The organism is Pedobacter suwonensis (assembly GCF_044762335.1).
Taxonomy (GTDB): Bacteria; Bacteroidota; Bacteroidia; order Sphingobacteriales; family Sphingobacteriaceae; genus Pedobacter.
Genome location: NZ_JBIWEB010000003.1, coordinates 57,672 through 115,342 on the forward strand (window position 1 = coordinate 57,672; position 57,671 = coordinate 115,342).

40 protein-coding genes and 1 riboswitch (2 of these 41 cut by a window edge) are annotated in these 57,671 nt (G+C 40.8%); of the genes, 9 read left to right on the forward strand and 31 right to left on the reverse strand.

What is annotated here, in order from left to right:
- Together epsC and ACIQXP_RS06150 are read right to left on the reverse strand one after the other, a co-directional pair.
- Positions 1 to 228, reverse strand: partial view of a serine O-acetyltransferase EpsC gene (gene epsC / locus ACIQXP_RS06145; protein WP_387505103.1) — the 5' portion only. Its footprint begins 585 nt before the window's first position; 228 of the gene's 813 nt are visible here — the first part of the coding sequence; the start codon lies at positions 226 to 228; the stop codon falls past the left edge of the window.
- 351 nt (positions 229 to 579) lie between these two features.
- Positions 580 to 3,186 carry a DUF7133 domain-containing protein gene (locus ACIQXP_RS06150; protein WP_387505102.1) on the reverse strand — a complete coding sequence of 869 codons (2,607 nt, stop codon included), beginning with the start codon at positions 3,184 to 3,186 and terminating at the stop codon, positions 580 to 582.
- 355 nt (positions 3,187 to 3,541) lie between these two features.
- On the opposite strand from ACIQXP_RS06150, the gene ACIQXP_RS06155 reads away from it, so the two are divergent.
- From ACIQXP_RS06155 to ACIQXP_RS06170, 4 genes are all read left to right on the forward strand, one after another.
- Entirely contained in the window at positions 3,542 to 3,712 is a 171-nt protein-coding gene (locus ACIQXP_RS06155) for a hypothetical protein (RefSeq protein ID WP_159435178.1), read from the forward strand.
- Positions 3,713 to 3,979: 267 nt separating this feature from the next.
- Positions 3,980 to 5,059 (forward strand): fatty acid desaturase family protein, encoded by a 1,080-nt coding sequence (locus ACIQXP_RS06160; protein WP_387505101.1) that lies wholly within the window; start codon positions 3,980 to 3,982, stop codon positions 5,057 to 5,059.
- Between the two features lie 343 nt (positions 5,060 to 5,402).
- On the forward strand, positions 5,403 to 5,990 hold the full coding sequence (locus tag ACIQXP_RS06165; protein ID WP_387505100.1) for a GDSL-type esterase/lipase family protein: 588 nt from the start codon (positions 5,403 to 5,405) through the stop codon (positions 5,988 to 5,990).
- Positions 5,991 to 6,055: 65 nt separating this feature from the next.
- Positions 6,056 to 6,784 carry an esterase family protein gene (locus ACIQXP_RS06170; RefSeq protein WP_387505099.1) on the forward strand — a complete coding sequence of 243 codons (729 nt, stop codon included), beginning with the start codon at positions 6,056 to 6,058 and terminating at the stop codon, positions 6,782 to 6,784.
- 19 nt (positions 6,785 to 6,803) lie between these two features.
- On the opposite strand, the gene ACIQXP_RS06175 is transcribed toward ACIQXP_RS06170, so the two are convergent.
- A complete protein-coding gene (locus ACIQXP_RS06175; RefSeq protein ID WP_387505098.1) occupies positions 6,804 to 7,331 on the reverse strand; it encodes a hypothetical protein in 528 nt (175 codons plus the stop codon).
- Positions 7,332 to 7,713: 382 nt separating this feature from the next.
- On the opposite strand from ACIQXP_RS06175, the gene ACIQXP_RS06180 reads away from it, so the two are divergent.
- Positions 7,714 to 8,496, forward strand: coding sequence for an HAD-IIA family hydrolase (locus ACIQXP_RS06180; protein WP_387505097.1), 783 nt, complete (start codon positions 7,714 to 7,716; stop codon positions 8,494 to 8,496).
- 63 nt (positions 8,497 to 8,559) lie between these two features.
- On the opposite strand, the gene ACIQXP_RS06185 is transcribed toward ACIQXP_RS06180, so the two are convergent.
- The 10 genes from ACIQXP_RS06185 to ACIQXP_RS06230 all read right to left on the reverse strand — a co-directional run bounded on the left by ACIQXP_RS06185 (position 8,560) and on the right by ACIQXP_RS06230 (position 26,668).
- Positions 8,560 to 8,823, reverse strand: a complete 264-nt coding sequence (locus ACIQXP_RS06185; RefSeq protein WP_387505096.1) for a hypothetical protein — start codon at positions 8,821 to 8,823, stop codon at positions 8,560 to 8,562.
- A 224-nt stretch (positions 8,824 to 9,047) separates the two neighbouring features.
- Entirely contained in the window at positions 9,048 to 11,258 is a 2,211-nt protein-coding gene (locus ACIQXP_RS06190; protein WP_387505095.1) for an alpha-galactosidase, read from the reverse strand.
- Positions 11,259 to 11,309: 51 nt separating this feature from the next.
- On the reverse strand, positions 11,310 to 13,352 hold the full coding sequence (locus tag ACIQXP_RS06195; RefSeq protein ID WP_387505094.1) for an alpha-amylase family protein: 2,043 nt from the start codon (positions 13,350 to 13,352) through the stop codon (positions 11,310 to 11,312).
- Between the two features lie 6 nt (positions 13,353 to 13,358).
- Positions 13,359 to 15,692, reverse strand: a complete 2,334-nt coding sequence (locus ACIQXP_RS06200) for a glycoside hydrolase family 95 protein (RefSeq protein WP_387505093.1) — start codon at positions 15,690 to 15,692, stop codon at positions 13,359 to 13,361.
- Positions 15,693 to 15,938: 246 nt separating this feature from the next.
- Entirely contained in the window at positions 15,939 to 17,159 is a 1,221-nt protein-coding gene (locus ACIQXP_RS06205) for a DUF4998 domain-containing protein (protein ID WP_293741140.1), read from the reverse strand.
- A gap of 33 nt (positions 17,160 to 17,192) precedes the next feature.
- Positions 17,193 to 18,428: a DUF5000 domain-containing lipoprotein gene (locus ACIQXP_RS06210; RefSeq protein WP_293741141.1), complete on the reverse strand. Its 1,236-nt coding sequence runs from the start codon at positions 18,426 to 18,428 to the stop codon at positions 17,193 to 17,195.
- Positions 18,429 to 18,445: 17 nt separating this feature from the next.
- Positions 18,446 to 20,377 (reverse strand): RagB/SusD family nutrient uptake outer membrane protein, encoded by a 1,932-nt coding sequence (locus tag ACIQXP_RS06215; protein ID WP_293741142.1) that lies wholly within the window; start codon positions 20,375 to 20,377, stop codon positions 18,446 to 18,448.
- A complete protein-coding gene (locus tag ACIQXP_RS06220) occupies positions 20,377 to 23,676 on the reverse strand; it encodes a SusC/RagA family TonB-linked outer membrane protein (RefSeq protein ID WP_387505092.1) in 3,300 nt (1,099 codons plus the stop codon). The genes ACIQXP_RS06215 and ACIQXP_RS06220 overlap by 1 nt, the downstream gene beginning before the upstream one ends.
- Before the next feature lie 367 nt (positions 23,677 to 24,043).
- Positions 24,044 to 25,636, reverse strand: a complete 1,593-nt coding sequence (locus ACIQXP_RS06225) for a solute:sodium symporter family transporter (RefSeq protein ID WP_387505091.1) — start codon at positions 25,634 to 25,636, stop codon at positions 24,044 to 24,046.
- A 9-nt stretch (positions 25,637 to 25,645) separates the two neighbouring features.
- Positions 25,646 to 26,668 carry a GntR family transcriptional regulator gene (locus ACIQXP_RS06230; RefSeq protein WP_387505090.1) on the reverse strand — a complete coding sequence of 341 codons (1,023 nt, stop codon included), beginning with the start codon at positions 26,666 to 26,668 and terminating at the stop codon, positions 25,646 to 25,648.
- 261 nt (positions 26,669 to 26,929) lie between these two features.
- Between ACIQXP_RS06230 and ACIQXP_RS06235 the strand changes: the two genes are divergently transcribed.
- Entirely contained in the window at positions 26,930 to 27,130 is a 201-nt protein-coding gene (locus ACIQXP_RS06235; protein ID WP_293741146.1) for a YtxH domain-containing protein, read from the forward strand.
- Positions 27,131 to 27,272: 142 nt separating this feature from the next.
- On the opposite strand, the gene ACIQXP_RS06240 is transcribed toward ACIQXP_RS06235, so the two are convergent.
- Together ACIQXP_RS06240 and ACIQXP_RS06245 are read right to left on the reverse strand one after the other, a co-directional pair.
- Entirely contained in the window at positions 27,273 to 28,706 is a 1,434-nt protein-coding gene (locus tag ACIQXP_RS06240; protein ID WP_387505089.1) for a SusD/RagB family nutrient-binding outer membrane lipoprotein, read from the reverse strand.
- Positions 28,707 to 28,718: 12 nt separating this feature from the next.
- Positions 28,719 to 31,883: a SusC/RagA family TonB-linked outer membrane protein gene (locus ACIQXP_RS06245; protein ID WP_387505088.1), complete on the reverse strand. Its 3,165-nt coding sequence runs from the start codon at positions 31,881 to 31,883 to the stop codon at positions 28,719 to 28,721.
- Between the two features lie 319 nt (positions 31,884 to 32,202).
- Positions 32,203 to 32,309: riboswitch (SAM riboswitch) on the reverse strand.
- 138 nt (positions 32,310 to 32,447) lie between these two features.
- Between ACIQXP_RS06245 and ACIQXP_RS06250 the strand changes: the two genes are divergently transcribed.
- On the forward strand, positions 32,448 to 33,716 hold the full coding sequence (locus ACIQXP_RS06250; RefSeq protein WP_387505087.1) for a peroxiredoxin family protein: 1,269 nt from the start codon (positions 32,448 to 32,450) through the stop codon (positions 33,714 to 33,716).
- Between the two features lie 650 nt (positions 33,717 to 34,366).
- On the opposite strand, the gene ACIQXP_RS06255 is transcribed toward ACIQXP_RS06250, so the two are convergent.
- The 16 genes from ACIQXP_RS06255 to ACIQXP_RS06330 all read right to left on the reverse strand — a co-directional run bounded on the left by ACIQXP_RS06255 (position 34,367) and on the right by ACIQXP_RS06330 (position 55,675).
- Positions 34,367 to 36,043, reverse strand: coding sequence for a trypsin-like peptidase domain-containing protein (locus tag ACIQXP_RS06255; RefSeq protein ID WP_387505086.1), 1,677 nt, complete (start codon positions 36,041 to 36,043; stop codon positions 34,367 to 34,369).
- 26 nt (positions 36,044 to 36,069) lie between these two features.
- Positions 36,070 to 37,203 (reverse strand): redoxin domain-containing protein, encoded by a 1,134-nt coding sequence (locus ACIQXP_RS06260; protein WP_387505085.1) that lies wholly within the window; start codon positions 37,201 to 37,203, stop codon positions 36,070 to 36,072.
- 191 nt (positions 37,204 to 37,394) lie between these two features.
- Positions 37,395 to 38,807, reverse strand: a complete 1,413-nt coding sequence (locus tag ACIQXP_RS06265) for a PKD-like family lipoprotein (protein WP_293741152.1) — start codon at positions 38,805 to 38,807, stop codon at positions 37,395 to 37,397.
- A 16-nt stretch (positions 38,808 to 38,823) separates the two neighbouring features.
- On the reverse strand, positions 38,824 to 39,633 hold the full coding sequence (locus ACIQXP_RS06270) for a DUF4843 domain-containing protein (protein ID WP_387505084.1): 810 nt from the start codon (positions 39,631 to 39,633) through the stop codon (positions 38,824 to 38,826).
- A 30-nt stretch (positions 39,634 to 39,663) separates the two neighbouring features.
- The gene (locus ACIQXP_RS06275; protein ID WP_387505083.1) at positions 39,664 to 41,154 is read right to left on the reverse strand and encodes a RagB/SusD family nutrient uptake outer membrane protein; all 1,491 of its coding nucleotides are present in this window, start codon (positions 41,152 to 41,154) and stop codon (positions 39,664 to 39,666) included.
- Between the two features lie 34 nt (positions 41,155 to 41,188).
- On the reverse strand, positions 41,189 to 44,521 hold the full coding sequence (locus ACIQXP_RS06280; protein ID WP_387505082.1) for a SusC/RagA family TonB-linked outer membrane protein: 3,333 nt from the start codon (positions 44,519 to 44,521) through the stop codon (positions 41,189 to 41,191).
- 275 nt (positions 44,522 to 44,796) lie between these two features.
- A complete protein-coding gene (locus ACIQXP_RS06285) occupies positions 44,797 to 45,915 on the reverse strand; it encodes a FecR family protein (protein WP_387505081.1) in 1,119 nt (372 codons plus the stop codon).
- 146 nt (positions 45,916 to 46,061) lie between these two features.
- Complete coding sequence (locus tag ACIQXP_RS06290) at positions 46,062 to 46,676, reverse strand: RNA polymerase sigma factor (RefSeq protein ID WP_293741157.1); 615 nt, start codon at positions 46,674 to 46,676, stop codon at positions 46,062 to 46,064.
- 392 nt (positions 46,677 to 47,068) lie between these two features.
- Complete coding sequence (locus ACIQXP_RS06295) at positions 47,069 to 47,635, reverse strand: biliverdin-producing heme oxygenase (RefSeq protein WP_387505080.1); 567 nt, start codon at positions 47,633 to 47,635, stop codon at positions 47,069 to 47,071.
- A 27-nt stretch (positions 47,636 to 47,662) separates the two neighbouring features.
- Complete coding sequence (locus ACIQXP_RS06300; protein WP_387505079.1) at positions 47,663 to 50,023, reverse strand: TonB-dependent receptor; 2,361 nt, start codon at positions 50,021 to 50,023, stop codon at positions 47,663 to 47,665.
- 32 nt (positions 50,024 to 50,055) lie between these two features.
- Positions 50,056 to 51,336, reverse strand: coding sequence for a S41 family peptidase (locus tag ACIQXP_RS06305; protein ID WP_387505078.1), 1,281 nt, complete (start codon positions 51,334 to 51,336; stop codon positions 50,056 to 50,058).
- A gap of 6 nt (positions 51,337 to 51,342) precedes the next feature.
- Positions 51,343 to 52,320: a DUF5018 domain-containing protein gene (locus tag ACIQXP_RS06310; RefSeq protein ID WP_387505077.1), complete on the reverse strand. Its 978-nt coding sequence runs from the start codon at positions 52,318 to 52,320 to the stop codon at positions 51,343 to 51,345.
- 191 nt (positions 52,321 to 52,511) lie between these two features.
- On the reverse strand, positions 52,512 to 53,099 hold the full coding sequence (locus tag ACIQXP_RS06315; RefSeq protein ID WP_387505076.1) for a hypothetical protein: 588 nt from the start codon (positions 53,097 to 53,099) through the stop codon (positions 52,512 to 52,514).
- 88 nt (positions 53,100 to 53,187) lie between these two features.
- Entirely contained in the window at positions 53,188 to 54,153 is a 966-nt protein-coding gene (locus ACIQXP_RS06320) for a hypothetical protein (protein WP_387505075.1), read from the reverse strand.
- Positions 54,154 to 54,182: 29 nt separating this feature from the next.
- Positions 54,183 to 54,941, reverse strand: coding sequence for an HmuY family protein (locus ACIQXP_RS06325; RefSeq protein WP_293741164.1), 759 nt, complete (start codon positions 54,939 to 54,941; stop codon positions 54,183 to 54,185).
- A gap of 5 nt (positions 54,942 to 54,946) precedes the next feature.
- The gene (locus ACIQXP_RS06330; protein WP_387505074.1) at positions 54,947 to 55,675 is read right to left on the reverse strand and encodes an HmuY family protein; all 729 of its coding nucleotides are present in this window, start codon (positions 55,673 to 55,675) and stop codon (positions 54,947 to 54,949) included.
- Positions 55,676 to 56,005: 330 nt separating this feature from the next.
- On the opposite strand from ACIQXP_RS06330, the gene ACIQXP_RS06335 reads away from it, so the two are divergent.
- The gene (locus tag ACIQXP_RS06335; protein ID WP_387505073.1) at positions 56,006 to 56,845 is read left to right on the forward strand and encodes a heme/hemin ABC transporter substrate-binding protein; all 840 of its coding nucleotides are present in this window, start codon (positions 56,006 to 56,008) and stop codon (positions 56,843 to 56,845) included.
- On the forward strand, positions 56,842 to 57,671 hold the 5' portion of the coding sequence (locus tag ACIQXP_RS06340) for a FecCD family ABC transporter permease (RefSeq protein ID WP_293741167.1). It continues 214 nt past the right edge of the window; only the first 830 of its 1,044 coding nucleotides appear in the window; it begins with the start codon at positions 56,842 to 56,844; its stop codon lies off the right edge, out of view. Before ACIQXP_RS06335 ends, ACIQXP_RS06340 begins: the two co-directional genes overlap by 4 nt.

Sequence of the window (57,671 nt, forward strand, 5' to 3'; positions counted from 1 at the left end):
TGCGCTATTTTTAAGCTGACAGCTCGCTGATATGATGTCATAAAGCTCAAGCTCCAAAGCAGCCACGTAAACCTTTAGTTCGGCAATGGTTGAAAATATCTCAGCAGAATTTTCCGGAAAAAGTACCTGAATAAGCTTTTCTGCCCAAAGCGATATAACTTCATTGGGTGGAATGTTTTGTTGTTCAAGAGGATTCTTGAAAATTTGTTCAAAAAAATGGTCTTCCATAACTACTGGCCGATCTGCTCATCGACTAAATATATAGATTTAATGGCTAAATGTAAGTTTTGTTTTTTTAAACTGAAACTATAGCCTTGATTTTATGGATAAAAATGTCGGAGAGATAACAAATTAGTGTTGAATCCGAAGTCTCAAGTCTATAGTCTTAATCGGAAGATTGAAGTTTGGCTGATCAGTCTTTTGGCTGGATAGAAAGATATTACCGGAGAAATTTATTAAAAGACCCTGAAACAAGTTCAGGGTGATGCCTCCTTTAAATACCTGTTATTCTAAAGAAAAATAGCGGAGATTTCTATTATTTAGAAAACTCCGCTATGGCTAAATGGTAATTTGAGATATTTATTGCTTCTGTTGAGACAAGAAAGAAACTAAAGAAGCCAGTTCTTCATATGATAGTGAATTAGCCAAACCTTCTGGCATCATTGAAGTTTCCATTTCTTTTCTCGACAGGATATCGCTTGCTTTGATGGTGAAAACTTCGCCTGCGATGTTACGCAGCACCACTTTAGCAGCAGTTTCCTCTGTAACAAAGCCCATATAGGTACGGTCGCCTTTAGCGGTGATCATTACGGAAGCAAATCCCTGTGAGATTGAAGCATTGGGTTTTAATATCGATTCTGCAATTTGCTCACGGTTCATAATGGAACCGATCTGTCCCATGAAAGGACCTTTCATTTTTTCGCTTTTGCTTAAGCTGTGGCAGGCTACACAACCCTGGCTATTGAAAATATTTTTTCCTTTTAGCGGATCGCCCTGTAATTTATTGATGGCCAACAATACATCTTCAATAGATGATTTACCCACCTGACCTTTTTTGTTTTTGATTTTATTCAGATCAATTTTTGGTTCTTCAACTGCGGCTACTTTTTCTTCAATGGTAAATTCAGGGATGTCCATCCTTTGGCGCTCATTTAAATCAACATAAAATTGCTTGCCATTCGCTCCTGCTTTTGCAGCCTCTTCTTTCAAGAATTTCTCGATAACTGGCGAGCCCTCCCATGAAACAGCTTTAAAGTACGGACCGTGTGAATCGGGACGTGTGCCCCACCACCAGGTAGCATCATAAGGGATTTCTTTTTTATACAAACGACCTAAGGTAACCAGAATCTGCTGTTTCAATTTTTCATCTGTTGCTTGTTTGTAATTTTCGATTAACCCTTTGACTGCCTTTTCGGTATGCATATAACGTAAAGCCCAGAGTGCAAGGGTGGCATTGTCGCTTTTAACTGCAGCAAGCAAAGCGTCTACCGCCTGAAGATCAACCAGGGCCCTAACAGCTAAATGAGGCAAAATAATAGCTGAGTTTGGTGTGGCATGGGGCCCTTCAGTACCTTTTGCAGGTGCTGTGAATGAAGCGGGAACTTTGGTTTGCAAAAGTACATTGGCTACTTCAGCTCTGCCCAAACGGTTTAAGCCAATGATAGAAGCCGCCTGAACGCGAAGATCAGCATCTTTTAAGCCCTCTAAAAAAGGTTCAACCGGTACCTTATCTATATAAATTTTACGATCAGCCAGTGCCTTTAAAGCAAACTCTTTCATTGCTTTATCTTTGGTAAATTCAATCAGCTTTGCAATACCATTTTCTCTGGTCAGCTGTGCATAGGTGTACATAGCTGCTATACGTACATCAAGTGCTAAACCCTGATCAGAAGCAACTTTTAAAGCTGATGAAACGGCTTGTTTATTGTTACGCGAAATCAATTCTTGCGAAGCTGCCAATCGGCCTACTGCACTATTCGATTTAAGTAGCTCGGTTAGTTTTTTAACAGAAGCCTTTTTAACATCCGGAAAAGCTTTGTAAGTCCAGTTGTTGGGTACTGCGCGAACAACATAACCTTTATTCGGACTGCCGGAATAACCTGCGCCATCCCAGGCCGAAAGGTAAAGTCTTCCCGAGCCATCTACATCAAGATCTGTAATTTGCGGCAGTTTTATAAATTCTTCATCTTTCTGTGTAAAGGTTGGTCCGTCAGCAGTAACTCTATGAATATAAAGCATACTTCTGCCCCAATCTGCCATCATGGGCACATGGTTATATTGTTCAGGCCAGTTGGGTTCGTCCATAAATAAAGCTCCGGTACCCGATCCTCCACCTAAATCGGCAAGTGCCGGAATAATTTCTTCGGTAAAATTCTGAAATAAAACCGGGTAACCGTATTCGCCAGATTGTATATGGTGTGAGAAACGAACATTCCAGCCTCCGCCATCATTGGTATTTTCCCTGGTAAAAACATTCATATAAGGATCAATAGCCACATCATAAACATTACGTGTACCATGGGTATATACTTCCATTTCGGTTCCATCCGGACGAACGCGCAAAATTCCTCCACCCAGCATGGTTAGTTTTTTACCTGAACGGTCTACCGCATCGTGGAATCCAAAATCTCCTACGGAGATATAAATCCAACCGTCAATCCCCATCCTGATGCCATTGGTGGCATGATCAGTACCACGTTCGCGGATGTATTTGGCGTTACTGATATGCTCGATGAGCGGTTTTTCGGGGCCATCAGCCTTTCCGTCGCCATCTTTATCTTCAAAAACAACCAGATTCATGCCGGTAGCCTGTTTTGTTTCTTTCGAAAAAGTGGTATGCAATACATAAACCTGGCTACCCTGTACAATAATTCCGCGTGGATTATCCACTTCGGCAAAATCCACGTGTTCGTCCATTTTGCCATCATTGTCTTTGTCAATTAATTTAAGGATATGGCCTTTGCCAGGATCTTTACCTAAAGATCCGATCATATCAACACCCACGTATACTTCACCTGTTGGCGCTACCGCTAAACAGGCCGGGCTTGGTGTAACATCTGGTCCTGCGAAATTTGTAATGGTTAATTCAGGGGGTGATACGTGCTGTATCTTTGGTTCGCTGAAGAAGTTTCTTAATCCAAAAAAAACTAGTGTAAAAGAAATTAAGCTTAAAGAAAATTTAATCATTTGTGTGTTATTAATTCTGGTTAGTTTGTGCCAGGTAAACTTACATAAAATATAAATTCCTTATTGCCACATTTTTGTGCTGTTTTGAGATATTTAAATACCTGTTTGGTTAAAATGTAGGTAATTTATACATAGAAATCCCAAAGTGAACTTTTTTAACAGTAAAACCAGCTTAAATGTCCGGAGAAACAAGATAAATCAATAGAAAAACTGCTACGCTAAGTAAGCTACAGACTATTTCGAACAAACTATAAACATTAACATCATGTTCCGGTAAATTATTTCTAAAACAATTCGTTTTTAACAAAAATTTCGTTATATTTACTCAATTCAACATTCATAAAATCAGTACGTTATGAAAAATATCCTTTATTTCTTCCTGACTGCCCTGATCTCCTCCATCGCGTTGCTGACGACAAGGGATTCTTTTGAACCCGAACTGGTGTATAGCACGGTGGTGTTAATATGGATTCTGTACATCTGGTACCATGTTTATGCTGCTGATAAGAGGAATTACAGTGAGTAGTATTCGTTTTGATTGCTTTTAATTTCCAGACGATTGTCGTTTGGCCAGGTTCGCATGTCTGTTATTTTTGGGCTGTGAGACTCGACATGTTTTAATGTGACACTGTTAACGGCCTGCATCAACTATTAATTTATTATCTTCGCCTAAAACTAAAACACAGTAGTTTACGTTTATAAATAGGCTTGGCTACTTAGTCAGGTTACACATAAAGCTTAATGAACTTGGAATTATCGACCTCGTACATGGGGTTGATTAGCACACAAGATCATGAAAGTAAAAGCAAAATTCCCATCTTCAACTGGGAATACATTTTATACGGAAGTTAGACGTAGAGTAAACAACGACTTTAAAAAAAATAATCGAAGCATAAATGCCGATTTTGGAATGTGGATTAAAGCTTGCTTTTTTCTGTTACTATTTTTGGCACTTTATTTAACCATTTTGCTTTTTTCTGTTCATATTGCAGTTCTATTGGTGATAATTGCTATGCTTGGTACGGTTTGTGCCTTTATCGGCTTCAATATCTGTCACGATGCTATTCACGGTTCGTTTTCCAGTTCTAAACGGATCAACACATTTTTTAGCTTTCTTTTTAATATGGTTGGGGCTAATCCATATGTTTGGAATATTACGCATAACGTAGTACATCATACTTATACCAACATTCCAGGTCATGATGAAGATATCGAGGTGGCAACAGGATTAATCAGGATTTGCACGGAAGATGAACTGAAGCCGCATCAACGGTTCCAGCAATGGTATGCCTTTCCTCTATATAGCCTGGCCTCACTTTCCTGGGTGTTTCGTAAAGATTACAAGAAGTTTTTTCAAAAAAGCGTCGGTGCCTGTCAGAACAAACATCCCAACATTGAATACTTCAACCTTTTTTTCTATAAATTTCTTTACTATTTCATTTTTATTGTGCTACCGGTACTGATCATGCCGTTCTCTTGGTGGCAGATTGCAATTGGCTTTGTTGTTCTACACCTGGCCCAAGGCTTAACCATGGGGCTTGTTTTTCAACTGGCCCATGTGGTAGAAGGAACTACTTTTCCAAAAACCAACGCAGATGGCAATATGGAAGAAGCCTGGGCTGAACACCAAATGCGGACTACAGCAAATTTTGCAACCCAATCGCCAATTTCAGCATTTTTTCTTGGCGGTTTAAACAGACAGATCGAGCACCACCTTTTCCCTAAAATATGCCATGTACATTATGGCAGAATATCGGGCATTGTTAAACAAACAGCGCATGAATTTGGGCTGCCCTATCACGAAAATACAACTTGTTTATCCGCACTACGTTCACATTATCGGATATTGAAGAAGATGGGGCGGGTTGCTTAGTTAGTGCACAGTCTTAAGTCTTGAGTCCGAAAGTTGATTAAAGATTATTATTCTACAGACCGGGAATTCAAGCGGAATGTTTTTATTCTTTACACCGATATTCATTAACCGTACCGGTAGTACATCGGATTTTAGTATCATTAAAATAAGCTGTTGCATGTTATTCCGGAGATAACATCCTATGGATTGCTTATATATCTGTTAACGAAATTGAAGTGTATCTGAATTAAGCGTTTAGTGTTTTGCAGTCAATATCCTCATCTTGTTACCCAATTCACGCACTTTACATAAACTTAATATACCGTCCACTCCTATAAAAGACAGATCTTTATATCTTAGTGAAATGTACTGGTACGAAGAAGAAGTTAAACAACTGGAAAGAGCACATCGCTTAGACCGGGAACATCCAGGTGTTATTTTCTATGGCAGCTCATCTATAAGGTTATGGAATAGCCTGGAAGATGATTTCGATTACATGAAAGTAACAAATTTAGGCTTTGGTGGCTCTACCTTAGCTGCATGTGTATGGTTTTTTGAGCGGATTATGGCTGATTATAAGCCAAAAGCATTTGTGGTGTATGCAGGCGATAACGATCTTGGCGATGGCAGAAACCCTGAGGAAATATTTATATTTTTTCAGCAGTTAATGGTTAAGGCGAACCAACGGTTTGGTCTGTTGCCCTGCTATTTTATATCTTTAAAACCAAGTATTACGCGCTGGCAAATGGCCGATCAGTTCAGGTACACCAATAACCTGATTGAAAGCGAAATTATTAAACTCGATGGCCATTGGAAATTTATAGATATTTTTAAGAAAATGCTCGATAAAGATGGACAGCCAAACCCTTTATTCTATGATCATGACGGTCTTCATCTCAGCGAAGCAGGCTATCGATTATGGGCCAATACAGTTAAAGAGAAGTTAGGTTAATTATTATACTTAATTAACATTCCGGTAACATATATGCGCTAATTTTCAATAAAAGAATTAACGCCATGAACAGGGAATATCACAAATGGTTTAGCCAGAATCTTCAGCGAGACATGGAGCTTCTCATTTTCGGCCATGCGGGAAGGGCAGTGATCTTTTTTCCCACTCGTATGGCCAGGTTTTACGATTACGAAAACTGGGGAATTATAGCATCCCTAAAGGCGCAGATTGAACATGGTGAACTTCAGGTTTTCTGTGTGGATAGTATAGATAGAGAGAGTTTTTATAACGCTGATGTATTTCCCTCTATACGGATAGACAGGCATTTACAATATGAAAAATACCTCCTTGAAGAAGTATTGCCACTTATCTATCAAAAAAACAATGGCAATTATGTTGAAACTGCCGGCTGCAGTATGGGTGCCTACCATGCCATAAATCTCGCCATGAAATATCCCTGGTTATTTAAAAAGGCCGTTGGCATTAGTGGAAGGTACGACCTCACCTATAACATCGGCGATTTTAGAGACCTCCTGAACGGATTTCACAGTAATGAAGTTTATTTCAATATGCCTGCGCAATACATCGCAAACTTAAACGATGTCCGGTTGTTATCAGCAGTTAGAGAAATGGAAATTGTTCTTGCTGTAGGAGAAACTGATCCTTTTTTAAGGGAAAATCAGCACCTGAGCAATTTACTATGGGAGAAAAATATCCCCAACCAGTTTCATACCTGGGAAAGCAACGCACACAGGCCCCATTACTGGCGAAAAATGGTACCGATTTACATTTAGCGATTTTCTATGCGCCTAATTATTTTACTGCCAGGCTAAAATACTGTTTAATATGAATCGTATCTACCGGCGTTTTAGATTTTTCAGCTGCTAAAACAAGGTGGGCGTCCAAAAGCCACTTTTCTGCCGAGTTATTGAGATCTGCAATCTTAACACCTTTAACCGTACCTGCGACAGGCACTAAATTGAAATAGTCGCAGGCAGGACATGAAAACAGATATTTCACCTTTCCGCCCTCAATATCAGCATCTGTTAGCAGAAACCTATCATCATCCTGCATTGGCACCTGTATGTAGATGCGCGTTGTACTGAAGCTATTACTCTTCGTAACTGAAAAAATCCGGTATTGTCCGGTCTTAACCGTGCCTCGCTCATCGGGCATTTCCGAATAATTCACATACTCAAACCGACAGTTTCCTTCTGTACAAGGAGTTAAATTTTGCGCATTAATAGAAAATTCCACCGGGTTGTTGGTTTTCTTTTTGCATGCACTCGCAATTGCTAATCCGATCAAAAAGATCGCGGTTAATTTAAAAGCTTTTCTCATTTTCTATTTTTTCTACCAATACGATTAAAATCTGGCATACGCTACAGTTAGAAGATTATTTTTCTAAATAAAATCAGAAACAAATAGTATTTAGACATAATGAACAAGCTCATTGAATTTAGCATTGTTAGTCTTGAAAATTTATGGTACAATTTAATATAATTGAAGGCTTTTTCTCAGAACGTTAAACCATGAGCAACCGTTATTCCCAATGGGATTGGGAATCTTAGTGCAAGCGCTTTAAGTTTCCTGTGTGCACGAGAACGGTCTTCAACTACATCAGGATAAGTTTAGATCAAAACTGGTTGTATAAAACCTGGTCTTAACATTAATTGAACAAGAAAATATTAAGTTTGCAGATAAACGGATTAACTTTTAGCACATGAAACAAGGATTATTAATCGATATGGATGGGGTGATCTATAGTGGTGAGGCACTCATCACCGGAGCGGACAAATTCATTAAAAAACTGATCGACGAAGAGATCCCCTTCGCGTTTATGACAAACAATAGCCAAAGAACCCCTTTGGAAGTGGTACGCAAATTAAAGGGTTTGGGAATAAAGGTTGAAGAAAGTCATGTATACACCAGCGCAATGGCTACAGGAAAATTTCTTTCCGATCAAAATCCGAATGGTACCGCTTATGTATTGGGTGAAGGCGGTTTATTAAGCAGTTTGCACGATCATGGCATTACTTTGGTGAATACCGACCCCGAATTTGTTGTACTGGGAGAAGGCAGAAACTTTACACTCGAAATGGTTCAGCGTGCGGTTGATATGATTTTGGCGGGCGCTAAATTTATCACCACCAACAGAGATCCATCGCCGAAAAAACCAGGATGGAATAACCTTGGGATTGCAGCCACCACCGCTATGATTGAAGAAGCAACTGGGAGAAAAGCCTTTGTTACCGGTAAACCGAGTCCGGTGATGATGCGTTCGGCACGTAAATTCTTAGGCTTGGAAACGAGTGAAACCACTGTTATCGGCGATACCATGGAAACTGATATACAGGGCGGCGTACAGATGGGTTACAAAACCATTCTGGTGCTCTCGGGCATATCAAGCAAGGATACCCTGGGACATTATGCCTTTAAACCCGATATGATTGCAAGTTCAGTTGATGAAATAACATTTCCACTAAACTGGTGGGAGTGTAAATAGTTGGGAGTTTGGAGTTGGGAGTTTGGAGTTGGGAGTCCTTAGTCAAGAGTCTTTAGTCTTAAACTATTTGTTAGTGGTAAAAAAAGGACGGGAATTGGGATGTACAGGCTTAAAGAAACTTAACCGATAGTCTGTTGAAGATACAAAAGGGTCAAACTTAGCAACTGCATCAGCCCGATCAAACCAATGTGATTGGGCTGAATCAATTGCAACCTGCTTATGCACCGGTATGGCCGGCGTTTTTTTATCGTTAAATTTATTTGAATTGATTAACAGCCCGGTTGCTGGTATAACCATCAATAGCGCTACGCAAGAAATCAGTCTCATATCATTTTGCTTAAATCATCTTATTATTTGGTTCGCTCTGTCAAACAAAGATGATATGATGTTGTTAGCTGGATGATTAGCCAGCATTATGAAATTGTTAAAGTTATTATACAGTTTTAATTCATTATTAAGTATTTAAGTTCTATAAGGTGAGATCATAATGGTTTTGTAAAATGGTTCGTGTTGACACGAACCATTGCCATACGAACCAGGCGATTTTTTTATTATTTTACTTCCTCAAACTTCAGTACTACGCTTGTTCTGTTGGCGGTTAAAACCGGATTGAACCCGATATTCATCAAAAAATCTCCTGTATAGATTCTATTAGCATCAATCGGCGATTTGCTGTCTGGAAATAAGTTAATTTCTCTGATCTGATATTTCTTTGCGGCATCTAATCCATTCAATTTAACAGGATATTTACTGCTTTCACCATAACGGTAATTTACCAGATAGTTAAAAATCACACCCTCCGTTTTTTGCTCATTTACATACAACATCGAAGCGACGCTGCCGGTACGCGGATCTGCCAATCGGTATTGTTCGCCATGCCAGATAATATCCTTTACTTCATTATAGTTTTTAATAGCCTCCTGGCAAAATTGAAGTTCTTTCCCGGATAATTTGCTAACCACAATATCAAAGCCCAGTTTACCCATCATGGCTACATCCGTACGGAATTTTATCGGTTGTTTACCCCAATCGGTTACATGATTGGAGGTACTGATTGCCGGATAGAAATAAGAATATTCCCATTGCATAAATATCCTTTCCAGTGGGTCGGTATTATCGCTGGGCCAAAATTCTGTAAAATACTGTAGCGCAGCATAGTCTACCCTACCGCCACCTCCAGAGCATAACATCATAGGTACAGTTGGATATTTTGCACGGATGCGTTGTAACACATTGTACAAACCTTTTACATAATCAATGTAAAAATGCGACTGATTTTTCTGGTGAGCGGAATACGCATTGTAAATTACTGCATTGCAATCCCATTTAATGTAAGCCAGTTTTGGATTTTTGGTAAATAACCCATCAACTACCCCAAATACAAAATCCTGTACCTTTGGGTTCGAAAGATCAAGTTCCAGTTGATTTCTGAAATAATATTCAGAACGGCCTGGCTGCTTCACCACCCAATCCGGATGTTTTTCATATAGTTCACTTTTCGGACTCACCATTTCAGGTTCAATCCAGATCCCAAACCGGGTACCGGCATTATCGGCTTCTTTTACCAATGAGGCAATCCCATTAGGAAGTTTCTTTTTGTTTTCCTGCCAGTCGCCGAGTGCTGCATTGTCGCTGTTACGCGGATATTTATTGCCAAACCAACCATCATCCAGTAAAAAGAAATCGACACCCAGTTTTTTGGTATCTTTAAGCAATTCAGCAAGTTTCTGTTCGTTGAAATCGAAATAAGTAGCTTCCCAATTATTTAAAAGCGTTAGGCGGTTACCTTTGCCATCCAATATTTTATAGTTGCGGGCCCAGTTCTGCAGTTTTCTGCTCGCATCGCCCTTCCCCTGGTCAGAGAAAGTATATAAAAATGCCGGCGTGGTAAAAGTTTCACCTGGCTTTAAGCTGTAAGGAGATGCATAACTATTCATCCCTGCAATAATGCGCAGGTTATCCTGATAATCGAGTTCCAGATCAATCTTAAAATTACCACTCCACTCTAAAGCACCGTATAAAACATTGCCTGCATTCTCTTCGGCAGGTTTACCCATCGAAATCATAAAAACGGAAGGCTGAAAAAGATTGGCCCTTGTACCCAATTTGCTATCCAGGGTTTTAATGCCATGGGTAATTTCACTCTGCTCAGGCTGCATTTCCTTCGCCCAATCGCCATGGTATTGGTTAAGCCAAAAATGTGGTGATTTTAAGTGCAGGTTTGCCGAAGCATATTTATTTAATATCACCATTCCTTTTTCATTATGCTTAATTTCCGTCCACTGCTCTATCACATCCTGCTTATAAAACGATTTGTAAAACAGGGTTACTTCAAAATTGTATACCGGGTCTTTTAACCTGATTTTCAGCAGGCTTACATTATCATCTATTTTAATAACAGTATGATCCACGTACTTCAGATCAAGTGAATTATTTCCATCGGCATGGGTAACGCTAATGGCCGGTTCAACCAGGTTTCTTGAACCTGAAGGTGTATAAGCCGAATTTAACTGTCCGGTATAATCTTCTGTCTGTGTGTACTGGCTACTGATCTGTGAATATTCCTGTTTATCAGCCAGTTTTTTTCCAAAAAATATTGTGTTTACATCTTTTTTAGCATCTGCTTGCAAAACCAGCGCATTATGAGCGGTTTCGATAGGTATTATGGCTTGAGCATTAAGCTTGGTTAGCGTAAAAAGGGAAAGCGAAATCGCCAGCACCCCATGCCTCATATAACCTTGAAATTGATCTGATCTGTTCATTTGTGTTAAATAGTAATTACTGAGTTTTATAGATAGAGGATTGGTTAGTTGTTAGGGTTTGACGGTAATTTTAACGATAAGAGCATCTTTTCCGTCCAGACTGATCGTTTGGTTGTGATGAAGAGACTCCACTTTTCGGGTGATCAGGTTTTCGGCTATATAACTATCGGTTGCCTTCAAACCAATTCCGGTAAAGTCGATATAAAAAGCTTTTGTTGCATCGCTATAATTAAATATGGCGAGGTATTTTATATTGCCAGCCTGTTTTACAAATAATTGCGATGCCGATCTACCCCTGTTGCCTTCTACCGGAACAAATGCCTTTCCATCCTGCAAAACCTTTAATAATTCAGTATTGTTTAATATGCGCTGTGCGGTACCTGACCACTTACCATAAATTGAAAAATCATCGCCGGTAATGCAGGTACCCGTAACAATTGCCGATAAGAACCTGGCAGCATTTTCGCCCTCTGACTGATCAGAAAAAACAACATGATCGGCATCGATATAATCATAGAGGTAAGTTTGCCACCAGCCATTACTTACACTGTTTAAAGTATACTCTGTATCTTTAATGGATTTGAAGGCATCGCAGGCAATTCGCCGAACGTGTATATACCGGCCAGAAGCCAGACTTGGAGAAATTGCTGCATAAACCATCATTTTACCATCAAGCTGTTTTAACAAAAACTCCATTCCGGTTTTATAGGCCTGCATCCCTGTTGTTACTTTTGGGTCGAAAAAATGAGCAGACTCTATTGCCGCATGTCCTAAAAAATCAATCTTGATCATTTCGAAACCACATTCTTTAAATTTCTGAATTACGGATGCAATACGCTGCTGCGTGCCGGGGTGTGTAGGATCTAAAGCCCTGGCACCATCCAGATCATGGTAACCTGCACCAACTTTTGTCCACATCTCGCCAAATGTGTAATCTGTTCCTTCTGCTTTTCGGTTTCCACCACCCGCAAAACCCCAATCAACAAAGGGCGCCCAATAAATGCCAGGTTTTAATCCTTTTGATTTGGCATAATCAGCAAAGGCTTTTAGTTGGGCGTAATCGCCCGTTAAACCACCTTTTAAAAGCTTATCCCAATACGAATCAAGGTCGATATAAGCTATGCCACCACTCCTGAACGACTTCAAACTATCGGCAAAAAAATCGACTACCTGCTTGGCCTTTTCGAGCGTAATTCTCTCCTGCATCACACCCCAGCTATTCCAGCCTACCGGAGTAGCATTATTCCACTTAAAAACGATGGGAGGCTCAGAAATCCTGTTCAGTTTGGCGTAAGTTTCCATACCCAAACGCCAGTCTTCAAAAGCACCAAAAAACACTTTGGCTGAACTCACCGAATTGCCTTTCAGATAACCATGTGTCATTTCATCACGGGTAATACTTTCATCGGTAAAACCACAGATCGTTTGTACGCTGATCTTTTTATCGACATCCATTGCAGTAATGATACCGGTTTTCCAATCACGGTGTTCAATAGAACCGACAACAAAACCTTTGCGCGACTGATTATGGTATAAAGCCGTAACCTCCGCACTTGGATTGTTCACATTTACAGTTAAAGGCACGGTATGATAAGAAATAAAAGTATCGTTATCGAATGGCACGAATAAACTGGTAGGCACATCAGCATATTCCTGATTAATGAGGTTGCCATTTAAAGGAACAATGCGGTTAATGGATAAATCAGTACCAATTAATACCAAATTGATGATGAAATAATTTTTACCATTGTAAGTATAAAACACTTGCTGCATGGCTGGTAAACCAGGCTGCTTCAGCAGAAAAATGTGTTTGAACCCATTGCCAAATCCATCATGGATAACTTTTTTACTATAGGTTATATTTTTATAATCCTTCGAGCTAAATAGCTTTTTCTGGTATTCGGCCTGCGAAAAACCTTTTAACAACAGTTGCTTGGCACTTTCTGATACATTGAAGGTACCAGTTTTAAGATTGTAAACTATTTTACCACTCTTACCATAAGGGATAATAACGGCAGAAGCCTTTGTAATGAAAAGGAACAACACACTGAAAGTGAAGAGAGCCAGATATCTGAATAAAAATCTAAAAATCATGTGTTGCTAAAGTTTAACTGAAGTTATATTGCTCAATTTTCCATTTATTTTAACTTTCACCTTTTGTGGAATTGCTGAAGCTATTTTGTAAGATGTGATTTTTCCATCTTTCCAGTTCATATCAACAGTAAAGTTACCTCTTGCCTTTAAACCTTTAATTTCGCCGAATGCTTTCCATGCATCCGGAATGGCTGGTAGCAATTCAATAAAACCATCATGACTCTGAATCAGCATTTCTGCAATTGCCGCAGTGGCACCAAAGTTACCATCAATCTGGAACGGGGGCCCGGCTGATAACATATTCGGATAAACACCCCCACCGGCTCCATAGTTGATATCGGTACGTAGAGTGGGCTTTAAAATCTCCCTAAACAGTTTAAATGCCCGGTTCCCATCCTGTAACCTTGCCCAAAATAATTGTTTGTAAGCAATCGACCAACTTGGTCCATCGTCTCCCCTAACCTCAAGTGTTTTTTTTGCGGCTTCGGCTAAGGCCGGGGTCGAAGTCGGGCTGATCAAACCTGCCGGATAAACGCCATATAAATGTGAAATGTGGCGGTGCTGGGGGTCAGTTTCTTTATACTCTTCTAGCCATTCCTGTATGCGCCCGTCATTACTGATTATGCCCGCTGGCGGGATCGATTTTAGTTTTTGCTGTAACGAGTCACTAAAGGCAGCATCAAGCTTAAGCAGTTTGGCCGCAGTAATGACATTAGTGAAAAGTTCCCTTACAATCTGGTTATCGATGGTTGGCCCCATTGAAATGCTTGCCGTTTTTCCGTTGGGCAGGTAAAACGTATTTTCTGGCGATACGGAAGGAGAAGTAACCAGCCAGCCTGTTTTTGGATCCCTGATCAAAGCACTCTGATAAAATGCCGCAGATCCTTTTAAAACCGGATAAATACTTTTCAGGTATTTTAAATCGCGGCTATAAGCGAAATGGTCCCAAAGGTTGCTGCACAACCAGCCCGAACCGGCATTTGAGGCACCCCATGAGGCACTTTCTCCTGGTTCGGTGAAACCCCAAACGTTGGTAATCACGTGGGCAATCCAGCCATCGGCATTGTAATAAGCCCTGGCAGTTTTGGCTCCATGCCGGGTCAAATTTCTGACCAGTTCGGCTAAAGGAAGATTCAGTTCGGATAAATTGGCTGGCTCAACGGCCCAATGGTTCATCTGTACATTAACATCAAGGTGGTAATCGCCATTCCATGGCGTATTGATCTGGTTGGCCCATAAACCCTGAAGATTGGGTGGCAAAAGTCCGACTCTGGTACTGCTAATGCTTAAATAACGTCCAAATTGAAAAAACAAAGCGCTCAGCGAAACATCATTTTTGTAATCTTTGTAAAAACGATCCAGCCTTACATCGGTTGGTAAGTTAGCCGCTTCCCCTTCGCCCAGGTTAATTTTTAAACGGTTGAACAGTTTGCCGAAGTTGGCACTATGCCTGGCCAGTTCTTCAGTATAAGCTTTCATTTTTGCCTTCTGCAACTCATTTTTTACCCTTAACTCAAAATCAGCATGTTTGAAGTCGGTTTCGGCAGCAACATAAATGATGATTTCGGTTGCATCTTTTATTTTGAGGAGATTGCCATCACTGGTAACCGTGCCATCTTTCAGTTTGGTGGTTACGCGGCTTATATACCGCATACCCTTTCCATCGGTTCCGTTATCCAGCTGTCCGAACATCAGCAGCTCATTCCCCTGAGTAGCTATGGTTGCTTTTTCAGGTCTGTTGATGGAAATGTTGCAGTTTAACTTTTTAGGCTGATCGGCAGTAATGCGGATAACCGCTACATCATCATCAAAGCTGCAGTAATACGCTCTTTTATATCTCACGCCATTGAGTGTAAATGCTGTTGTGGCTACTGCTTTATTCAACGACAAAGTTCTTTGGTAAGTCTCAGGTTTTACTTCTTTAATGCCCGGATATTCATAATCGAGCTGCAGATTGCCCAATGTTTGATATTTACCCCAGGTTGCCCCCCCGGAGCCCTGCCCCTTGCAAACAAAATCGCGGTTGACAAGTTCTTGTGCCTCATCATTTTTACCCGCTAATATCAACTGCCTGATTTTCGGGAGGCTTTTATAAGCTTCATAATTATTGGCATCCTGTTTCCCTCCGCTCCAAAGCGCAATATGGTTCAGTACAATATTTTCCTTCGTTATGCCACCATCAGGTGTCATGCCTAGTTTACCATTGCCCAAGGGAAGGGTTTCTTCCCAGATTTTAGCAGGTTTATCGTACCAGAGCGACAAAGGTTTTTGCTGGGAAAAAACGTTTTTACTGATGAAAATCAAAAAAAATACAATAACCGTCAGTTGTTTAAAATTCATTTTTCATTTTTTTTTGTTTGTGTGTTGTACTTTATTAATGATCTCCATCGAATAAAGTCCCAAATCTTTGTCCGCTACCATAAACCTACTTCAATAAAAATCCCGTCATTGCGAGGAGGTACGACGAAGCAATCTTTTCTTCTTGCGATTACCGCAAGATAGATTGCTTCGTCGGCTGAAAAAGCCTGCTCGCAATGACGGCCAATGTATTGAAATGCTTCACTCGAGGCAATTTTTTTTTAGAAATTACTGTTTATTCCAGAACCTGATTTCGCTCATATTACTATAATTGCCATCGCCGGTGGTTACATGTTTAATTCTGATGCGGATATAACGAATCGGTTTACCGCCGTTATCCAGATCTGTAGTAAAGGCATTTTTACCATCATCAGTCCTGCTTACATCTTTTAAAAGCGTCCAGCCTTTACTCACGGCTTCAGCAGGCCAGCCGCTGTTGCTTGCTGACAAGGTAGTGGTTGCGTTGGTTAAATCTGCTATTCCCCAAACCTCAAAACGATCAGGATTATTACAGCAATCGCGTCCGGTTTCTTCTATGCGGGATAAATTATTGTAAACCCTGCCCAAATCAAAAGTAATTACATGCGGCATCCCGCTATTGCCAGCACTGTGGAAAATATTTGGATAACCCTGCGGGCCAACGCTTCCGTCCCATAACTTGCTGATACTGGTCCCTGATTCGTAGGTCTGTGCATCTCCCGGTAAACGCACTTCAGCAAAAAGTGAACGGTCGCACAGTACGTAAGTGAAAATCTGAGGAAATATCGAAAAATCTGTTACAGGAAATACGTCTAAAGCACCCTTACCGGGGATATACGATGATTTATACAATATGCTTGTTCCTGCTTTATAATCAGTAAGGGTAATAGCAGTATCCTTCGGCAAAAGGATTTTATCAATGCTGGTACCTGAAGTATTGGTGTATCTGACCACAGTATTGATATTAATGGTATCAGGCGTATTAAAATTTAACTGTACTGATCCGTTACTATTCACCACATAAGGATTTGTCGCATTATATGGTCTGTTTAATAAACCTGATTGGTATAGTGGACCGAAAACCCTCACATTTCTGGCTTCAACTGGAATTGATTTATGTCCCTGCCCATCATAAGAATAAACGGTAAAGGTGTAAGTATATTCCTTTAAATTCGGGATAATTACTTTCATGGTATCAAGCGGATTATGCGTAGTGGCATTAACAACTACCGAATCTGCATTATTATTCCAATACACTACATATTTGGTTACACTCGGATCAGGACTCGTATTCCACCATAGCCCGGTTCTTAAATTGCCAGGTTTAGTTATGATATTGGCTACACGGCCCGGGTAAACAATCTCGCCATCTTTTAAATACTCTTTAAAGGCAATATCATCTTTGGTACAGCTTATGATTACCATTGCTAACAGCAGTAGCAGACCGCTAATTTTATATATACTTTTCATATCTGAAAATTTATCTTCTTAGATTATAATTAACTATCGGGGATCGCCATAAAATGCCATTTCCATCGCATGTGCAAAGGTACCGTTAGACCAGGTTGTACTCACCGAAAGGCGGATATAACGCACTTTTGGGTTGGCTAGCGGGAAGTTGAAGCTTACCCCTGCTTTTACGAAATCGTTATCGGCTGTTGTATGCGCTACAGGGGTTGCGCCTGATGGTGGATTAGGATAGTTATAATTACCCATATTGATCCAGTCGCCAATTACAGTACCTTCTGGTGCCGATAAAGGAAGCTGTGCATCACGCGGAGCAACAGCATCAGAGCCCCATACCGAGAATACTTTCGGATTTCCGTGTCCGTAAGCAAATTTATCACTTCCATCAGGCCTTTCCCATAAAATGAAACGGCTTAATTTCGCACTCACACCCAAACCAAAAGTGGCAATCGCAGGCATTGCTCCGCCTGGAGCGGTATGCCAACCGTTTGAGTTGCCATCAGTTTTCCCATCCCATAAATAAGGAAGATCCCAACCATAAGCAATTACACCATCAGTAGGGAGCCTGTATTGAAAAAACTTATTTCTATCCAACAGGGTTTCGAAGAAAGGAGTTATGGTTTTATAAGTCGTATCGGAAATATTCCCAAAATTATCAGTAACATAGTAACCGATTTTTTTAGGCACAGGAGCAAATCCCCTTACAGAATAAGCAATTACACCAGCTTTATCATAATGCTGATCAATTACATCAGAGGTATTGTTATCACTTAGGCCAAGCAAAATAATCCCCAGATTACTTTTCGCCGGATTTGTACCGCTGATTTTAATGCCGCCAAAATCAGGGTCAGCATTAATAGTGGGTTTTGCCAGCAAATATGGGGGAGTATCAGGATTAACCCTCACAACAACAGGATCCGATTTAACTTCTGCTCTGCTTACGGCATACAATGTAACATCATAGCCTTGTTTTTTAGCAAAGCCATCAACCATAATCGAATCAGAATAATAGCTGGATTTAGTTTCACGGGTGGTTACGCCATTTATTTTATACCTTGCCAGCACATACAAAAGGTTTTTAGAATCTGGCAAAGTATACGTGATATAGGCACCACCGTTAAAATTATCAACTTTAATATTGCTTACTACGCCAGGCTTAGTCATATCTGAAGAAGCAGGATCGTTATAATTTTCCATTTTTTTACAGGCAGTAATACCGGCCAAAACGGAAACGATAAGGGCGAGGTAAATACTGTTTTTAATATGTTTCATATCTTTAATCGTTTAAACTACCAGTAAGGATTTTGCACCAGATTAGGATTCACTACCAGATCATAACTTCTAATCGGCCACAAATAATCTTTTAAGCCGAAAACGGGAATAAATTGTGTAGTTGGACGATAATAATTAATGGCTTCGGCATTATTAATGCTCCAACCTTGTATAGGCGCCGTTAAAACTGCCTGAAGTTCTTTCCATCTTCTTAAATCCCAGCCACTCTGGCCTTCAAAACATAGCTCAATTCTCCTCTCCTGGTGTATAATCTGCCTTAAGCCATCTTTGGTATTAAATTTATTCGGATTTTTAGAAAAGTTTGTCCATGCGGATTGTACTCCCTGTAAACCAGCCCTTTGCCTAACTTTATCTATATAAGTAAATACCTCTGCAGTCGGCCCATTTACTTCATTTAGTGCCTCTGCATAAAGTAAGTACAAACCAGCCAGCCTGATTAAAGGGAGGCGGAACGAAGATGGCTGAAAGCCGTCGTCATAAACCGAAGCATAACTAACCAGTTTTTTTGGCCAATACCCAGTAATGTTCAGCCTGATGTTATCGCTTGGCGCCGCAAGTCCGCTTCCCCTTGCAGAAACATAATACAATGGATTAACCGGATCGTCCTGGTTATTCCTGCCATTGCCGAACCAGATACTTCCGTCGAAAGCCATGTCTGCATAAAAGCGTGTCTCTCGTGCAAAGTGGCCTTTGATGGTTTCATACCCCTGTTTAATGTAATAACGACTGGCATTATCACCTGTTTTAACCGTGTTCCTACCCGCGTAATCCCACGTTTTATCTTCACTGATCGGCACACCATTAACGGTATAAAAAATTTCTTGCGTACTTATCGGAGCAGAAAAGGTAGAGGGGTTAGAAAAGTTGTTTACAGCCGATTTTGCCGTAAGCCTTGGTGTAGCAAACCCCTGATAGTTAAACTCCGGGTTTGAGGCCCAGATAATTTCCGAATTCAGTTCCCATTTTTCGGTAACGGCATTCTGTACATCCAACTCTCTTTTTAACGAATCAGATAGTTTACCTACTGTGGTTGGTGATTGAAAGGTGTATAATTTAACACCCTGTGTTTCTGCCGCAGTAATAGCCACCTTGGCCGCATCGGCCGCTTTCTTCCATTTCTGCGCATCATAAGCAGCCGGAAATAAACTCAGGCCATCTTTGTCTTTAAAACTGATATAATCAGGATTACCATTAAAAAGCGGACTCGCTGCTGTTGCTAAAACATCAGCCTTAACCGAAAGTGCAATAACACTTGTTACCCTGCCTAATTCTGTTGCCTGACTGCTGATCGCAGCAGGTAAACCGGGGATAGCTTCATCCAATAAGGAAACTATATAATCAACCGTTTCGTCAACCGGTGCTCTTTTTACACGCACTTCATCCGTACTGCTATTAATGGCCAGGTTGGTTTTAATTAACGGTATAGGCCCATACATTTTAAAAAGTACATAATGATAATAGGCTTTTAAAAATTTGGTTTCAGCAATCCAACGCTGTTTTTCGGCAGCACCCAAATCAATCGGTTTATCAATATTTTCGAGCATGATATTACAGATCCGGATTGAACGCCAAAGGCTATAGCTACCTTCACTGCCATCCCATGCATTCAATCCAGGGTTAGCGGCAGTTTGTGTCCCCCTAAGCAGGTTGAAGCCTGTGGGGTTAAAACCCTGATAATTATCAAGTGTATTCGAATAGATAAGTTCGGATGAAGTGGTAAAACCGGGATTTGAAGCCACATCGTTCATGCGCTGCAGGTATGCGTAGCAGGAATATAAATAATTTTCGGCCTCATTCCTGTTCCTGAAAGCATAATCGAGTGTACCCAGGTTATCAGGTGTGATATCAAGGTACTTTTTACAGGATACAACAGTGAACAACACCATCATGATGCAACCGAGTGTAAAATATGTTTTTATCTTTTTCATTATAGGGTTACGTTAAGACCAACATTGAATACCTTTTGGATTGGATAGGCAAATCCGTTTCCGCCTTGTTCAGGATCCCACATTTTAAATGGACTCCAGGTTACCAGATTTAAGCCATTAAAATAAATGCGGCAAGAATTAAGCTTGATTTTACTGGAGATGCGCTGAGGAAGGGTGTAGCCCAGTTCAACTGATTTTAGTCTCAATAAACGGCCGTTTCTCATCCACCATGTACTGGTTTGCGCATTGTTTTCGAGATCTGCCGCATTTACTGCCAATCTTGGATAAAGCGCATAAAGGTTCTGGTTTTCAGGCGACCAATGGTTGTCGGAAAAATCTTTAAGCAATTGTGTATTGCCATAAATATATTGTTGGTTGCTCGGCACAAAAGGGCTCACTTTAGTTGGATCAATAAAAAACGTCATCCTATCCTGTCCGGTAAAAAATGCTGAAAGATCGAAACCTTTATATGAAGAACTGAAACCAAAACCATACACTATTTCCGGTGATTGTGGAAAACCAATGTAGGCTTTATCAGCATCGTCAATTTTACCATCATTATTTAAGTCGCGGTATTTGATGTCGCCAGCTCTTGGCGGTTTGCCACCGGTTGAGAAAATCTGGGTAGGCGAATTCTGTACCTCCTTATCATCTACAAATAAGCGTTCGGCAATGTAACCGTAATTTCTGCTGATCGGCTGCCCTGTAGTATAACGGTACGCTTCAGCCCATTGAGGCTCCTCGTAATTGATGTATTTGTTTTTGGCAAAAGTTAAGTTAGAACGTACCGCAAAAGAAAAGGCATTTACATTAAATTTATAATCGAGTGATAGATCAATACCTCTTGATCTGGCCTTGCCAATATTTGCGCCGATATCTGGTGAGCCAGTATTGGGATCAATAGCCTCCAAGCCCAATGTACTAGGTACATTTTTACGGATCATATAAATATTATAACGATCGTTATTATATACTTCTGCAATAATATTCATGTTTTTAAAGAGCGTAGCCTCCAAAGCCAGGTTTGTTTGCCGAGAGGTTTCCCAGGTAATATCAGTGTTTTCGTAACTATTAATATACACACCAGGACGCGTAACCCCACCATTATAACCAAATTGGGCATAATTGCCGCCACCATTTAAGTTTACGTCAGATTGATAAAAAAAGCGTTGCGATCCGATGGCATCGTTACCTACAAGGCCAAAACTTCCTCTCAGTTTTAAGCGGTTAACTACATTGGCGATTCCACCTGTCCAGAATTTCTCGTTCGAAACAATCCACCCTGCACCTATGGTTGGAAAAAAACCAAAGCGGTGGTTCTCTGAAAATCTTTCCGATCCGTTATAGCCAAAATTTGTCTCTAAAAAGTAACGGCTTTTGTATGAATAAGTTAAACGTCCTGCCAAACCTAAATTACGGTAGGGAAGCGAATATTGTAAAGTGCGGACATTCGTTTTAGGATCTTTGGCATTATTATACAGGTTTTGCTGAGCAGTACCAATCAGTGCACCGCTAAAGGTATGATTCTGCCCGAAAGTATGGTCGTAGTTCACAGAAGCCTGTCCGTAAAGGAAAGTGCTGATATTCGGATCGCCAGGATAATAGCTTAAGTATTCCTGGGCGATATTGGGTGCCCCACTCGTTACCGATGAGTTTAACCAGTTTAACACATAAGTGTTGCTTGCTTTATCATATGAGCCAACATTGTAGTAAAATGGTGAGTAAGCCATCGACGAATCAAAATAAGAATACCTATTGGTACTAAAAATCGATTTGAACGAAAGACCCTCGGTAAAAAAATCGAGCTTCTGGTTAAGTTCCAATTGTGCCGACATCCGCGATTCCGTTGAGTTTTTATGTCCACGAAGCAATGCAGCATAAGGGTTATTGTATAAAATACTGTTTACCCCCGTACCACCTGTGTTTCCGAATAAAATATGCTGTGCGTTTTGATTCGCAGCATCAGCAGGAAAATAAGCGGGAAATAAAACCGGACTGGTGTGCACCGCAATATTATAAAGATCGGTAGAAAAACCTCCATCAGTAGCCAAGGGGCCATTGTATTCGCTAAAATTACCAGATAAACGCACCACCAGTTCAGTAGTTTTGCCTAAATCAATATTGATGTTGGAACGTAACTGGTAATTACGGAATTTCACATTATTGTAGTTATTGTTCCGGTCATCCTGGTTAAGCACACCGTTATCCAGGTTGTAAGAACCTGCAATGTAATATCTGGCTACACCACCACCGCCGCTTACGCTCATGTTGGCACGCTGTGTGTTGGTTCGTTTTTTGAACAAAAGTCCTAACCAATCAACCGCTGGATAAACGTATTCATTATAACCAGGGCTTTTATTAATTGTAGCCTGTGTATTGATAATCTGATTAGGTGTAAATTTAGGATCCATTCCCCTACCAACCGAAGCTTCATTGAACAGTCTCATATAGGTAATCGGATCAGCAAGTTCCAGGTTCTGGGTCGATTGCGAAGAAGAATTTTCCAATCGGAAACTGATTTTAGCCTTACCTTCTTTACCAGATTTGGTAGCGACCAAAATAACGCCATTTGCCCCCCTGGCACCATACAAGGCTGTAGCACTGGCATCTTTCAGGATCGAAAAACTTTCGATATCATCAACCTGTAAACGTGCAAGATCAGAACTGGTTAACTCAACATTATCGATCAGGATAAGGGGATCCTGTTTATAACCGAAAGTTGTTACCCCACGGATGAAGAACTGTGAGTTATCCTGTCCGGGTTGACCGCTGCGCTGATAACCAATTACACCTGCTATCTGACCAGAAAGTGCATTGGTTAAATTGCTGGAAGGTATTTTAAGGTTGCCCACTTTTACCGTGGTAACTGAACCTACTAAAGCTTCTTTACGCTGTTTTTGCCCCAAAGCAGTAATCACTACCTCTTCAGACAGCATATTTTCTTCGGTTAACCTGACGTTGATTACATTGGCCGTACCAACAGTTATTCTTTGCTCTCTGTAACCTACATAAGAAAACCGAAGTACCTCGCCGGACGCTACATCAAGCACAAACTTTCCGTTATTATCGGTCTGTGTACCTACGTTAACCTTATTCACTACCGCTACGGTTACGCCGGGCAGCCCGGCCCCTAATGTATCGGTAACCTTACCCGTAATGGTTTTCCTTACAGCCTGGGAATATCCCTTTTCGGGCAGTAAAATCAGTAAAAATACAAGCAGCGAACCTATCGTTATCAATGCGTTTTTTACCCTGTCAGACACCAAAAAGTGCCCGTAAAACAAAAATAATTGCTTCATTTGCTAATCAGCTTTTAAATGATGAATTAAAAAATTGTAGATAGATGTTGATCGGCAGGAATTATGCCTGCTCGAGATCATGTAAACCTGCCGTCCATGCTTTAACTTCAGAAAGAAGGGTTTGCATTGCTGCACAATAAATGGTAAAATTTCTCATATTTCAGGATTATTTGGTTAATGAAAACTAGTTCAGCTATAGGAATGGTTCAATGTTGTTCATTTCCATTTAAGAACAATACGAATTAAACGGCCGCAGATCAACTATACTATCCTATACTATCCTAGTATTTTCGGATGCAATTATAAAACAAAATATTTAACAATCCAAATGGCATAACAAAAATATATAAGCAACTGAAATACAGCGCTAAGCAAGCAGATAAGGAGAGAAAATTAAAAAGACAAGTGCCATCATAAAAATGAGTATCACATGATAGTAGTATCTATTCTGCCAGGGAATAATCTCAATTTTATGATCAAGTACTAAATGGTAGGCATTTTGATTGGGGTATAATTTCGAAATGCCCAGCATCAATAAAACCGTAATGATGAATATGATGGCCAGGGTGTGAAGATAATGCAGATGAATAGAAAACACCCACTCGCTCATTACATAACAGCAAATAAAGAAAATCATCCCGATTTTTGCGGCAACGGGCGGCATCTTTTTTGTAATAAAACCAATAAAGATGATGGTAAAAATCGGCAGGCTAAAAATAGCACTGATTTTCTGCAGATACTCATAAAAGCCATGTTTGGAAAAAATAATAAAAGGCGCAAAAAACACCGCAAACAATGATACCGAAATCTGAAACAGGCGTCCGGTTCGCAGTAAACTTTTGTCAGTTAACAGACGTCCCTTTCTCTCCATAAAAGGCTTATATAAATTAAGCAAAAACAAGGTACTTGAACTGTTCAGGCCTGCATTAAAGGTGGTAATGGCCGCACCAAAAAGTACACAGGCTGATAAGCCCATTAAAACAGGTGGCAATACATCCTTAATCAATAAGGGAAAGACCTGGTTGGTATTGGTTAAAACCGGATATAAATGAACCGCAATTAAACCGGGAATATTGATCAGCAAGGGGCAGAGTAATTTGGCGAAACAGGTTAATGCAATTCCTTTCTGGCCCTCCGCTAAACTTTTGGCCGCCAGTACCTGCTGAATAATATACTGCTCCATGCCCCAATAATAAAGATTTACAATGAGCATGCCGGTAAATAGCGTAGAAAAAGGAACGGCATCCTGATTACTGCCAATAGCATTGAGGTGTTCTTTTTTGGTAGAAAGCACCGTTGAAAGTCCGTTGAAAAAATCGCCTTGCCCCAGGTAACGTAATCCGTAATATGGCAACGCAATAATGAGTACCAACATGCCTGCACTCAACACCGTATCAGAAATGGTAATGGCCTTAAAACCACCCAAAATGGTATAAATGGAACCAATTAATCCCATTATCCATACAAATATCCAGATACTCTCCCAATAAGAAAGGTGAAAACGGGAAAGATCGATCAGGTTGCTAAAGGCAACTGCACCACCGTAAAGTACCGAGGGCAGCAGGTTAATGATATAACTGAAAAGAAAAATCACCGAAACGAGTGTTTTGGTCTGTTTATCGTAACGTTTCTCCAGGAAATCGGGAATGGTGCGGATACCGGTTTTAAAATAAATGGGAATGAAAAATTCTGAAACAATAATCATAGCCAGAATAGATGAAATCCCCCAGCCAATTACCGACATGTTATTGATGTAAACCGATTCGTTTTCACCGATAAACTGATTGGCGCTGATGTTGCTGAAAAATAATGAAGCACCAATAATAATGAAGCCGTTGGTTCGGTTGGCAAAGAAAAAACCATTGACGGTTGACCGCTGCGCCTTCCGGGTTTTGAGGTAAGAAATCATGGCGGCCAATACCGTGAACAAGATAAAACTGATAATGGCTAAGGTTCCCACGGGATGGTATTAAAGTGAATTCCTTCTGATCAGTTTATTCTCCATTACCTGCTTAATGGGCTTGAGACTAAGTACAAATTCGGCAGCCAGGCGGCCCATGTGTGCAAAATCTATAGAAAAGGTGGTAATCCCATCAAAAATAATCTCTTTAACATTATCATCATTGTGTGAAAGGATCCCCAGATCCCTGCCCACTTTTAGCCCTTTTACCTTGGTATCCTTTAACATTTCCCAAAGTTCGAGGTTGTGTATGGTAAAATAAACCTTATCGGGTGCGATACTCCCGGCCTCGTAACTGTTTTTAACTACCCCGTTAATGTTAAATTCCTTAATAAAGCGCTTAAAAGAAGTCAATACTTCGCTGGGTTCGGCAGATGAAGGTTTAAAAAAGAACACAAATTCTGAAAAATCCTTAATTCTTGGTGCCAGTTCTAAAAAAGCATTGTAAGAAGCCTTTTCAAATTCCTGAACAATGTAGGAATATTCACCTTTCAGTTTTACATAACGGTCAACGATCAACAGTTTTTCTTTTGGCAACTGCTCCAGTACATCTTTAGCCTCTTTACTTTCTATTGGTGCAATTACATATAAGCCGTATTGCCCCTTATTGCTGTTGATAATCGATTCGAAAACATTAAAATTATTATGGTGGAAATATACATCAACCTGGATGTTATCGCCTAAATGATTACGGAAATTTTGGTAAAAAGTTTCCTGAAAGGTATCAAAAGCGTAAATCAGTAAACATACTTTAAGGTGCTGTTCGGTATCATCAGTGGCTACAAAATAGCCCATCCTATTTTTAGATTCTAAAATACCCCTGTTAATCAGATCTTTATACGCTTTACCAATGGTTTCTTTGGCAAAGCCGGTTTCGCGCATCATTTCATTAACCGAAGGCAACATATCGCCTTTGGTAATTAATTTATGATTAAGGCTATTGATAATTCCCTGTACAAGCTGTTCGTGTTTCGAGAAAGAATTTATGATGCTCAAATCTTTAATTTCATTGAACAGCTTTTCCTTATTCATGTAGCGATATTTGGTTTAATCGATTTATAAGCAGTTAATTTGTCCGAAATATATAAATTTAATGGAGATAATTGATAAAAATTTAAGAATGATCGCCCTTTCTACTTTATTGTTATCATTAGCTGCTTCACCAACAGAAATTATTTAAGCATCAGTGATGTGCCACATAGTAACATCCGGCAGTACCTAAACTACAGTTATTTGGCATTGGTTAAAACTTTTAACGACGTCAAAATGTTATTTTAGAAAACAGAAAAGAACATGGGAATTTTAAGAACAGCCATCATTGGCGCAGCAGTGTATGCAGGCGTAAAATATATCACGAAAAAAGATCCAGTTACCGGACAATCAATCGTTGACGAATTATTAGATCGTGCACCACAGTGGGCCGACAAAGCAAAAGGTTATACAGAAGACCTGAAAAGCAGGGTAAGTAACGCCGCTGAAGATTTGGCGAGATGAATACCTGAGAAAAATAAGGAGCCCGAAGAGGCGAAATATTTATTTCTCTGATCAACAAAAAAGTCCCGATTTGAAACCGGGACTTTTTTGTTTTAGTATCAGATTGTAAAATCCGACACCCAGATCGGGTGAGATTTTGGGATTAAAAAGCATCAAACCAAAGTTTGGTGGTTAATAAGTCTGCTCCCTGACTGCTCACCGCATTTTTATAATTCTGCCCGTTTAACGATTGCTCTGTTCCGGGATAGATAAAACGTACAGGAATTTTACCATTCAAAACCGTATTTACAGAGGCCGTTAACTGTGGATAATCTAACCTTCTCTGCTCTGCCCAGGCTTCTAATCCCTGACCAAATAATGCTATCCATTTTTGCTCCCCAATTGATTTTTTATAATTGGCAGCATCATAAACTACTCCAGATTGCCTGATGTAATCTTCAACTACAGTTCCACCAACATTATACTGTAAAAAAGATGCCCTGATGGCCTGCTTGTATAAATCTTCAGCATCTTCGGCAGTGAAACCTCTTGCTGCTGCCTCTGCCCTATCAAAAAGCAATTCTGCATAACTAAAAATTACCGCCGGAGCCTTGGCATCTAAAAAGTAAGCGCCAGGTTTAGAAGAATTTGCCAAACCTATTGCACTTGCTTCAGAGTTGGTAGAACCATTTGGAATCCCCACATAAACCTGCGGCGTAACGTTTTCCGTTTTACTGGCATAAAGGGGTAACCTTGGGTCGCTCAGGGAAAACAGTTTATCAACAATGGTCTTACTGATCCGGTAATCATTTCTGGTTTCGAACGAAGCGGCTACCGGGTTCTGCTGAGGCGATACATCATATTTAAATATGGCATTTTCTGAATTGCTGCTGATGTATGCACCGCCTTCTGCCTGTATTTCATCAATCACCTGTTTGGCTTTAGATGGATCTTTATCTGCAATACGCAAGGCAATACGAAGCCTCAATGAATTGGTAAACTTTTTCCATGAGGCAATATTGTTGCTATAAATCACATCACCGGCAATCACCTTTCCTGCAGGGTCTAGAGCCGCTTGCGCCGATTTCAAATCGCTTAAAATACCATAATAAACATCCTTTTGTTTATCGTAAACCGGGGTAACAAACTGTTTTATTTTCCCTGCCTGCGAGTAGGGAACATCGCCATAAGCATCCGTAAGCAATAGAAATGTCCATGATCTTAAGATAAGTGCAACACCTTTATAGTTCGAATTTCCCTGTGCATCTCCCAGTTCGATAATTTTATTAAAACCGGCAATACTTTGGGCATAACCTGTTGACCATAGTGCGGTAAAACTACTGTTTGAATAAATAAAACGGTCTTCTTCTGTATACTGCACCTTGGCCCATTGCTGCGCAAAAAGCAAACTGGAATTCATGTTATTGGCTACGCCCCAATAGGTATCTGCTGTTGCCTTTGTAGTTCCGGTAAGCAGATAATCTGGCTGCGTAATTTCTGGTGCATTGGGGTTAATATTCACCTCATCCAGCTCTTTTTTGCATGATACAAAGGCAATTGCCAAAATGGCCAGTATATATATATATTTATTTTTCATGATGGAAATATTTTAAAATTTAACATTGAGGTTGATACCATAACTGCGGGTACTTGGATTTGATAAGCTCTCTAAACCCTGACCATTACCAGTATTAAAGGCCACTTCCGGGTCGATATCGACGGTATTGCGATGGATAATCCACAGGTTACGGCCAACAAGTGATACCGAAACGCCTTGTAAACTTAACGGACGCAGCCATTTGGCAGGCAGGTTATAGCTTAATTTCACCTCACGGAGTTTTACATAAGATGCATCGAAAATATTTGCTTCATCTATGTTTCTAAAGGTTTTGTAATACTGTTGAGCGGGCAATATCTTCTCATTACGCTTGCCATCAGCGGTTACGCCATCAAAAATAATCCCGTCATCATACACCGTAACACCTGCAGGGGCGGTTCCAGTTACCCTTACTGTTCCATTGGCTTTATTGTTATCTGGATAATAATAGGAAATACCGCCATATTCAGCTGCCCTTCCGGGAAGTGTGGAAGCCAAAACGCCGGTATAAGTTCCTGTGGCGTAAGTTCCATTGTAAATAGAACCGCCAAAACTGGCATCAACCAATACACCTAAACTGATACCTTTATAACTAAAAGTATTGTAAACGCCCCCAATCCAATCTGGTGTGTATTTGCCCAACACCTGCTTGGTTGGATTTGTAGCCGGCGCACCCGTAGCGTTAACAATGATGTTGCCATTGCCATCTCTCAAAAAAGCTGTCCCGAACAACGATCCATAGGGCTGACCAACCGTTGCAATTACCTGGGCCGAATTTGTGGCCACTACATAATTGGTCAGCAGTTTTTCAGCATCGAGTTCAATTACCCTACTTCTGTTTGCCGCAAAATTGAAATCTACATCCCAGGTAAAGGCTTTTTTAACAGGGGTGATGCCTAATTGTGCTTCAATACCTTTGTTGTTGATTTTACCGGCATTAAGCAATTTAGAGCTAAAACCTGTACTCTGACTTACATCAGCAGCTAAAATCTGGTTGTAACTATTGGTATTGTAAGCACTGAAATCAAAACGTAATCTTTTATTGAAGAAAACCGCTTCAAGCCCAAGTTCTGTAGAAGTAGTAGTTTCTGGCTTTAAGTTAGGATTCAGGTCTATAGAACCTGTGGTAAGCTGAGGATTGCCATAAAACGGCGCACTAAATACATAAGTGTTGATTAAACGGTAAGGATCTGCATCTTTACCCACTTTAGACCAACCACCACGTATTTTTAAATAGTTAAGGGCTTCGCTTTTGATATCAAAAGCTTCTGTGGCCACAAAACTGCCGTTAAATGAGGGATAAAAATATGACCTGTTCTGTGCAGGCAAAGTAGACGACCAATCGTTACGTGCCGTTATGTTGGCAAAAAGGTAATTCCTGAAGCCGATCTGTCCGGAAGCATAAACACTATACGATTTTAAGCGCGATAAATTATTGGATGAAACCAGGGGATCGCGGGAGTTTTTCAGGTTGTAGAGCCCTGCAATAGCCAGTTTAGGTGCGCTCTGGTCGTTTTGCTCGATGTATTGCCTGCGGATATTGCCACCTCCCAATAATTCTAAGCTAAAATCTTCATTTAATTGTTTGTTAAAGTTTAAGGTTGCATCGGTGTTATTTTCGTTTACGGTAAAGGCACTTTCGGTATAAGAACCAAAAGGTGTTCCATTGGTACCATAGGCGATTCTAACCTTACGCCTGTCATTGTAGTAATCCGTTCCGGATCTGAAATTGAAATCAAGTCCATCGATAATTTTATAATTAAGCGCTAAACTTCCAATAATCCGGTTACGGTTTTGCGACACCGTATTTTCATAAGCTACCCAATATGGATTGCTATAATAGCTATTGTTCCAGTTAAACGTTTTTCCGTTTTCATCTAAATAATTTTTCAGCTGATTAATATCTACCTGACGGCCAAACCAGGTAAATTGCAACATGGTACTGGTTGATCTTGAACCGCCTGTACCCGGCAAATTATCCGAACTCAACTTGCTGTAATTTGCATTAGCCGTTAAAGTTAGTTTTGGTGTTATTTTTAAAGAAGTATTTAATACGAATGAATTTTTGCCCTGTCCGGAATTAGGCACAATCCCAACTTGTTTAAGGTTATTGTAGGAGATCCGGTAATCATATTTCTCGCCTGCATCTGCAACAGATATACTATTATTAAGCGAATACCCTGTTTGAAAGAAATCGCGAACATTATCAGGATGGGCTACGAACGGAACCGCTACACCTTTTGAAAAAAACTGTGGAATTAATCTGCCGTCCATTTTTGGTCCCCAGCTCTCATCTACCCCATCATTAATGCCCTTACCAGCACCATCCACATAACTGAATTTACCTTCCGATCCCTGTCCAAAAGCATTTTGATAAACCGGCAGGGTAAGCAAAGTTTCCAGTACGGCATTGGAGTTAACCTCAATGCCCAATCCTTTTTTTGATTTACCAGTTTTAGTTTTGATAAGAATTACCCCTGCGGCAGCCCTCGAACCGTATAATGCAGCCGCATTTGGCCCTTTTAATACACTGATTGTTTCTATATCTTGCGGATTGATATCTGAAATGGCATTTGCATAATCCCTTGCACCTGCAGAATTCAATTGCGAATTATCTACAGGAATTCCATCAACCACAAATAAGGGCTGGTTATTTCCAGCTATAGAGGTTTCCCCTCTGATGACCACACGGGATGACCCCATGCTCCCCTGGCTATTGGTTACCCTTACACCCGCAATTTTTCCAGCCAGTGCATTGACCAGATTGGACTCTTTAGCTTCAGACAAATCCTGCCCTTTTAACTCCTGAACAGCATAACCGAGTGATTTTTTCTCTCTGGAAATGCCTAAAGCTGTCACCACAACTTCATCTAACGCATTATCGCTTGATTGAAGAATGACCGAAATTGGCCCGTTTTTGCTGATCTGTATCTCCTGGGTTTTAAAACCGATATATGAAAACACTAATGTGCCCTTTTCGGGTACACTAATGCTAAAGGCACCATTGCCATCACTAATGGTAGTTAGTTTAGTGTTTTTTATAAGGATGGATACGCCTGGGAGTGTCTCGCCATCTGCCGACTTCACCGTTCCTGTTATGGTGGCATTTTGAGCAAATAGCTGCTGTGTAATAACAAGCAGCAAGATAAATGCTATTGATTTAAAATTAGTAAACATGTGTGGGTAATTAATGATTAGATTAAGGATAAAATTTGGGCAAAACAATTCCACCACGGCTAAAAACCGTGTTTTATTAAAGAATAATAAAGAGTGGTTAGATCAAAAGCCTGTTAAAGTAGCGTTACTTTAACAGGGCATACGCATTCGAAAATATGCATTAGGCTTTGAACCAATGGATTTTAATTCGTCTGTTTTTTTCATATCAATGGTTTTCTATAAAACATATTACCTATCAAAAGCAGCATTGGGGTTAAAAAAAAAGCACCCCTTAAGTCAGAAGTGCTCCGTATATTTTAGATAAGGATAACAAACAACTGACTTAACTACCCCAGATTCATCCGGGATGGAATTAGCACCATTTCTAAAAATTAGATGGTTGCTAAGGCTTCACAGGGCCATTCCCTCCGCCTTTCTTGATAAGTATTTTAAAATAACTGGGGCAAAGGTATAATTAATTCCATTTATCCTATAGTTTTTATAGATATTTATTAAAATATTTTTTCTTTGCCTATTCCAATCCGTATATTTGTCGACTAAATTAGTAGATTAACATATATCCCAATGAGTATAAAAACCTTATTAACTGCCGCACTGGCCATATCAACCTCCATAACCTTTGCTCAGGATCAGGCAGTTTTAGCCAATAACCAACAGGCAAAGGCCAAAGAAAAAAAAACAAAGGCATTCGTTGCGCTGGGCAACTGGCGCGGTGTGGCGAAAGTAAAGGAGGGGCTTGAAATTCCTTTCAATTTTGAGATCAATGAAAAAGGCGGTCAGCAGAAATTGTATTTCCGCAATGCGGAAGAAAGTTTTGAAGGTGGTGTGGTCAAACAAACAGCCGATTCAATTTTTGTTAAACTGGATCAGTTTGATAACGAACTGGCATTTGCAATAGATGGAGATCGGTTAACAGGAGCTTTACGCAAACAGGATAAATCCGGAAAACCATTAATCATTAATGCCGAACGCAAAAACTATCGTTTTGAAGCAGATAGACCTGCATCAGCCGACTATTCAGGAAGTTATGATGTAATTTTTACAGCTCCAAGTGGCAAAGAAGAAAAAACAGTAGGCCTGTTTAAACAAATAGGAAACAAACTAACCGGAACTTTCCTGCGTGTAACAGGTGATTCTCGCTATCTTGAAGGTATTGTAGAGGGCAATGGATTTCAGCTTTCGAGTTTCATCGGCTCCTCTCCTGCTTACTACAAAGGAACTTTCGGGGCAGATGGTACTTTAAAGGGCGAGGTTTTAAGCGCAAGAGGCAGCCAGCCTTTTAGCGGGAACAAAAATAAAGATGCAGCCCTGCCTGATCCTTATCAGCTCACCTACCTGAAAAAGGGATACAAAACACTCGATTTCAGTTTCCCTGATGTAAATGGTAAAAAGATTTCCTTAAAAGATGAAAAATACAAAAACAAAGTAGTGATTTTAACCATTACCGGAAGTTGGTGTCCTAACTGCGTTGATGAAGCTACTTTTATGGCGCCATGGTATAAAAAGAATAAAAACCGCGGCGTAGAAATTATCGGTTTGCATTACGAGCGTTCTACTGAACCTGAATATGCAAAAAAAGTAATGGGCCGTTTCCGTGAACGATTTGGTATCGAATACGATCAGGTTTTGGCCGGAACAGCCGATAAACAGGCAGTATCTGAATCATTGCCTGCACTTGATTCTTTTTTATCTTTCCCAACCACCATTATAATCGATAAACAGGGAAATGTGGCCCAAATCCATACGGGTTTTAATGGCCCCGCCACCGGTAAATTTTACGATGAATTTGTGAAAGAATTCAATACTGAAATTGATTTGCTGTTGAAGAAATAAGTATCGTAACTCGCTTCCTATATGTCATTCTGAACGAAGTAAAAAATCTTTTACACAAAGGTTAAATATCGGTCGGTGAGGCACCGACCAATAGAATAAGCATAGTCTTTCATAGCGTTAACCGTATACATAGCCCCGGGCGAAGCGGCATCCCTGAAGCGCAGCGTAAGGTTATGGCGGAGAACGGGAACGAACGTTAATCGTTGCTGATGACACTGCGCTCCAAAAAAGCATTTTTTTTCCTTTTTTGGAAAGCAGGTGCAGTACCTTTCGGTTCCGGCAGCCCTTCTTTTCGCTTCTATCTTTTTGTGAACGTAATCGTGTAATGATAAGCTCTGCAACAAAAAGGATAGCCGCTGCAAAAAGGTTTATTTAACAAAGGTCTTTACAGGAAACAAAATAACGTTTCATACTTTATTGGTTTGTTCTTAGCACTAACCGCATTTTTAGCCCCGGGCGAAGCGGCATCCCTGAAGCGCAGCGTAAGGATATAGCTAAGCACGGGAAGAATCTTTAATCGTCGCGAATGGCCCTGCGCTCCAAAAAATGTATGATTTAGTCATTGGTCCGTGAGACACCAGCTAATAGAAAAATTTAAATGAAGGTCCTTCGACAGGCTCAGGATAACAGTTTCAGTCATTTAATACAGGCTATCTCACATGCTTTAAAACAAACTCAACAATTGTTTTCTTTGGAACCACAACTGTAGACGTGCGGCTGAACCTGGCAATATTGATTCCGTAAAAATGACCTTTCCAATCAAAAACAGGCGATCCACAATCGCTGGCTAGAATAGCGGCATCATGTGTGAAAATAGCATTGAGACCATCTCTTCGCTCTGATTTCCCTCCTTCAAATTTGTCTGCCGGGTGATTGGAAAGGGATTGTCCCCTTCCGTCAAGCTTGAATGTTTTGCTCATTTTGCCAGATGCATTCGCCCATTCGAAGGTAACTTCATCACCTGCCCAATATTTTAAGATTTCGGGCGCAAATTCATTCGCTTTTCTAATCATTTTTCCATTAATGCTGATGAGTTCATCGCCAACTTTAATCCCTGCTCTTTCTGCCGGGCTACCTTCTTTAATTAAGGAAAACTGTACAGGACTAGAATTGTATACCACCATGGCGCCTAAATAAGGCTGACTATTTATTTTTGGCAAGTTAAATAGCTTACTACCTAAAACACTGCGCATTACCTTGCCAGCGGGAGTCATACTATAAAGCAGCTTACCCATTTCTATTTTAAGGGTATCTGCATTGGCGAGATTTAAATCAATTCCTCCGTTTATATGCTGTTCAAGCGCAAATAAGGCCAAATCATTTTCCTGATCTTTTCCAACGAGCTTAATAGGAATTCTGGTTCCACTCATCTCATATTTTGCCTCTTCGCCAGCCATCGTATTTTTACTCAGCAAAAACTGTTTTTTAATGCCGCCCGCTGTTTTAACATTTAACAAACAGGCATCAATTTGCTGCTGTTGTCCGTTAAATACGCTTGTGATAAGGAAGCAGGCATTTATAAGTTTCGGATTACCAAAATCAGGATGTAAGGCTTTTTGTCTACTTTCTTTCTGCAATTGCGGAGACAAAGAATCGACTTCAACAAAATTCGTTTCTGCAGGAAAAGAAGTGAAAAGCATTTCGCTTTTCAGGGCTGTCCAATAACGGCGATAGAGATCAACAGGAATTTCAAAATTCATATCTTCTGAAACATCAATGGCGCTGTGCAGCCCGATTACGCGGCCATGATAATCAAACAAAGGTCCGCCGGAATCACCCGGTTCCATTTTACAGGTGGAGCGGATAAAACCATATTCATTTTTCACTTCTGCAACATGGCCCAATCTTAAGGTTGGCAGGGCCTGGTTCAGGCTTTCCGGATAAGAAATACCGATGCAAGGTTCATTTTTGATTAAACTAGCCGAATATCCCATCTCCGCAAACGGATAGGTACCTTTATCGGTAATTTTCATCAGACCGACATCGGGAATCCCCGGGCTTTTTTTATTCTCTATTTTACCCAGTGCTATTGCGATGCATTCCTTTCCAGACGGAAAAAAAACTTTATAATTTTTACCTGGCAAAATGGTGTGTGCAGCCGTCAGGATGTAACCGTCTGCACTTACTACCACGCCGCTAAACTGTGCACTTGTTCTTTGGTTCTGCTGTACATCAAAACCCCACATCCGCACGCTGGCCGGGTATGCTTTTTTAACTGCCCGGGTAATGGTACACTGAAATTTCGCTACCTGCTTCTTTTGGGCAATAACGTTTAGGCTAAACAGCAACCCGAAGGTTGCTGTTATGGCCGTTAGATAGTTATTCATTATTTTTTATGATTTTGGGCGGTGGCTTAGTTGAAAATTTCAGCAAGCTTTTTGTTTAATGGTTCGCCACGAAGACCATTTCCGATAATCTTGCCCTGTGCATCTACCAGAAAACTGGCAGGTACTGCACGTACTCCATACAAACGGCCCACTTCGTTGTTCCAGCCTTTCAGGTCAGAGACGTGGATCCAGTCTAAACCGTCTTTTTCTATCGCTTCCAGCCAATTCTCTTTCACATGATCCAATGAAACCGAAATAATCTCAAAGCCCTTATCTTTATAAGTTTGATATTGCTTCACCAGGTTCGGATTTTCTGCCCTGCATGGACTGCACCAGCTTGCCCAGAATTCAACCAATACCACTTTTCCTTTAAAACTGGCTAACGAAACGGGCTTGCCAACCACATTGTTCTGGGTAAAAAGAGGTGCTGGATTTCCAATAGCAGTGATGCCACTTGCGGCCATGCGCTGTGCCAATTCTTTACCCATATCAGTTTCACGGTATTCTTTGTTTAATGCATTAAAAATCGGTTGAACTTTGGCCACATCTACCTTGCTTCCTGCTGCTTCTGAAAGTGCCACCAACGCGAAATAGGACGTTGGATGTTCTTTAGCAAATTGAAACTGTTTGTCGGTTCTGTTCTGAATATTTTTTCTGAAACGCAGATCTACCGCTTTCATATAGGTGGTATCTTTCTGCTGCTCGGGCGTTCCTTTGTTAAAATCGATATTAACCGCTTTGGTAAGCGCCATAATGGTACCGCCAATGGCTTTATTATAGGCGTCGTATTCCTGGTATACCTTTGAACCCGTAAAAACAGCATTATCTAAAGAATCTTTCGACCTAATGTTAACCTGCTCTTTCCCAAAGTAAAAGTAAATCACGTCACCCGTATAAACGGCCTTGTTTTTACCCGCACCAGTATGATCCAGGGCCATGCGGGCATAGGCATTACCTGAAATATGTCCGGAAAATTTGAAACTTCCGTTAACAAGCGCCACGGAATCTTCATGACTGACACCATTATCCATATAATCGATATAGGCTTTTGCCGGTGCACCGAGCGTTCCTATTTTTCCGGTTAAACTGAAGTTTGGCGTTTGCGCCCAGCTCAAAGCTGGGCATAAAAGGGCTAGTAAAATTATTTTTATATTGTTCATTTGTATTTTTTTTAAGGTTATAATTTCATGAGGCTGCGCATTACCTGTAATTCAATCTAATTTGTCACGTTGAGCTTAGCCTGTGCTGAGCTTGACGAAGTATCGAAACGTTTTCAAATGACATTTTAAACCGTTCCTTAGACAAGCTCAGGACGACAATTCTAAAGATAGGACAGCCTCATTGATCAAGATTATTTTCTAATTGCGATATCTACAGGAGCGCCTGGAATACCTTCAATTTTTTTAATCAATGCTCCGTTCATTCCTGTTGCTATATTCAAAAAAGTAACGGTTTCTTCTGTTCCTACCATTAAGCTTTCTTCATCTTCGCTAAGTTTTAACATCGAAATTGTTTTTCCGGCAAAACTGGTCACCAGTTCCCTTAACTCTTCGTTTACGGGATTATATCGATAAACTTTGCTGCCATTGGCCATGTAGATAACGCCATTTTTGGCGCCACTCCATTTGGTGTTTTCATTAATCAAGTCCTGGCGTACAAATAAGCGCTTATGTTGCGGGGTAAAGGTAAATGGCCCATTAAACTGGACGTTAAACTTGAGTTCATAGATTTTACCATCTGTTCCTTTGCAATAAGCAAAACAATCAGCGTTGTTAAGTTGCTCCAAATGAACCAGGTCCATCCCCACATTCAGCGGATCAAAAACACTGGTAGTTATTGAATATTGGGTACCAAAATACACAGGCGCGCCATACAGATTGATCCGCACAAATTGTTTTCTGTTACGGTCAAATCCGATAAAATAAGTGGCTGACTGAGTGAAACTCATCACAAAAGATGGAGCAAGTTCATAATCACCATCAGCAGGTAAACCGAACATGCCGTAAGTAGCTGCCTGATCCCAGGTGCTGGTGGTACCCCCATAAAATTTACCATTCACAACCCCCATCATTACGCCTTGCGGATGCGAAATTAGTGACCCCACTTGCAAATTATCTGGTGGCGTAAAGAAATTATCCTTTAAAGTATTTGGATATTTTGGATCCTCCTGCATGGTATTGGGCTCCAGCCTGATGCCGCCGTTTTTGGTAATGATCCAGTAACCTAACAAAGTACCGCCGGTAAATGTATTCCTTAGCAGGAACAAATTGGTAGGGTTTGGTGGCAAATCTTTACCCTGCATGGCACGGTACAAACGCGCCTGTACAATACCATCTGGCTTTACAAACGAAAACTGGGTGATTCCATTTTCAATGCTTAACACGGTTGTGCCTTTAGCAAATTCAGTTCCCCCGTCAATATAAAATTTATGGAAATACTTCATCCCGTTTGCTTTGTTGTAAACGGTAAGGCGGGCAGGATACCTTTTGGCCTGCAAACCGAAAATGATCCTTAACGCAGGGCCGGTATATAAAACATCATTCCCCTCAATTACGCTAATTCTCCATTGAAGCTCTACATTTGCTGCATCAACACCTGCTATTTTGGGTTTGATGATTAAGCTGTCGCCAACATTAGCGGTGTAAACAGAATCGAGGTTGGCCACTTCAGGCGCTATCGGCATATCGATATCGTAATTGCCCAGATCTTTATGACATGCGGCTAAAGAAAGTACACCAATGATAAGGATGATTAATTTTTTCATGTTCATGTTCTTCGAATTAAATAACCTCATTGCCATTTTCATCTATAAAATAATATTTACCGTTCTGCATGTTTTTTCTTAAAAGCGTTTTTTTAGCCGGATTGCTCTTATTGTAGAAGTAATAGCTATTGGTATCGCCTGGGGTCACTTCTTCGATAACATAACCTTTGGTGGCATTTTTAGCTACCCAGTTAAATGGATTGTTTAACATGGTGGTCAATAAACCGATATAATACAGGTTTTTCGGGGCATCAAGTCCATCGGTAGTAAGAGAAGTCTGCGCTGTTACCAGAATAAACAATTCGTGTTTGGTTCTTGAGTAAGGGGGTAACGGCCAGGTATCCCACCAGCCTGGTTTTTCCAATTTGGATGAGAATACTACTTTGGCCCTGATTAAGTAAGGGTTTTCGATACCCAGATCCGCCGTTCCGGTTAGTTTGATCAGTATTGAAACCGATCTGTTTTCCAGTTGCCGGTCTTTATTATAAATCACCACCGGAATATAACCTGTTCCTTTATTCGGAAGAATAGAATATTGCGGTTTCAAAACCTCATAATGTAAGCCCGGCGTAGCGGTAGAAGAATCGGCCTCTACGCGCGCACTGAATTTGCGATCTGCATTGGTTCTGATGCCAGATAGGCGTACCGGCAGCCATACGGTATCCTGCGCCAGTGTAGGGTTATAAGCAAATGTTCTTACGATGCTGTCTTTATCTCCGTTATAAATATCGAAGTACACATTTGCGCTATGATCGAAACGCATTTCTTCTGCTTTCTTGCAGGAAGCCAGACAAATGATTGCGAATATTAATATGTATATTTTCATAATTTTCGATTAATAAAAATTCAAATTGTTTTACCTTCCTCCATAAACCACCTCATCGTTAGGGAGAGGAAGTACGAAAATGTTATCGGAAGCCGGAATGATTACCCCGGTCTGGCCAACAATACCCCTGTTTAGCCTTTTATACATGTAAAACAACTGGCCTTCTGCCAACCATTCCTTACGTGCATCTTTCAGCAGCTCTTTTAATAGGTCTTCTTCACTATTGATGGATAAAGGATCGCCAATCTGTCTTGCTTCGCGAACCTGCTTAAGGTAATTTACAGCTTCGGTTGGATTACCTGCATATGAACATTCGGCGGCGATATAATACATTTCACTAAGCCTGATGGCAGGAGCCATCAAATAATGAAGGTTTGCATTTGCTTCAGCGCTTAGCGGATTTCGACGGTATTTAATAATATCATAAGATCGTGATGATTGGTTCGAGGTAGCAGACAACCAATATTTATAACGCGAGTCGCTTGCGCCAGCGGTAGCCTTTTCATAAATATAATCCGCAGCATCTTCAATCAGGTAAAAGCCTCGTGTACCACTTTGAAACCAATTGTCTTTGATTTCTTTTGCGGCGCCCGGTATATACCATCCAAAAACAAGTTCCTTGTAAAGAATACGGTCTTTTTTGGAATCTTCGAATGCCTCAAAATCACTCTTTGCCGTCCAGGGGAATTTTTTGGAGTTAATTACTTCTTTTGCATTCTGTAAGGCTTTAACTTTATCCTGTTTATAAAGATATACCCGGGCAAGCGTACCACATACTGCAAAATAATTTAAACGGTGCCTTCTGTTCTGTAAAAACAGACTTGGGTTGCGCTCTTCCGTATTTTTGAGTGTATCCGTAACTAAAGGATAGTTTACAATATATCCGGCACTGCGAATCGGATCGGCCGTTAACAATTGTTTAGCCTGCTCCAGATCTTTAATAATGAGATCAATCGTTTCTGATACAGTTGAAACTGGCGTAATCTCTTTGGTATATTTATTTGCATACGGAATGCCTTTAGCGGTGGGATTTCTAAGGTAAGAAGGCGCAAAAAGACGTAATAAGTCGAAGTGCAGATAAGCCCGTAAAGCAAGCGCCTCTCCTTTTATAATGGCATAATTACTGCCGCTAAAAATGTTCTTTTTTGCATCCACGTTTTCCAGAATCAGGTTACAGTTTACAATTGCATTGTATAAACCAGCCCAAATTTTGTCCTTCCGTTTAATAAATTCGCCATGTTTATAGTTGTACAGCGAGGTTTGCCTGTAATCCTGACCATCATCACGCATCGAAAAATTTTGTGCCAGTACTTCGGTTGTACCAAAGGTAAGTTCCTTGCCATACAAATCTGATTCTGTACTGCGGTTGTATACGCCGTTTATGGCTTCCATAAAACCACTTTCGGTACTGAATAAAATGGGTGCCGCGATTTCTGATTCCGGCTCAACTTCCAGCCATTTTTTGCAGGAGCTCGCTAATCCTGCTATTACGATGAGGCAGATCAACAATCTAATCTTCATATTTTTATATTTTAAATCCGTTAATTAATATCGCTTAGAAAGCTGCTCTGATAGAGAAGGTTAAACTCCTGGTAAATGGATAGTTAATCCCTCTTTCTTCTTTTACCGACGACCAACGCAGTACATCATTTGCCGTTACCTGAAACATCAGGCTTGACATCGACAATTTGGATGCGATTTTTTTATTCATATCATAAGAAAGGTTAACTGACTGCAGGTTGATCAGGTTATCAGGTTGTATGAATCTTGAGCTGACATCTGTTTCGCCGTTATCTGCTATGTTCTTATAAAAAGATAAGTCGCCGGGTTGCTTCCATTTTTGCTCAAATACCCTTTTATCTACATTATATCTTGGGTCGGCATTTTCAACACGTTCTACCAGGGTGAGGTTATATTTATCGCCTCCAAAAAAAGTTTGAAACTGTACATACAGGCTGAACCTTTTATAATTAACGGTACCGCCAAAGTAACCGCTCACTTTAGGGTTAGGATCGCCAATTACCACATAATCTCTTTTATCATAATCGTACGTCAGCGTGCCATCTTTTTTGATGTATAATTCACGTCCATTTTCCGGATCAATGCCTAAAGAGCGGACCCCATAAATGGCATTAAATGGTTGCCCTTCGCTAAACCTAAGCAATGGAATACCCCTGTAACCTCCATCATTCGGCTTTAAAGATTGTAGTTCGTCTGCCCGATCATTGTATTTCTTTAAGGCGTTTGAAATTCTTACCACTTTGTTTTTATTGGTAACCATATTAGCGTTCAGGTTTACCGACCACTCTTTGCTTCTTACCGCCTCAACGTTTATACCCAGCTCAGCGCCTTTGTTCTCCATATCGCCAAGGTTTTCTTTATAAGACAAAAACCCTGTTGACGGTGGCAATGTAATATCGGCCAGAATATCTTTGGTAAACTTTTTATATATCCTAGGCAAAATCATTACGCGGTCTTTAAACAGCCCAATGTCAACACCGATATCCGTCATCCTGGTTTTTTGCCAGCCCAGATTTTCATTACCATAACTGTTTACATTGGCACCTATGCCTGATGAATACCAGTTTCCGGTGTTATACTTATAGATGGTTTTGGATAAATAAGGATCAAATTCTACCGAACCGGTTAACCCTGTAGATGCCTTTATCCTCAGTTGGCTGATTACAGGGTTATTCTTCAGAAATTCTTCCTGATGTACGTTCCAGCCTAATCCGAACGACCAGAACGGAGCGAGTTTATTGTTTACACCAAATTTTGAAGAACCATCAATACGAACGGTCCCGTCCATCAGATAGCGGTTTTTGTAGGAGTAGTTTACTGTAAAAAACGAACCGAATAAACGGGCCTTTTCCAGCCTGCTCTGTGGTTTTCCATCTTCTGCATAACCTTTGGCAAAGCCAATGCTTGTAAAACGATCGTTGGCAAAGCCTACAGCCGTGAATTCTTTCTGATCGCGCAATTCTGTACGGGCATTCACACCCACCAGAGCATTAAAATAATTTCCACCGATCTGTTTTAACCAGGTTAACCTGATGTTACTGTCCCAATAGGTTTCTTTCATTTCCCTGTTGGTATACTCCCCTTTTTCATCAATTTTATCGGTGGTATACAAATAATATTTATTGGCTTGTGGCGAGGTGAAGATATCATCGGAATTAGCTCGTGTAGTTAAACTCATTTGCGCCCTCAACCTCAGGTCTTTTGCCACTTCTAAATCGGCAGAAAGGTTATCAATAATTTCGGTGTATTTGGATTTATTGAAACTGCTCAAATTGGCATCGAACAACGGGTTAAATACATACTCTTTTGATCTGTCCTGCTTTTCGTATACGTCCGAAATCCTCATGGCCATACCATTGGCATCTTTTAATGGATAATAAGGATTCATCCTTACATAATTGGAAAAATCGCCATAGGGAGATTCTGTAGCACCCACTTGTGTTACGGATAATTCATTTCTGAACTGAAGTTTTTTCACATTGTATTGAAAACTCATTCCACCCGAATACTGATCTCTTTCAGAGCCTTTCATCGCTCCGGGCCTGTTTTGATAGCGAAGGTTTACATTGTAACGAAATGCCTGCGAACCGCCATCAAGATTTACAGCATGTTTATGACCTATAGTATTGCGCAACGGTTGTGACAACCAGTAACTATTTACCCCGCCAACAACATTGGCTTTTTTATGGTAATAAATTTCATCCAGCTGATCTTGAGGCACCTGTTGTTTAGAAGAACTATACAACCCGGCCAAAACTTCGTAATCCAGTTTTTCAGCAGCATTTAAAACCTGGTAATCGGTCAGATCTGCCGCAGTAAGATTCAGTTCGTAGTTATATTCTACACGCAGTTTACCTTCCAGTGGCGTTTTAGTGGTAATTACAATTACACCATTGGCCGCGCGCGAACCATAAATTGCCGTTGCAGCAGCATCTTTTAAGGAGGTGACTGATGCAATCCGGTTCACGTCGAGATCAAATACTTTTTGCACGCTCACTTCATAGCCGTCCAGCATAAAAACCGGCATGTTCGCCGTTCCAAGAATATCATCTCTTCTCAGCACCTGCCCGTCACCGCTGGGCAGCGCAGAAGCTCCCCTCACATTGATGGAAGGAATCCGGTTAGGGTTTGAACCCGCGAGGTTATTGTCAATCAGTTTAAAGGAGGGATCGAAAGTGCCGATACTTTGCAGCAAATTCTGTGGATTTACCCTTCTCAGCTGTTCTCCGGATATGGTTACTGCATTACCGGTGTAGTTATCCTTTTTAATGGTTTGATAACCGGTAACCACCACATCGTTCATCTGGGTCATCTTCGAAGTAAGCTTAACGTTTAACGTTTTAGTACCCGTAACCTTGGTTTCAAATAATTCATAGCCTACATAACTGAAAACCAAAATGCTTCCATCATCAACATTGACTTTGAATTCACCTTTTTCATTCGTGATACCTACACTGGCACCGTTTTTAACCGAAACATTAACGCCGGGAAGGGTTTCACCAGTAGCCTTATCAGCAACCACACCCCTTACCTCGATTTTTACTGCTACCCGCGCTGCAACAACCGGTAAATTTTCTTTCGGGCTGATTACGATGGTTTTGTTAACAATGTTAAAGCTCAGATTTTGATCTTTTAGAGAAGCGTTCAGTGCATCGGTGAGTGATGTGTTATTAAACTCAACCGTGACCTCAGGTTTATCCTGCAGCAATTGCCCCTTATAAAAGAAAAAATAGCCTGTTTGCTTTTTGATCTCTTTAAAAACCTGTTTAAGCGAGGTTTTTCTTCGAGAGAGCGTTACTGTTTGCGAATAGGTGGCTGCCGACAAATGTAAGGCACCTACCAATAGTAAGATTGTAGTCAATTTCATGACCAATAAAATTTTAGTCTTTACCCTCCGCATGTCGCACACGGGGTTGTAAAGGGTAGTTAATTTCATACCTTTGTTATGAATGAGGTTAAAAAATAGCAGCTGGGTTTCGAAGCAAGCTGCTTGTCCAAATTTCTACCGGAAGCGTTGCCACGCTTTCGGTTTTTTTTAAGGTATTCCGTTTAAATTTCTGGTAGTTTTTTCATCATAAAGTTTAGTTAGTTTGTGAATTGGTTGGTTGATTTTGCGGCTGTTTAAAGAGAAGCCATTCTTATTTAATTTCCTGTTATGGTAAGCACCTTGCCTCTAGCATCAATATGAACGTGGTTAAGTTCCAATATTTGAAAAACCTCCGCAAGGTTGCTGTTTCTTGGTATTTCTCCTACGTATTTTTCCGATGTAATTTTGCCATGATAAACTACATCTACATCATACCAACGTGAAATCTGGCGCATAATGCTCTGCAGATCGTCGTTATCGAAAGCGAAAACATTATTTTTCCAGGCCATTTCTTTATCTATATCTACCTGCTCATTCAGCGATAACCTGGCACTGGCAGCATTTAATAGCGACTGCTCGCCCGGGTGTAGATTTACCGAACCCGATGGTGTACTCACTTTTACGGCGCCTTCTAACAGCGTAGTTTTTACAACAGTTTCATCTCTATAGGCGTTGATATTAAAATGCGTACCTAAAACTTCAACCGTTTGTGCCGCTGTTTTTACCCTGAAAGGACGTGCACGATCCTTTGAAACCTCGAAATAGGCTTCGCCATTTAACTCCACCAGTCTTTCATTTTTTGCAAAAGCATACGGATATTTTAAGGTTGTGGCTGCGTTCAACCAAACTTTCGTTCCGTCAGGAAGATTTACCTGATATGTTCCCCCACGTGGTGTAGTAATCGTATTTGATCCGGTTACCTTTGCATTCGGGATTTCTTTAATGATGTATTCGAGCTGACCGTTTTTTGCTTTCCTGATCACAATGCCGCTCTGATCCGCAATCTGACCGTTTTTAGCATCATCCAGGTTAACAATAGTTCCATCTGCCAGCGTAAGTACCGCTTTGTTTCTACCTGGAAGTATATTTTTCAATTCGGCTTTAGCCGTTAAAGGAGCAGCACTATGCCGCGTAACAAAATATAACACAACGCTAAGGCATAAAATGATGCTTGCAGCGACTGCAATCCATTTAACAGTAACCAATTTTAATGATTTTCGGCCACGGTTTAAGCGGTTCCAAACTTCCTTTTTGCTTGCTGCTATAACGGAATGTTGGGGTGCATTTTTTTCAAATGGTAACTGGTGATACCAATCTTCCACAACAGCCATCTCCTCCGGCGTACAATTACCTGAAATGTACTTATCTAAAAGCTTTCTAGCATTTTTTTCCATTTAAAAAGATCTGTTTGGTCTGATTAATGTATATACGGCGAAGGTATAGGCCTGGGGGTATCAGTAAATTATATTTTTTTTAAAATAATTTACTGACAGCCTCAACTAAACAAAAAAAAGCATGAATTAATTTCACTAAAAGAACATTAGTGATAATTTTTAAACAAAAAAGCCACATAAATAACCAGTCCCAATCTCGATTTTAGAATTCGAAGTGCTTTTTTAACCTGTGTTTTAACCGTTAATTCAGAAAGACCTAATTCCAGGGCGATTTCTTTATGAGATTTATTTTCTTTACGGCTCAGAATAAAAATTTCGCGCATTTTGGGCGGCAAAGCGTCAATTTCCTGTTCTATTAACCTAGCCATCTGTTTTTCACGTACCATATAATCGGTCAGTACATGATCCTGATCGATATAATCCTGCAAAGAATCAACGTATCTGTTTTCTACTTTTTGATGTGCAAATACATCCAGCACACGGTTACGTACGGCGGTATACAAATAGGCTGAGAGGTTACCATCAGGCGCTACCTGCATACGTTTAACCCAAAGCGACTCGAACAATTGGTGCAAAACATCTTTCGCTTCTTCATCATCATTTAGACGCCTGCTGGCATGGATAAAAAGTAATCCATAAAAGCGGTTGTAAATTTCGGTAAAGGCAAGCTCGTCACCCTGAGTTAACAAGTATGCCAATTCGCTGTCAGAATATGAACGGTAAACACCCATAGAGATCAACACAAAGATAGTACAATACAATCGGTTTCATTGTATCACGCTGGCTGTTATCGCTCTAATTAGCTTTTGTTATCATTTTTTTACATGGCATCGCCCTATTTTGGGACAGGCACTAAATGAATCCGATTTAAAATCGGGATACTGCCCCTCGGGTTTAGGAGCAAGTTTTATGCGCCCTTCCACCTTTAATATAAAACGCAGCCGAGGCCACTTAGCCCCGGCTGCAGCATTACCCTGCAGCAACGAGGTACGAGGCAGCGAAGCGTAAAAGCAAAAGACGGGAACACACTCCCCTACACATAAAGGCCTTGCGCTCCCAATCAAGATGAATCATTAGTGTGTTTAAAAGATTATTGTTCAACTACTGTAACCGGGAAAATCAATTTTCTTCGGGGCTATTTCATCACTTTAGATTAAACCGTATCGGCCTTTTCTTTTTCGAAAACATGGGCAAAATGTTTAAAGGTTTCATTTGCAGCGTTGATGGCCTGTTCTTCTTCTTGTTCAGTTTTGGCATGCGCATTTAAAACAGCAATAAAATTGCCCCACATCATTCCCGTAGCCTCACCATAGCCGGAAAAGAAAGAAACGCCCTGGTTAACTCCTCCTTTTTCGAGCATTTTTACAATGATGCTTCCCCCCATGATCGAACCTTCCAGTACATATAAGGCGCCTAATGCCTGCACCGTATTTTCGATTTTTGGTACCGTTGTATAAGGTAGCCCGGAGATATCGCTACCAAGTTCCAAAATATCAGCTTTGATATACTCCGAATTTCTACGCTGCGCATAATCAGGCAGGATGGATTCGGTAATATATGGTTTGATGGTTTTTTCAATATGGCTGAAATAAGCATAAAAATGTTTCAGGAGATCTGCATAATCTACATTGTTCCTGATGGCTTTTAACTTCAAAACAACCTGTTTCTCTAAGTTTTGATGTGCAACTTTGGTAGCCTCTTTGATATTGGTACTTAACATGTGCTGTAATTAATGGTAATTGAATAATTAATCTTTATGTAAACGATAGGTTAATCCTGCCAGTACAATTCTTCCGGGCTGCCCCGGTATAAGCGGATCGGTATAATTTAAAATATTATCTAAGTTAAGCCTGATGCTTAAATGTTGTTTCATCAGCTTCTTTTCAAAAGCCGCATTGAGCATCCAAAAGCCATTTACAAAGGTATCATAACGGTCGATAAACTGGTTTCCATTCCGATCACCAAATGGATATTTACCCCTGTAATTGATCCGGATATTTAAACCGGCATCCCATGGACGGTAGTTATAAAATGCCTTGAAGTTGGCCATGTGCCGCGACCGGTTCTCGATCCCCCAATAATCAGCAGATTTTGGTGCATAAGAATTTCCGGTTGCCGGATCGTGGATGTTCTGGTTGTAGGGAAAATGGCCTGCTTCAATGCTGTCGATTACACTGAGGTCTTTGGCAATCAGGTACTGGTAACCTGCACTCAGCTCCAGATTTTTAACCGGACTAATGGCAAAAGCCAAATCTACGCCCTTATTCACAGCCTTTGGCAGGTTTTGATAGGTAAAGATATTACGATTTCCGGTACCCGTTGCTACCTGTATACTGTTGATCTGATTCCGTAAACTATGTTGAAAAACACCTGCCTCCAACTTAATATTGTCTTTAGGTTTCCATTCCAGACTCAGGTTTAAGGATGTACTTAGTTCTGCCTGCAAATTCTGATCGAGCTGGTTAAGCAGAAAAGTCCTGATCTCACTGATCTGTCCCCGCTTATCTAAATTATTTAATGTTTGCCTCAGCACTTCATTGCCGATTACCAGATAATTAGCCGCCGGATTATAAAACACCAGGTATCTTGATTTAAAATCCGGCGCTTTAAATCCTGTGCCGGCGCCCGTCTTCAACGTTAATGTCCGCATAATCTTATACTGCAGGCCAAAACTGGGGTTCAGCTTACTGCCATAAGCATTGGTTAAATCGTAGCGTAGTCCTGCAACCCATCCAAGGTTCCTGTTCATTTGCCAATCGCCCTGTAAAAAAGCGAAAGCATTGTTTACCGAACCCGGATTGGTTAGTGAAACATCGTTCATCATTTCGACGCTTCCCCCCAAACCACCTGTAAATTTAAGATCATTATTCAAGCCGTAGGCAAACTGCTGTTCAAAACGATGTAGGTTCTGCACAAAAACATCTTTGGTTATACTACTATGCGTTTGCTGCCAATCTACGCTTTGATCTGATCGGAAATTGGTATAATAATAACGGCTCATGCTGCGCAACCCTGACCGGAAATGATGATCGAAAGTGGCTGAAAGATTTAAATCCTGCTCGTCCTGACTGTCGCCGGAGATAATGCTCAAACCAAAATCTTTAGACATAAACGATTTCCTTAAGCCATACCTGCCGCTAAACCCCAGCGTACTGCCTGGAGTCAAACGGTACCTCACCCTCCCTTGCAAAGCATAATTATCATAAGGCGGTGCTGTAGTTCCCTGCCGGATGTACTTTGGATTGGTATTAAAACCATCGGTACGGTAATAATTTGCAGATAGGTTGGCCGCCCCCCGTTGCGATGCAAATGGTGTTTCGCCCTCCAGGGTTATATCAGTTATATTTAAACTTCCGTAACTGGCTGCAATTAATGCCTGCGGCTGTAGCGCACTATAGCGGGTAACAATGTTGATCGCCCCGCCAAGGGCCTCGCTGCCAAAGAGACAAGACGAGGCACCTTTAACGATCTCAATCCTTTCGATATTGGAAACGCTGATCCGGGATAAATCAAAATTTCCGCTGTTGCGACCAACCATAGGCTGTCCATCAATTAATATCATTACATATTCGCTACTAAAGCCCTGCATCTGTACGCCAACCGAACGGGCACCGCCGCCAATGTTGTTTACAATGGCAATGCCTGTTTGCTCTTTTAATACCTCATCCAATCTTCGGCTGCCCATTAGTTCGATGGTACGCCTGCTGACTACTGTAACCGGCATGGCACTTCGTTCCAGTTTCAGCAGATGATCAGGAGCAACACGATTTTCAGATACGGCCACCTCGTTAAGTTCTTGCTCTTCATCTGATAGTTTAATCATCAGGTGATTAACAGCTTTGGTAATTTTAATATTGGCCTGGTAACTTGCTTTGCCAACCATGCTTACCGTGATCAGGTAATTACCGGTAAACAGCTTCGTGAAACTGAAATTTCCCTGCTCGTTTGTCTCGGTGTTATGTCCATCCGGTTCGAGGCGTACGGTTGCACCAGGTAAAGCATTACCTTTATTGTCGGTAACGGTGCCTTTTAAAATTCCATCATCCTGTGCGGCCAATTTAAACTGGCAAAACAGAAGAAAAAATATAACAGCGTATAGTTTAAGCATATTTATTGTGGCTAAGCTTTTTTTGCCTTATCTTATTGTTTTCTTAACCTTAACCTGTTTTCGAACATAATGCTTTCTTTTGCAACAGGTTGCGAAAGATCATTTTTACCTGTAATCATTTTAGCTGTTGTGCCCCTTAGGTTTATCGTTTGTTTTGTTGTCTCATTAATCAGTTGCAAGGCCGCACTTAAGCAACTTTCAGCCGGGTCACCCAAAACAGGATTATCTGCACCCTTCACAGCAACGTCCGGTGGCATGCCTGTAAAATAATCTGACCAGCCATTGGCGTTTTGAATCAAAAAACTGCTCAGGTAAACACTGTATTGATCGATGTTGATGCCGAAAAAGCCAACGGGCTTGCCATAGGTTTTCTCTCCAATCAGTTTGACATCAAAATAAGGTTTTAAACTGCTGATCAGCATTTCGCTGGCCGATGCAGTATTGCCTGAAACAATAAAATAAACAGCCTGGATAGTCTGTAAATTTCCCTTTTTATTAAACTTATACGTATTACCGGCTATAGAATAATCTACATCAGCCATCGTAGCCACGCGGCCGCTGTAAATGGTTGTTTTTCCATTCGCATCCAGATAAGGTTGGTGTTTCAGTATTTTTGCGCTACCGTTCTGCATGGATGGGTTAAATACCTCGCTGTACATTACTTTACCATTCAGGCTGGCGGGCACAATCAAATCAGCTACATATTCTGCAGTTTCCAGATAACCGCCACCGTTGCTTCGCAGATCAATTACCATAACTTTTGGATTGGCTGCCTCAAATTCAGAAAAAACCTGGTCCAAAGCTGCTTTACTATTATTTAGTGGAGGAAACGAAGCCAAAGCCAGGTAAGCCACAGTTGTATTGGCATTGGCAATCAATGTACTGGCAAGCACAGCAGTGTTTGGCTTTGTAACGCCGGCAGTACTGCCGGGGATATTTTTCCCCACCTGAAGATTGGAATATTTTGGATTTTCGAAATATACGGGCAACTCGTAAGGTTGACCGGTAGCCGGGTTTATTTTAAGCTGCGATATATCAAATAGTTCTTTCCTGAACATGGTGATGTCAGAACCGACCCCTGCATATCTTTGCCTTGGATTAAATTCGGCATAACCAGGCAGTACATCGTTCCATAAGTATACCTGCTTAGCGTATAAAAAGATAGAGTCGAGCGTCAGCTGGCTTCGCGTACCTGTTGTAGGCGAAAAAATCTCATCGGCCTCATCAACAGCAACATTTGCCTTTTTACAGGCTGAAGCCGCTGTCAGCATCAGCGGGAGTAGCGTAATATATAACTTAATGTAACGTTGCACTGCAAGCTAGTTAATAATGGTAATCGCGTCGTCAAAATAATCTGATATTCTACCTGCAGCATAATATTCTCCTGCCGGATAATAATAGATAAATAGATCATACTGACCAAAAGGTAGGTTTTCCGGCACCTTTAAGGTTAACTGACCAGGTTTAACCTCTTTGATTGTAAGATCGTAAAACTGTTTGCTCGCTACATGCCGGATTGAAAATTTATTGATCAATTCGATCCTGTTTACCCCATTCAATGTAAACTCTTCTCCGAGCTTTAAAGTGGTTTTTATAGTAGCCAGTTCCGGGAAACTTATAAAAGGAGCGCCGGCAGTTATACCAAAGGTCCGTTCCAGCAGCACAGTTCTTAGCCCTGAAATAATCTTTAGCTTATAGATACCGTCCGGTATTGCGGTATCTAATGTTACATTTATAGCTATTGGGGTCAGTGTTCCTATAGTTAACGGTGTTTCAGTATTATTAGCTGTATTGACCAGGTAAACTTTGGTCTGATTTTTATCCGCTATGATATTATCACCACTGATGATTATATTTTTCCCTTTTATCGCAAAATTTTTGGAATTGTAGACAAAAACCCCTCCGGTTATATCGGCCTTAAGCAGTGGCTGATTGATTACCTTTTTGATCAGGTAAGCTTTGGTCGTGCCGTTTTGTGCCGTCACCACAAACTTAGTCGTTTCCTCAAAAGCCACACGCTGGCCTGAAGCCGGACTTATACTTGCCCTTTCGGATACCACAATATTTGGCGTAATGTGATCTGGTACAGGCTGCCCCGACGGCCAGTATATAATCAGGTTTTTTTCATCGATTACGGCTTTAACGGGTTCTCCGTTGGCATCTTTTACCGTAAAACTCAAAATGTCGGCGTAAGGATAATCTTCATATTCCTTTTTGCACGCACCGAATATGCTGAACAGGCATAAAATTAAAAGATAATACGAACTGGAAGAGAAGCGTTTATATATTGTATTCATAATCAATAATTATTAGATTTGCATTTTTTAAGACCCGCAAATATGGTCTTAGCCAAGGCTAACATTTTTAAAACGATTTGGGATTATTCCCTTATTTGGGTTTATTTATGATTTTTAGGGACGATAAGTCGTGTTTTCGTCCCTTTTTCTATTCAATTTCAATCAAGGATTCCCCCTGATTGATTTATTCCTTATTTTAATCGCTTAGTATGGAAATTAACGGTGGTATTATAGGTACCAGAGGTGGTTACCCCATCAAGCTGAACCACATAAAGCCTGGTAGAACCGGCAATTGTTGAACCGTTAGCCACTACAGCATATCTTTGCGCCACAGGTGTAATGGTACGGTTAATCCTGTCGTAATTATACCAGCCCACGGTTGTGCTGGTATTGTTGCCCAAAGTGCTTATTGCACCCAATGTAACAGAAGAAACATCAGCTAAAGTAATGCCGCTGACATTGGTTACTAACGGAGAATCATAATAACCAAGGTTATTGGTACCTGCAATGGTAATGTTTCCGTTAAAGTTGCTGTCGAAATTAACCTGGTTGCCAGTACTTGCCACCACATTGTTCAGTAAATCGTATCCAACCGGAGTCCATGTAGTAGGTGAAGTTGATGAATTGGTGACCACACCCGCCTCCGTAGCGCCCACAGCCAGCGTAGCAGTTGTATTTTGTAAAGTAAGTTTGTTATCGGGTTGAACAGCATCTTTTTTACAGGCAGTTCCTAATATGGCTAAAGTTGCAACAGCGAAAGTCAGTTTTAAAAATTTCATTTTCATTTTTTTAAGATTTATGATTTTTGTTATGTAAACGGGAATAATCTCCCCAATCGTTTTTCAAGTGGATAATGGTAAATGGATGTTATTTGGCCGTAACAGTAACTGCCCAGTTCAGGCCAAGCAATGGCCAGGTTCCAAAAGCTGCTGTTGGTGTATACACGCCTGGCGGCACAGTATCAGGAACACGGATAGTAGCTTCGGTACGGGTGTAGGAAACAATGGGCAATAACGTTTTCTGTCCGTTTACCATGATATAAAATTCTTTGAAATCATGTAATATCGTCTGCGATGAATTGATCTTGAACGTCTCTCCCTGTTTAACGGTAACCGGTCCGTAATTAATTCCAGGCCTGCCATAAACAACTTTTACCGGATATTTCATTTCTGCAGTTAAGGCCTGTACTTTTACCCTCACCTTGTAAGTTCCGGTATCCAGAGTTTGCGGAACCTGTAAATAACCATAGGTATAAGTTTTAACACCACCGATCATGGCTACTGATACGCCTGGTACACCCAGTGCCAAACTAGGCGCCAACTCATATTCCTTATTGGATTTATCTACCAGATAGGCCTTGATCTTTTTAACATCAGCGATATTAAAATTACCTTGCACCCGTACATCATACCCGCCAATTGCCATTGTATAGGTGTTGGTGGCTGTGGATAGTTCGGTGAGTGACAACGGTGAGATCTGATTAAGTTTAATGATTAGTTTGTAGGTAGAAGTACTTTGATCGGCTGCAATGACGGTATATGTTTTTTGGGCATCCAAAACCGCCACAGGAGCAGGCGTTTCACTCAACTTAGCCCCTGCCGAAAGTTTGATAACCGGCTCTATCACATCCAGTTCGTAGTAATAGGGTAAATAAAGCGTTATGGTTTTGTCGGTCTCATCAATGGCACCGAAAATATCTCCGTCTGATACGGCAACTTTAAATTCGGTGATTTTATTTGCAGGGATGGGCTCCAGACCTATTGTTTTCTTGCAGGCTGCAAGCGTGGCAACGGTTAATGCGATACAAATCAATTGCATTAGTTTATTCTTCATTTTAATATGGATATTGATAGCGTGTGTGTTTATTTAACTTCGAATTTTGTACTTCCCTTTGGCACCATTACAAATTCAAAAGTGAAATACATGTGTGGCGTGTTTCTAAACCATTTATCTGCAGTAAAGGCATCCTTATAACAGCTGATCATTTTGATCTTCGCATAATCGCCTTTGGCTGTACGGACAACAATGGTACGTTTCTCGGGCATGGCATAAGCAACATGCTGTTTGTTATAACTTCCGTCCCCTCTCTTGGTACCGCCAAAATCATATAGGTACCATCCCGTTCCTTCGCCAAAATCACCTTCATCGTCTGTACCAATGCTTTTATTGATGCTTAATGTAGCATCTGCCGGCACATCGGTAACCTCCTCAAAAGGCTTTTGCAATATGGCAATCGCCCCCGTACCTGTACTTCCTGCGCCTAAACTATTTGAAGACTGACCATTATTGCTACTTAGAAAACTGTTGTAAAGTCCATTAAAGCCAATATCCCAACGGTTGGTTTTGGCATACAATAAAGGAACAACGGCCCTGGTTTCTAAACTGAACAAAACAGCTGTTGGCGCTACCGTTGGATTCGCATCATCCGTTTCCACGGCTAAATTTTCTATCCGCTGCAGTTTATAATACGGTGTACCGCCTTCGGTATGGGTTGGCAGTTCTTTTTCTGCCCCAGGCGAAACGATTGTTTCTTTCTTGCAACCGGTAAAAAGTAAACTCCATATTAAACAGGCTGAGGCCCATTTAAGCGTATTTTTGTTTATGTTAATCACTGTATTCATCTTCTCTATCTGGTCTGTAAATTTTTGCTTCCATTCTGCTGCACGTAATATCTGAAGGTATAGTAAGGTGCAGGCCAGTTTAAATCGGTAACACTTGGCGGATTGCCCTTATAGGCATTAATTAACTGGAGTTTGGCATATTTGCCATCAGGCAGCCTGATGGCGTAGGTACGGTTGGGAATGGCCTGCATAATATGTGTATTGAGGCTGTAAAAAAACCACCCGTTGGAGCTGGATGATGATGCCCAACCGATTTTAGTTAAATCGCTGGTATCAAAAGCCTCATCAGTTGGCGCCTGCACAACTGTATCATAACTTTGTTCCAACATGATCACAGCACTATTGGCCATTCCTCCAAAACCAGGGTTATATGGATAAGCTTTATCGTTTACATAAACCTCACTGTTATATGGCCCGGTAAAAGCTAAATCCCAATCTTTTGTTTTTAACCATTGTAATGTATCGGCTGCATTGCGGATCCAGATCTGTTTCTGATCCCTCAATCGGAAAAGAAAAATATGAAAAGGCCGGACTTCTTTACCTGGAGTCCCACTACCCATTGCCGCCTGCGTATCGCCAGCCAGATTGGTAATCACAATGCTTTTACCATCCTGTAAAATATTATTTTGGTCTATTTCATCTTTCTTGCAGGAAGCAAAAGCCCCTGTTAAAAGCAACAGGCCCACCGCAATTGTGTTTTTGCCAACCTTATGTGGATATAGTTTATTTTTCATCAGTGTTATTATTTTTAATCATTCTAAATAAGAACACTGCAAACATCCAAATTAAGCGTCATAAATGGTTTGTGCAATCCGTATTTTAATTTGTGCAATCCGTATTTTATTTTGTTCAAAACGTATTTTTTCAATCCCGCCTTTGCTCAAATCAACAGAAAAACCTTAGTAAAATAAGATACAAACGTCTTTATATCAGTTATTTAAACACAAAAAGCTTTTACTTTTTATCAAAAATATATAACTAAGTTTTACTTAATTTCAATTTGAAACACTTGTATTTAGATTAATTAAACACTTTTTTTGTCTCATCAAGTAGCAGGTTTAAGCATGAAAAAATATTACGTCACAATTCTTATCATTTATTTCTCAATTGGTCTGCAAGTAGTTAAGGCGCAGGCCAGTCGTATCATTACTTTAAGCAGCGCGATTAGTGAAACCGTATATGCCTTAGGCTATGGCAAGTATTTAGTGGCAACAGACGTGACCAGCGTATGGCCCGAAGAAATTAACAGGTTGCCGAAAGTAAGCAGGAACAGATCTTTTTCTGTTGAAGCCATTATGGCCTATCGGCCAGATCTTGTGCTGGTTCCTGAAGGGGATTTTTCAAAAGAAAACCTCTACCAGTTTAAATCATTAGGCATCCGCGTAATTCCCGTCCGCCAGGAATTTTCGGTTGATGGTGCAACCAAATTCATCAGGCAGATTGGGGCAGCCATTGGCGATAAAGCCCGGGGTGAACAACTTGCACAGCAAACCACATTGCGAATCCGTAATACATTGAATCAGTTAAAAAAGGGCATTAAGGTGCCTAAAGTGCTATTTATTTATGCGCGCGGGGTAGGCACCATGAATGTGGCCGGAAAAGGGAGCAGCATAGACGCCCTCATCAAACTGGCCGGTGGCAAAAATGCGATACAGGAGTTTAGCGATTTTAAACCTTATACCACAGAGGCGCTGATTAAAAGCAACCCAGATGTGATTCTGATGTTTGATTTTGGTTTAAAGAGTTTAGGTGGAAAGGAATCTTTTTTAAATTTCCCTGGTGTAGCTTATACCAACGCCGGAAAAAACAAAAGGATCGTGGAGATGAATGGTCCATTGCTCATCAATTTTAGCAACCGCTTACCCGAAGCCGTTAAAGCCTTAAACAGTCAAATTTTCCAATGAGACGGTTATCAATATATACATTACTCAGCGCAGGCTTACTGGTTTCCATCTGTTTTTCGCTTGCTTCAGGCGCCATGCGCATTCCGATAAAAGAAGTGATCGACACGTTGACCCATAACCTGGGATTTACGCTGTTTGGAAATAGCGATCATGGTATTAACCAGAGCGTAATTATGATGATCAGGTTACCACGTACCTTGTTGGGTATATTGGTTGGTGCTGCTCTCGGCGTTTCAGGGGCAGCCATACAGGGTATATTCAGGAATCCACTGGCTGAGCCGGGCCTGGTGGGTATATCTGCAGGTGCATCTTTAATGGCAGTACTGATTATTGCTTTTGAAACCTTTTTATTTTCTGGTTTAAGCCAGCTCTTAGGTTATTATCTTTTGGCCTTTGGTGCTTTTGCCGGCGCAGGAATTACGGCTATGCTGGTGTACAACCTTTCGAAGGTTAACGGACAGGCCAATGTTCCGACCATGCTGCTGGCTGGTATTGCAATTAATGCCATGGCAGGTGCGTTAACCGGATTGGTTACCTACCTGGCCGATGAGCAGAAGCTGAGGAGTATTACTTTCTGGATGATGGGTAGCCTGGGCGGTGCCACCTGGCAAAATGTAGGTTGTTTGTTTCCTTTCGTATGTATTGCCGTGTTTGGCCTCCCGTGTTTAGCCAAAGGTTTAAATTTGTTTGCCATTGGCGAAAACCAGGTTGAGCTGATTGGCCTGAACCCCCACCGCATCAAAATCCTGGTCGTGGTAATGGCCACCATGGCCGTGGGTGCGTCGGTTGCCGTTTCGGGCATTATCGGTTTTATCGGTTTACTCAT

What these genes read in the sequence shown, in the direction of transcription:
- ACIQXP_RS06150 (WP_387505102.1), bottom strand. Translation starts at nt 3,186, where the DNA reads ATGATTAAATTTTCTTTAAGCTTAATTTCTTTTACACTAGTTTTTTTT.
- ACIQXP_RS06155 (WP_159435178.1), top strand. Translation starts at nt 3,542, where the DNA reads ATGAAAAATATCCTTTATTTCTTCCTGACTGCCCTGATCTCCTCCATC.
- ACIQXP_RS06160 (WP_387505101.1), top strand. Translation starts at nt 3,980, where the DNA reads ATGAAAGTAAAAGCAAAATTCCCATCTTCAACTGGGAATACATTTTAT.
- ACIQXP_RS06165 (WP_387505100.1), top strand. Translation starts at nt 5,403, where the DNA reads ATGTACTGGTACGAAGAAGAAGTTAAACAACTGGAAAGAGCACATCGC.
- ACIQXP_RS06170 (WP_387505099.1), top strand. Translation starts at nt 6,056, where the DNA reads ATGAACAGGGAATATCACAAATGGTTTAGCCAGAATCTTCAGCGAGAC.
- ACIQXP_RS06175 (WP_387505098.1), bottom strand. Translation starts at nt 7,331, where the DNA reads ATGAGAAAAGCTTTTAAATTAACCGCGATCTTTTTGATCGGATTAGCA.
- ACIQXP_RS06180 (WP_387505097.1), top strand. Translation starts at nt 7,714, where the DNA reads ATGAAACAAGGATTATTAATCGATATGGATGGGGTGATCTATAGTGGT.
- ACIQXP_RS06185 (WP_387505096.1), bottom strand. Translation starts at nt 8,823, where the DNA reads ATGAGACTGATTTCTTGCGTAGCGCTATTGATGGTTATACCAGCAACC.
- ACIQXP_RS06190 (WP_387505095.1), bottom strand. Translation starts at nt 11,258, where the DNA reads ATGAACAGATCAGATCAATTTCAAGGTTATATGAGGCATGGGGTGCTG.
- ACIQXP_RS06195 (WP_387505094.1), bottom strand. Translation starts at nt 13,352, where the DNA reads ATGATTTTTAGATTTTTATTCAGATATCTGGCTCTCTTCACTTTCAGT.
- ACIQXP_RS06200 (WP_387505093.1), bottom strand. Translation starts at nt 15,692, where the DNA reads ATGAATTTTAAACAACTGACGGTTATTGTATTTTTTTTGATTTTCATC.
- ACIQXP_RS06205 (WP_293741140.1), bottom strand. Translation starts at nt 17,159, where the DNA reads ATGAAAAGTATATATAAAATTAGCGGTCTGCTACTGCTGTTAGCAATG.
- ACIQXP_RS06210 (WP_293741141.1), bottom strand. Translation starts at nt 18,428, where the DNA reads ATGAAACATATTAAAAACAGTATTTACCTCGCCCTTATCGTTTCCGTT.
- ACIQXP_RS06215 (WP_293741142.1), bottom strand. Translation starts at nt 20,377, where the DNA reads ATGAAAAAGATAAAAACATATTTTACACTCGGTTGCATCATGATGGTG.
- ACIQXP_RS06220 (WP_387505092.1), bottom strand. Translation starts at nt 23,676, where the DNA reads ATGAAGCAATTATTTTTGTTTTACGGGCACTTTTTGGTGTCTGACAGG.
- ACIQXP_RS06230 (WP_387505090.1), bottom strand. Translation starts at nt 26,668, where the DNA reads ATGAATAAGGAAAAGCTGTTCAATGAAATTAAAGATTTGAGCATCATA.
- ACIQXP_RS06235 (WP_293741146.1), top strand. Translation starts at nt 26,930, where the DNA reads ATGGGAATTTTAAGAACAGCCATCATTGGCGCAGCAGTGTATGCAGGC.
- ACIQXP_RS06240 (WP_387505089.1), bottom strand. Translation starts at nt 28,706, where the DNA reads ATGAAAAATAAATATATATATATACTGGCCATTTTGGCAATTGCCTTT.
- ACIQXP_RS06245 (WP_387505088.1), bottom strand. Translation starts at nt 31,883, where the DNA reads ATGTTTACTAATTTTAAATCAATAGCATTTATCTTGCTGCTTGTTATT.
- ACIQXP_RS06250 (WP_387505087.1), top strand. Translation starts at nt 32,448, where the DNA reads ATGAGTATAAAAACCTTATTAACTGCCGCACTGGCCATATCAACCTCC.
- ACIQXP_RS06255 (WP_387505086.1), bottom strand. Translation starts at nt 36,043, where the DNA reads ATGAATAACTATCTAACGGCCATAACAGCAACCTTCGGGTTGCTGTTT.
- ACIQXP_RS06260 (WP_387505085.1), bottom strand. Translation starts at nt 37,203, where the DNA reads ATGAACAATATAAAAATAATTTTACTAGCCCTTTTATGCCCAGCTTTG.
- ACIQXP_RS06265 (WP_293741152.1), bottom strand. Translation starts at nt 38,807, where the DNA reads ATGAAAAAATTAATCATCCTTATCATTGGTGTACTTTCTTTAGCCGCA.
- ACIQXP_RS06270 (WP_387505084.1), bottom strand. Translation starts at nt 39,633, where the DNA reads ATGAAAATATACATATTAATATTCGCAATCATTTGTCTGGCTTCCTGC.
- ACIQXP_RS06275 (WP_387505083.1), bottom strand. Translation starts at nt 41,154, where the DNA reads ATGAAGATTAGATTGTTGATCTGCCTCATCGTAATAGCAGGATTAGCG.
- ACIQXP_RS06280 (WP_387505082.1), bottom strand. Translation starts at nt 44,521, where the DNA reads ATGAAATTGACTACAATCTTACTATTGGTAGGTGCCTTACATTTGTCG.
- ACIQXP_RS06285 (WP_387505081.1), bottom strand. Translation starts at nt 45,915, where the DNA reads ATGGAAAAAAATGCTAGAAAGCTTTTAGATAAGTACATTTCAGGTAAT.
- ACIQXP_RS06295 (WP_387505080.1), bottom strand. Translation starts at nt 47,635, where the DNA reads ATGTTAAGTACCAATATCAAAGAGGCTACCAAAGTTGCACATCAAAAC.
- ACIQXP_RS06300 (WP_387505079.1), bottom strand. Translation starts at nt 50,023, where the DNA reads ATGCTTAAACTATACGCTGTTATATTTTTTCTTCTGTTTTGCCAGTTT.
- ACIQXP_RS06310 (WP_387505077.1), bottom strand. Translation starts at nt 52,320, where the DNA reads ATGAATACAATATATAAACGCTTCTCTTCCAGTTCGTATTATCTTTTA.
- ACIQXP_RS06315 (WP_387505076.1), bottom strand. Translation starts at nt 53,099, where the DNA reads ATGAAATTTTTAAAACTGACTTTCGCTGTTGCAACTTTAGCCATATTA.
- ACIQXP_RS06320 (WP_387505075.1), bottom strand. Translation starts at nt 54,153, where the DNA reads ATGAAGAATAAACTAATGCAATTGATTTGTATCGCATTAACCGTTGCC.
- ACIQXP_RS06325 (WP_293741164.1), bottom strand. Translation starts at nt 54,941, where the DNA reads ATGAATACAGTGATTAACATAAACAAAAATACGCTTAAATGGGCCTCA.
- ACIQXP_RS06330 (WP_387505074.1), bottom strand. Translation starts at nt 55,675, where the DNA reads ATGAAAAATAAACTATATCCACATAAGGTTGGCAAAAACACAATTGCG.
- ACIQXP_RS06335 (WP_387505073.1), top strand. Translation starts at nt 56,006, where the DNA reads ATGAAAAAATATTACGTCACAATTCTTATCATTTATTTCTCAATTGGT.